48 protein-coding genes, 7 tRNA genes and 1 pseudogene (2 of these 56 only partly in view) are annotated in these 56441 nt (G+C 73.5%); 17 read left to right on the top strand and 39 right to left on the bottom strand.

Translation table 11 applies throughout. The features are described 5' to 3' along the window. The 3 genes in view from ACIP37_RS19430 to pgsA are tightly spaced (at most 40 nt apart) and all read right to left on the bottom strand, a layout consistent with a single transcriptional unit that may run on beyond the window. A protein-coding gene (locus ACIP37_RS19430; protein ID WP_363583064.1) for a glycosyltransferase family 4 protein crosses the window boundary here: on the bottom strand, nt 1-1105 show its 5' portion. The gene continues 80 nt to the left of window position 1, outside the view; the window shows 1105 of its 1185 coding nt (coding positions 1-1105); the start codon lies at nt 1103-1105; its stop codon lies off the left edge, out of view. A 40-nt stretch (nt 1106-1145) separates the two neighbouring features. After that, nucleotides 1146-2132 (bottom strand): phosphatidylinositol mannoside acyltransferase, encoded by a 987-nt coding sequence (locus tag ACIP37_RS19425; protein ID WP_400803624.1) that lies wholly within the window; start codon nt 2130-2132, stop codon nt 1146-1148. A 16-nt stretch (nt 2133-2148) separates the two neighbouring features. Continuing rightward, nucleotides 2149-2796: a phosphatidylinositol phosphate synthase gene (gene pgsA, locus ACIP37_RS19420; RefSeq protein ID WP_363583060.1), complete on the bottom strand. Its 648-nt coding sequence runs from the start codon at nt 2794-2796 to the stop codon at nt 2149-2151. A gap of 255 nt (nt 2797-3051) precedes the next feature. Here pgsA and ACIP37_RS19415 point away from each other — a divergent pair, with 255 nt between their 5' ends. Next, a complete protein-coding gene (locus ACIP37_RS19415; protein ID WP_400803628.1) occupies nt 3052-5100 on the top strand; it encodes an elongation factor G-like protein EF-G2 in 2049 nt (682 codons plus the stop codon). A gap of 5 nt (nt 5101-5105) precedes the next feature. Here ACIP37_RS19415 and ACIP37_RS19410 read toward each other — a convergent pair whose 3' ends face one another. Further along, nucleotides 5106-5513, bottom strand: coding sequence for a thiol-disulfide oxidoreductase DCC family protein (locus tag ACIP37_RS19410; RefSeq protein ID WP_400803631.1), 408 nt, complete (start codon nt 5511-5513; stop codon nt 5106-5108). A 206-nt stretch (nt 5514-5719) separates the two neighbouring features. Here ACIP37_RS19410 and ACIP37_RS19405 point away from each other — a divergent pair, with 206 nt between their 5' ends. Further along, the gene (locus tag ACIP37_RS19405; protein WP_363583054.1) at nt 5720-7360 is read left to right on the top strand and encodes a hypothetical protein; all 1641 of its coding nucleotides are present in this window, start codon (nt 5720-5722) and stop codon (nt 7358-7360) included. Nucleotides 7361-7429: 69 nt separating this feature from the next. On the opposite strand, the gene ACIP37_RS19400 is transcribed toward ACIP37_RS19405, so the two are convergent. The 4 genes from ACIP37_RS19400 to ACIP37_RS19385 form a co-directional block, all read right to left on the bottom strand. Beyond that, nucleotides 7430-7990 carry an HIT domain-containing protein gene (locus tag ACIP37_RS19400; RefSeq protein WP_371516227.1) on the bottom strand — a complete coding sequence of 187 codons (561 nt, stop codon included), beginning with the start codon at nt 7988-7990 and terminating at the stop codon, nt 7430-7432. Nucleotides 7991-8068: 78 nt separating this feature from the next. Continuing rightward, nucleotides 8069-10048 (bottom strand): threonine--tRNA ligase, encoded by a 1980-nt coding sequence (thrS, locus tag ACIP37_RS19395; RefSeq protein WP_363583050.1) that lies wholly within the window; start codon nt 10046-10048, stop codon nt 8069-8071. A gap of 87 nt (nt 10049-10135) precedes the next feature. Beyond that, nucleotides 10136-11335, bottom strand: coding sequence for a hypothetical protein (locus ACIP37_RS19390; RefSeq protein WP_363627465.1), 1200 nt, complete (start codon nt 11333-11335; stop codon nt 10136-10138). 44 nt (nt 11336-11379) lie between these two features. Then, complete coding sequence (locus ACIP37_RS19385; RefSeq protein WP_363583046.1) at nt 11380-11934, bottom strand: DUF4365 domain-containing protein; 555 nt, start codon at nt 11932-11934, stop codon at nt 11380-11382. 151 nt (nt 11935-12085) lie between these two features. Between ACIP37_RS19385 and ACIP37_RS19380 the strand changes: the two genes are divergently transcribed. Beyond that, on the top strand, nt 12086-12853 hold the full coding sequence (locus ACIP37_RS19380; protein WP_363583044.1) for an exonuclease domain-containing protein: 768 nt from the start codon (nt 12086-12088) through the stop codon (nt 12851-12853). Nucleotides 12854-12931: 78 nt separating this feature from the next. On the opposite strand, the gene ACIP37_RS19375 is transcribed toward ACIP37_RS19380, so the two are convergent. From ACIP37_RS19375 to ACIP37_RS19365, 3 genes are all read right to left on the bottom strand, one after another. Next, nucleotides 12932-13003 (bottom strand) — tRNA-Val (locus tag ACIP37_RS19375). 210 nt (nt 13004-13213) lie between these two features. Next, nucleotides 13214-13285, bottom strand: a tRNA-Val gene (locus tag ACIP37_RS19370). Nucleotides 13286-13363: 78 nt separating this feature from the next. Beyond that, nucleotides 13364-13801 carry a TIGR02611 family protein gene (locus tag ACIP37_RS19365; RefSeq protein WP_363618226.1) on the bottom strand — a complete coding sequence of 146 codons (438 nt, stop codon included), beginning with the start codon at nt 13799-13801 and terminating at the stop codon, nt 13364-13366. A gap of 195 nt (nt 13802-13996) precedes the next feature. On the opposite strand from ACIP37_RS19365, the gene ACIP37_RS19360 reads away from it, so the two are divergent. Together ACIP37_RS19360 and ACIP37_RS19355 are read left to right on the top strand one after the other, a co-directional pair. Next, complete coding sequence (locus ACIP37_RS19360; protein ID WP_030056266.1) at nt 13997-14410, top strand: SsgA family sporulation/cell division regulator; 414 nt, start codon at nt 13997-13999, stop codon at nt 14408-14410. 404 nt (nt 14411-14814) lie between these two features. Next, on the top strand, nt 14815-15384 hold the full coding sequence (locus tag ACIP37_RS19355; RefSeq protein ID WP_363627464.1) for a CGNR zinc finger domain-containing protein: 570 nt from the start codon (nt 14815-14817) through the stop codon (nt 15382-15384). 43 nt (nt 15385-15427) lie between these two features. On the opposite strand, the gene ACIP37_RS19350 is transcribed toward ACIP37_RS19355, so the two are convergent. Beyond that, on the bottom strand, nt 15428-15892 hold the full coding sequence (locus ACIP37_RS19350) for a hypothetical protein (protein WP_363583040.1): 465 nt from the start codon (nt 15890-15892) through the stop codon (nt 15428-15430). 110 nt (nt 15893-16002) lie between these two features. Between ACIP37_RS19350 and ACIP37_RS19345 the strand changes: the two genes are divergently transcribed. Beyond that, nucleotides 16003-16503 carry a DsbA family protein gene (locus ACIP37_RS19345; RefSeq protein ID WP_363583038.1) on the top strand — a complete coding sequence of 167 codons (501 nt, stop codon included), beginning with the start codon at nt 16003-16005 and terminating at the stop codon, nt 16501-16503. Between the two features lie 12 nt (nt 16504-16515). Here ACIP37_RS19345 and ACIP37_RS19340 read toward each other — a convergent pair whose 3' ends face one another. From ACIP37_RS19340 to ACIP37_RS19330, 3 genes are read right to left on the bottom strand one after another with little or no spacing between them, the layout of a single operon-like run. Then, complete coding sequence (locus ACIP37_RS19340; RefSeq protein ID WP_400803638.1) at nt 16516-17358, bottom strand: GNAT family N-acetyltransferase; 843 nt, start codon at nt 17356-17358, stop codon at nt 16516-16518. A 55-nt stretch (nt 17359-17413) separates the two neighbouring features. After that, nucleotides 17414-18244, bottom strand: a complete 831-nt coding sequence (locus ACIP37_RS19335) for an aminotransferase class IV (RefSeq protein ID WP_400803641.1) — start codon at nt 18242-18244, stop codon at nt 17414-17416. A 38-nt stretch (nt 18245-18282) separates the two neighbouring features. After that, a complete protein-coding gene (locus ACIP37_RS19330; protein WP_363618218.1) occupies nt 18283-19344 on the bottom strand; it encodes a chorismate-binding protein in 1062 nt (353 codons plus the stop codon). 321 nt (nt 19345-19665) lie between these two features. On the opposite strand from ACIP37_RS19330, the gene ACIP37_RS19325 reads away from it, so the two are divergent. From ACIP37_RS19325 to ACIP37_RS19305, 5 genes are all read left to right on the top strand, one after another. After that, nucleotides 19666-19738: transfer RNA gene (locus tag ACIP37_RS19325), tRNA-Gly, on the top strand. A gap of 40 nt (nt 19739-19778) precedes the next feature. After that, nucleotides 19779-19849 (top strand) — tRNA-Cys (locus tag ACIP37_RS19320). Nucleotides 19850-19887: 38 nt separating this feature from the next. Continuing rightward, nucleotides 19888-19959, top strand: a tRNA-Val gene (locus ACIP37_RS19315). Between the two features lie 41 nt (nt 19960-20000). After that, a tRNA-Val gene (locus ACIP37_RS19310) sits at nt 20001-20072 on the top strand. A gap of 41 nt (nt 20073-20113) precedes the next feature. After that, a tRNA-Val gene (locus ACIP37_RS19305) sits at nt 20114-20185 on the top strand. A gap of 297 nt (nt 20186-20482) precedes the next feature. Here the strand turns inward: ACIP37_RS19305 and ACIP37_RS19300 are convergent. Continuing rightward, nucleotides 20483-20680, bottom strand: coding sequence for a hypothetical protein (locus ACIP37_RS19300; RefSeq protein WP_363589710.1), 198 nt, complete (start codon nt 20678-20680; stop codon nt 20483-20485). A gap of 408 nt (nt 20681-21088) precedes the next feature. Between ACIP37_RS19300 and ACIP37_RS19295 the strand changes: the two are divergent. Then, a pseudogene (locus ACIP37_RS19295) lies at nt 21089-22417 on the top strand (serine/threonine-protein kinase); the annotation flags it as partial. A gap of 786 nt (nt 22418-23203) precedes the next feature. On the opposite strand, the gene ACIP37_RS19290 reads toward ACIP37_RS19295, so the two are convergent. Next, nucleotides 23204-24016, bottom strand: a complete 813-nt coding sequence (locus tag ACIP37_RS19290; protein WP_363583772.1) for an RNA methyltransferase — start codon at nt 24014-24016, stop codon at nt 23204-23206. 100 nt (nt 24017-24116) lie between these two features. On the opposite strand from ACIP37_RS19290, the gene ACIP37_RS19285 reads away from it, so the two are divergent. Continuing rightward, nucleotides 24117-26858 (top strand): SpoIIE family protein phosphatase, encoded by a 2742-nt coding sequence (locus ACIP37_RS19285; protein ID WP_400803645.1) that lies wholly within the window; start codon nt 24117-24119, stop codon nt 26856-26858. An 84-nt stretch (nt 26859-26942) separates the two neighbouring features. Here ACIP37_RS19285 and cobA read toward each other — a convergent pair whose 3' ends face one another. The 17 genes from cobA to ACIP37_RS19200 all read right to left on the bottom strand — a co-directional run bounded on the left by cobA (nt 26943) and on the right by ACIP37_RS19200 (nt 48866). Continuing rightward, nucleotides 26943-28220: a uroporphyrinogen-III C-methyltransferase gene (cobA, locus tag ACIP37_RS19280; RefSeq protein WP_400329803.1), complete on the bottom strand. Its 1278-nt coding sequence runs from the start codon at nt 28218-28220 to the stop codon at nt 26943-26945. A 109-nt stretch (nt 28221-28329) separates the two neighbouring features. Further along, nucleotides 28330-32193, bottom strand: coding sequence for a nicotinate-nucleotide--dimethylbenzimidazole phosphoribosyltransferase (cobT, locus tag ACIP37_RS19275; RefSeq protein ID WP_400803649.1), 3864 nt, complete (start codon nt 32191-32193; stop codon nt 28330-28332). A gap of 536 nt (nt 32194-32729) precedes the next feature. Further along, nucleotides 32730-33995, bottom strand: coding sequence for a precorrin-6y C5,15-methyltransferase (decarboxylating) subunit CbiE (gene cbiE / locus ACIP37_RS19270; RefSeq protein WP_363583780.1), 1266 nt, complete (start codon nt 33993-33995; stop codon nt 32730-32732). Nucleotides 33996-34248: 253 nt separating this feature from the next. Then, entirely contained in the window at nt 34249-34890 is a 642-nt protein-coding gene (locus ACIP37_RS19265) for a GNAT family N-acetyltransferase (RefSeq protein ID WP_363583782.1), read from the bottom strand. A 198-nt stretch (nt 34891-35088) separates the two neighbouring features. Further along, on the bottom strand, nt 35089-35913 hold the full coding sequence (locus ACIP37_RS19260; protein ID WP_363583784.1) for a MetQ/NlpA family ABC transporter substrate-binding protein: 825 nt from the start codon (nt 35911-35913) through the stop codon (nt 35089-35091). A gap of 58 nt (nt 35914-35971) precedes the next feature. Continuing rightward, complete coding sequence (locus ACIP37_RS19255) at nt 35972-36709, bottom strand: methionine ABC transporter permease (RefSeq protein WP_363372851.1); 738 nt, start codon at nt 36707-36709, stop codon at nt 35972-35974. Continuing rightward, a complete protein-coding gene (locus ACIP37_RS19250) occupies nt 36706-37731 on the bottom strand; it encodes an ATP-binding cassette domain-containing protein (RefSeq protein ID WP_363583788.1) in 1026 nt (341 codons plus the stop codon). Before ACIP37_RS19250 ends, ACIP37_RS19255 begins: the two co-directional genes overlap by 4 nt. A 578-nt stretch (nt 37732-38309) precedes the next feature. Continuing rightward, the gene (locus ACIP37_RS19245) at nt 38310-38813 is read right to left on the bottom strand and encodes a GNAT family N-acetyltransferase (RefSeq protein ID WP_363583790.1); all 504 of its coding nucleotides are present in this window, start codon (nt 38811-38813) and stop codon (nt 38310-38312) included. Between the two features lie 475 nt (nt 38814-39288). After that, entirely contained in the window at nt 39289-39546 is a 258-nt protein-coding gene (locus ACIP37_RS19240) for a hypothetical protein (RefSeq protein ID WP_159398377.1), read from the bottom strand. Nucleotides 39547-39653: 107 nt separating this feature from the next. Beyond that, nucleotides 39654-41090, bottom strand: coding sequence for an argininosuccinate lyase (gene argH, locus ACIP37_RS19235; protein WP_350877916.1), 1437 nt, complete (start codon nt 41088-41090; stop codon nt 39654-39656). Between the two features lie 44 nt (nt 41091-41134). Next, nucleotides 41135-42328: an argininosuccinate synthase gene (locus ACIP37_RS19230; RefSeq protein ID WP_400803656.1), complete on the bottom strand. Its 1194-nt coding sequence runs from the start codon at nt 42326-42328 to the stop codon at nt 41135-41137. Nucleotides 42329-42509: 181 nt separating this feature from the next. After that, on the bottom strand, nt 42510-43058 hold the full coding sequence (locus tag ACIP37_RS19225) for an arginine repressor (protein ID WP_063346843.1): 549 nt from the start codon (nt 43056-43058) through the stop codon (nt 42510-42512). Between the two features lie 23 nt (nt 43059-43081). Beyond that, nucleotides 43082-44287, bottom strand: coding sequence for an acetylornithine transaminase (locus tag ACIP37_RS19220; protein WP_400803659.1), 1206 nt, complete (start codon nt 44285-44287; stop codon nt 43082-43084). Next, on the bottom strand, nt 44284-45159 hold the full coding sequence (argB, locus tag ACIP37_RS19215) for an acetylglutamate kinase (RefSeq protein WP_350878043.1): 876 nt from the start codon (nt 45157-45159) through the stop codon (nt 44284-44286). Before argB ends, ACIP37_RS19220 begins: the two co-directional genes overlap by 4 nt. A gap of 144 nt (nt 45160-45303) precedes the next feature. Beyond that, the gene (gene argJ / locus ACIP37_RS19210) at nt 45304-46458 is read right to left on the bottom strand and encodes a bifunctional glutamate N-acetyltransferase/amino-acid acetyltransferase ArgJ (protein WP_363583959.1); all 1155 of its coding nucleotides are present in this window, start codon (nt 46456-46458) and stop codon (nt 45304-45306) included. A 14-nt stretch (nt 46459-46472) separates the two neighbouring features. Continuing rightward, a complete protein-coding gene (argC, locus tag ACIP37_RS19205; protein ID WP_400844139.1) occupies nt 46473-47501 on the bottom strand; it encodes an N-acetyl-gamma-glutamyl-phosphate reductase in 1029 nt (342 codons plus the stop codon). Between the two features lie 162 nt (nt 47502-47663). Then, complete coding sequence (locus ACIP37_RS19200) at nt 47664-48866, bottom strand: methyltransferase (protein ID WP_363618192.1); 1203 nt, start codon at nt 48864-48866, stop codon at nt 47664-47666. 82 nt (nt 48867-48948) lie between these two features. Here ACIP37_RS19200 and ACIP37_RS19195 point away from each other — a divergent pair, with 82 nt between their 5' ends. Together ACIP37_RS19195 and ACIP37_RS19190 are read left to right on the top strand one after the other, a co-directional pair. Then, the gene (locus ACIP37_RS19195) at nt 48949-49374 is read left to right on the top strand and encodes a VOC family protein (RefSeq protein WP_063346847.1); all 426 of its coding nucleotides are present in this window, start codon (nt 48949-48951) and stop codon (nt 49372-49374) included. A gap of 62 nt (nt 49375-49436) precedes the next feature. Next, nucleotides 49437-49811: an RNA-binding S4 domain-containing protein gene (locus ACIP37_RS19190; RefSeq protein WP_063346848.1), complete on the top strand. Its 375-nt coding sequence runs from the start codon at nt 49437-49439 to the stop codon at nt 49809-49811. A gap of 31 nt (nt 49812-49842) precedes the next feature. Here the strand turns inward: ACIP37_RS19190 and ACIP37_RS19185 are convergent, their stop codons facing one another. Both ACIP37_RS19185 and ACIP37_RS19180 read right to left on the bottom strand, forming a co-directional pair. After that, complete coding sequence (locus ACIP37_RS19185) at nt 49843-50349, bottom strand: FBP domain-containing protein (protein WP_363583804.1); 507 nt, start codon at nt 50347-50349, stop codon at nt 49843-49845. Between the two features lie 210 nt (nt 50350-50559). Then, nucleotides 50560-51444 (bottom strand): SAM-dependent methyltransferase, encoded by an 885-nt coding sequence (locus ACIP37_RS19180; protein WP_363627456.1) that lies wholly within the window; start codon nt 51442-51444, stop codon nt 50560-50562. A gap of 275 nt (nt 51445-51719) precedes the next feature. Between ACIP37_RS19180 and ACIP37_RS19175 the strand changes: the two genes are divergently transcribed. Beyond that, nucleotides 51720-52679 carry a polysaccharide deacetylase family protein gene (locus tag ACIP37_RS19175; protein WP_363583808.1) on the top strand — a complete coding sequence of 320 codons (960 nt, stop codon included), beginning with the start codon at nt 51720-51722 and terminating at the stop codon, nt 52677-52679. 50 nt (nt 52680-52729) lie between these two features. On the opposite strand, the gene ACIP37_RS19170 is transcribed toward ACIP37_RS19175, so the two are convergent. Further along, nucleotides 52730-53548 carry an SDR family oxidoreductase gene (locus ACIP37_RS19170; protein WP_350877926.1) on the bottom strand — a complete coding sequence of 273 codons (819 nt, stop codon included), beginning with the start codon at nt 53546-53548 and terminating at the stop codon, nt 52730-52732. Between the two features lie 283 nt (nt 53549-53831). Here ACIP37_RS19170 and ACIP37_RS19165 point away from each other — a divergent pair, with 283 nt between their 5' ends. Beyond that, complete coding sequence (locus tag ACIP37_RS19165) at nt 53832-54701, top strand: 3-hydroxybutyryl-CoA dehydrogenase (protein WP_400844134.1); 870 nt, start codon at nt 53832-53834, stop codon at nt 54699-54701. Between the two features lie 69 nt (nt 54702-54770). Here ACIP37_RS19165 and ACIP37_RS19160 read toward each other — a convergent pair whose 3' ends face one another. Both ACIP37_RS19160 and pheT read right to left on the bottom strand, forming a co-directional pair. Then, nucleotides 54771-55613: a chitosanase gene (locus ACIP37_RS19160; RefSeq protein ID WP_363583812.1), complete on the bottom strand. Its 843-nt coding sequence runs from the start codon at nt 55611-55613 to the stop codon at nt 54771-54773. Between the two features lie 206 nt (nt 55614-55819). Continuing rightward, nucleotides 55820-56441 carry the end of a phenylalanine--tRNA ligase subunit beta gene (gene pheT, locus ACIP37_RS19155; protein WP_363583814.1) on the bottom strand. It continues 1880 nt past the right edge of the window, so the window shows 622 of its 2502 coding nt (coding positions 1881-2502); the start codon falls outside the window, past its right edge; the stop codon is at nt 55820-55822.

Raw genomic sequence — 56441 nt, 5'->3', positions numbered from 1 at the left:
CCGTCTCGTACACCGCCAGGATGTCCGCGCCGACCGTCGACCAGTCGAACCGCCGCACGTACCGCGAGGCGGCCTTGCTCAGCTCCCCCAGCCGCCCCGGATCGCCCAGCAGCCGCAGCGCCGCAGCGGCCAGCGCGTCCGCGTCCTCCACCGGGAACAGCTCGCCCGCGTCCCCGCCGTCCAGCACCTGCTTGAACGCGTCCAGGTCGCTGGCCAGCACCGGGGCGCCCGCCGACATCGCCTCGACCAGGATGATCCCGAAGCTCTCGCCACCGGTGTTCGGCGCCACGTACAGGTCCACGCTGCGCAGCAGCCGGGCCTTGTCGCGGTCGCTCACCATGCCGAGGAACTCCACCTGACGGCGGACCTCCGGCGCCAGGCCGGCGACGGCCTCCTCCTCGTCCCCCTTGCCCGCCACCAGCAGCCGCACGCCCGGCCGCTCGGCCAGGATCTTCGGCAGCGCCGCCAGCAGCGTCGGCAGGCCCTTGCGCGGCTCGTTGATGCGGCCGACGAAGCCGATCGTGCCCGGCTCCCCGGCCGCCGCACCGCCGCACCAGCGCTCATCCGGCTCGGCGTCCGCGAAGAAGCCGACGTCCACGCCGTTCGGGATCACCACCGCGTCGCCGCCCAGGTGCTCCACCAGCGTCCGCCGGGCGTACTCCGACACCGCGATCCGGGCCCGCATCTTCTCCAGGCCGGGCTGCAGGATCGGCGAGGCCGCGATCATCGCCCGCGAGCGCGGGTTGGAGGTGTGGAACGTCCCCACCATCGGCCCGGACGCCGACCAGGCGGCCAGCATCGACACGCTCGGCGCGGCCGGCTCGTGCACGTGCAGGATGTCGAACCGGCCCTCGTGCAACCACCGCCGCGTCCGCGCCGCCGACAGGACGCCGAAGCTCAGCCGCGCCACCGACCCGTTGTACGGCACCGCCACCGCCCGCCCGGCGCCGACCACGTACGGCGGCAGCGCCTCCTCGTCCTCGGCCGGCGACAGCACCGAGACCTCGTGGCCCAGACCGATCAGGTGCTCGGCCAGGTCCCGGATGTGGAACTGCACCCCACCGGGGACGTCCCAGTCGTACGGGCAGACGATGCCGATCTTCACGGATTCCTCATGCTCCTTCGGGTACTCCTGCTGGCCGGGATCAGGACCCGGAGGCCTCGGCCGCCGGCTCGCCGGCCGGCTCCGGCGCGGCCGCCCGGGCCGCCTCGGAGTGCGGCGCGGCCGCCTCCTCCACCGTCTCACGGACCGGGAGGTCGGCCAGCCAGAACCGCTGCAGCATGTGCCAGTCCTCGGGGTGCTCGCGGATCGCCTCCTCCCACACCTGCGCCAGCGCCTGCGTCATCACCTGCGTCCGCTCCTTGCGGTCGCCCTCCTGCGGCACCGGCACCTCGGGGTGGATCCGCGCCCGCATCACCGGGCCGTCGTACCAGAGCGTCACCGGCAGCAGCGCCGCCCCGGTGCGCTGGCACAGCGCCGCCGGACCGGCCGGCATCCGGGTCGCCTCCCCGAAGAACGACACCTCCACGCCCGCCTCCGAGAGGTCCCGGTCCCCCACCAGGCAGACCAGCCGGCCCTCGCGCAGCCGTCGCGCCAGCGTGCCGATCACGTTCGCCCCGCCCCCGGTCAACGCCAGGACCTCCATGCCCTGGCCCTCCCGGAACTCCACGAACCGGTCGAACAGCCGCTCCGGCTTCAACCGCTCCGCGACCGTGGTGAACGGGAAGCCCAGCTGCGCCACCCAGGTGCCCGCCAGGTCCCAGTTGCCCATGTGCGGCAGCGCGATCACCGCGCCCCGACCGGCCTCGATCGGCGCGCGCAGGTTCTCCAGGCCTTCCGACCGGACATCCCGGGCCACCCGCTCCCTGCTCCAGACCGGCAGCCGGAACGACTCCATCCAGTACCGCAGGTACGAACGCATCCCGGCCCGGGACAGCGCCCGCAGGCCCGCCTCGTCCAGTCCCGGACGGACCCGGCGCAGGTTCGCCTCCAACTGGAGCACCCGCTTGCCCCGCCGGCGCCAGGCGTGGTCCGCCAGCCGGTCGAACAGGCCCCGCGCCACCCGCTCCGGCAGGTGCTTCAGCACCGCCCAGCCCAGCGCGTACGCCCAGTACACCAGTCGGTCCGTCACCGCAGGACGCCCCCCATCAGCTCCCGGCCGCCGCTCGGTCGGCCTCGAACGCCTCCCGGCGCACGGTCAGCATGCGCTGGAACACCGTCACCAGACTGCCCACCGCCACCAGCCACAGCGCCACCGGCAGCAGCCACTCCACGTACGGCACCCCGAACTTGTGCAGACCCGCGACCCCGGCCGCCACCAGGCTGGCCACCAGCCGCTCGGCCCGCTCCACCAGCCCCGACACGTCGCACGGCAGCCCCTGGCTCTGCGCCCGCGCCTTGGTGTACGACACCACCAGCCCGCTCGCCAGGCAGCAGATCGCCACCGCGCACAGCAGGTTGTCGTCACCCTTGCCCGCGTACCACATCGCCAGACCACCGAAGATCGCCGCATCCGCGACCCGGTCCAGCGTGGAGTCCAGGAACGCCCCCCACCTGGTGCTCCGGCCCAGCTGGCGGGCCATGTTCCCGTCCACCAGGTCCGAGAAGATGAACAGCGTGATCGTGATGGTGCCCCAGAAGAACTCCCCGCGGGGGAAGAACACCAGCGCACCGGCCACCGAACCGGCCGTACCGATCAGCGTCACGGCGTCCGGGCTCACGCCCAGCCGGATCAGGAACGCGGCGAACGGGGTCAGAACACGTGTGAAGAAGGCACGCGCGTATTTGTTGAGCATGGCCTTCCCGACCGCTCCGATCTCCCTGGTACCCGCCTGGCGCAACACGCGCGGCAGACGGCCGGACGGATCAGCCCGTCCGGCCCACCCATCGTAGCCAGGCCGGAGGCACGCTCCGTCGCACGCACCGCCCGACGACACCCCGGCCACGTCCCACACACGGACGGTCACCGCCCACCCGTACGACACGCGCCGCCGCAGCACCCGCACCTACACTTTCGAAGGACAGCCCCGGCGCGACGGGAGGAGACCCCGATGCCCGACCGCAGCACGGCACGAGCCGCCCAGGCACCCGCCGTCACCGCCCCCCGGGACCTGCGCAACGTCGTCCTCATCGGCTCCAGCGGTGTGGGCAAGACCACGCTCGCCGAATCCCTCGCCCTCGCCGCCGGCGCCACCGGCCGGGCCGGTCGCGTCACCGACGGCACCACCGTCTCCGACCACGAGGACATCGAGCACCACCAGCAGCGCTCCGTCCAGCTCTCGCTGCTCCCGCTCGAATGGAAGGGCGTCAAGATCAACCTGATCGACCCGCCCGGCCACCCCGACTTCACCGCCGACCTGCGCGCCGCCCTGCACGCCGCCGACGCCGCCGTCTTCGTCGTCTCCGCCACCGACCCCGTCACCGCCCCCACCCGCGCACTCTGGCGCGAGTGCGCCGCCGAAGGCATCCCGCGCGCCATCGCCGTCGCCAAACTCGACCTCGCCCGCACCGGCTTCGACGACATCCTCACCGCCTGCCACGACGCCTTCGACCTGGGCCCCGACACCCTCCGCCCGCTCTTCCTGCCCGTCCTCCACGACGGCCGCCCCGACGGCAGCGTCGACCTGCTCACCGGCGACACCTACGGCCGGGCCGCTCCGCTGCCCGACACCGGGCCGGCCCACGACAGCCTCGTCGAGGCCATCTCCGGCCAGGACGACACGCTCATGGAGCGCTACCTCTCCGGCGACACCCTCGACACCGACGCCCTCGAAGCCGGCCTGCGCCGCGAAGTCCTCAGCTGCGCCCTCCACCCCGCCGTCCCCACCAGCGAGAACGGCCTCGGCGCCACCGAACTCCTCGACCTGATCGTCCACACCTTCCCCGACCCCGGCGAACGCACCCGCCCCGCCCCCGACTGCGACCCCGACGCCCCGCTCGCCGCCCAGGTCGTCCGCGTCACCGGCGACACCTACGTCGGCCGGATCAGCCTGCTGCGCCTGTACGCCGGCACCCTGCGTCCCGACACCCGCATCCACCTCGCCGGCCCCGCCCACAGCGCCGACCAGAACGGCGACGAACGCGTCACCGCCCTCAGCAGCCCCTTCGGCAAGCTCCAGCGGCCCGTCCCGCACGCCGTCGCCGGCGACCTCGTCTGCATCGCCAAGCTCACCACCGCCCGCGCCGGCGACACCGTCCACGACCCCGGCCACCCCGTCGACCTCGCCGGCTGGGCCCTCCCCGAGCCCCTGCTCCCGATCGCCGTCGAAGCCCACAGCAAGGCCGACGACGACAAGCTCTCCCAGGCCCTCACCCGCCTCACCGCCGAGGACCCGGCCCTACGCCTCGAACAGAACCCCGACACCCACCAGCTCGTCCTCTGGTGCACCGGCGAGGCCCACGCCGAGGTCGTCCTCGACCGCCTGCGCACCCGGCACGGCGTCCACGTCGACACCGTCGAACCCCAGGTCGCCCTCCGCGAGACCTTCGGCACCGCCGCCGCCGGCCACGGCCGGCTCGTCAAGCAGTCCGGCGGCCACGGCCAGTACGCCATCTGCGACCTGGAGGTCGAACCCCTCCCGGCCGGCTCCGGCTTCGAGTTCCAGGAGCACGTCGTCGGCGGCGCCGTCCCCAAGCACTTCATCCCCTCCGTCGAGAAGGGCCTGCGCGCCCAGCTCGCCAAGGGCGTCGCCACCGGCCACCCGCTCGTCGACGTCCGGGTCACCCTCACCGACGGCAAGGCCCACTCCGTGGACTCCTCCGACGCGTCCTTCCAGGCCGCCGCCGCCCTCGCCCTGCGCGACGCCGCCGAACACGCCGTCATCCGGCTGCTCGAACCCGTCGCCGCCGTCGCCGTCCTGCTGCCCGACGACTACCTCGGCGCCGTACTCGGCGACCTCTCCGCCCGCCGCGGCCGCGTCCTCGGCACCGAGACCGGCGGCCCCGGCCTGACCCTGCTGCGCGCCGAGGTCCCCGAACTCGAACTCGTCCGCTACCCGGTCGACCTGCGCTCACTCACCCACGGCACCGCCGAGTTCTCCCGCGCCTACCTGCGCCACGAACCCATGCCGACCGCCCTGGCCACCCGCTACACCGGCTGAGCGCCCTACCGCCGCGGCAGCGCGCACGCCGCCGTACCCCCCGGCATCCGGTGCCGGTTGCGCGCCACCCAGCGGTACGCCAGGCCCGCCACCGGCCGCACCGGCGCCGACGCCAGCACCGCCCCCAGGTACGCCCACGCGCCGCCCGAACGCATCAGCAGCCGCGCCACCGCCTGCGCACCCCCGTACACCCGGCCCGCCGGCGTCACCCACAGCACCTCGCGCTCCGCCCGCTCCGCGGTCACCTCGCCCAGCCCGCCCGCGCGCGCGTCCAGCGCCGCCAGGTCCTCGAACTGGAACGGCACCGCGTCCCAGCCCCCCGAGGCCAGCGTCTGCCGCAGATAGCGCTCCGCCCACCGCACGCAGGACGAACAGAACGAACAGTCCCCGTCGAACACCAACACCGGATCCATCGCCCGGGCTCCCTTCCTGGCCGTCACGGCCATCCTGCACCACCCCGACGACCGCCGCCGACCGGGTATCGACCAGCCCGAAGCTGGGCATCATGCCTCTCAAGCCCAGGCGCGGCCCGATCGTGACGGCACTTCAGACGATCATGCGCGCGGCGACACCGCGGCACGATAACCTGCCGCTGACAAGGGGAGGAGGGGACGCCACCGTGACCACACTCGACATGACTCCGGGTGCGCAGATACCCCGCACCGACGCCGGGCCGCAAACCGGAGTCACCCCGGCGCTCTCCTCGGTCGCGTACCGCGACGGCAAGATCGAGGACTTCGTCGGCAAGGTCACCGCCGCGACCCACAAGAAGCCCCGGTTCAAGCTCTTCGAGGCGAACCTCGGCGAGGCGTTCAGCGCCGCCGTCATCTCCCGCACCGTCGGTGCCGGGCGCAAGCCGATCGTGCCCTCGTTCGGCACCGACACCCGCCAGATCGTCGAACACTGCCTGGCCGCACAGGAGTTGCGGGCCGCGCGGGACCGCAAGCTCACCGTGGTCACCGTGCTCTTCGGCCTGCTCGCCCTGCCCGGCACCCTGATCTGGATCGGTGCGTTCTACCTGCGCATCTACCTCATGAAGGGCAAGGCCCTCCAGGACGAGCTCTACGGCGCCCTCGCGCTCCTGGCCGCAGCCGTGGTCTCCGTCCTGTTCCTCGTCAAGCCCCCCGCCCACGGCCCGCTCGGCGTCTACCTGCGCGTCGCCATGATCCCGCCCATCATCGGCGGGATCCTCGCCCGGCGCATCGTGCTGCGCTCCACCAAGGAGCTCCGCGAGCGCTGGCTCGCCCTCGCCGAGGGCAGCTCCGTCGCCGCCACCGTCTCCAAGGCCGTCCCCCGCGACGACCTCGACAAGAAGGCCGTCGACCTGCGCGACAAGCTCGCCCGCATGGAGGCCGAGCAGGAGACCAACGTCCAGCACTACGCCGGTCCCAAGGGCATCCTCGGCGTCGGCAAGCGCTGGGGCGAATGGCGCCTGGTCGACGTGATGCGCCCCGCCGCGGGCCACTCCGACTTCCGCGCCTTCCACCCCTGGGACCTCGTCCGGAAGATCTCCTCGCACCTCAAGGGGCTCGCCGTCAGCGAGGTCGCCAACAGCGGGATGACCAACATCACGGTCAAGCAGTGGGCGGTCCTCGAAATCGGCGAGAACGCCGACGAGATCTCCCGCCCCGGCAACGCCGACATGGACGGCGACCGGATGCGCGACTTCGCCCTCCAGACCATCGCCGACAAGCAGACCTTCGCCGGCGGCGGCCCCCGGCACTACCTCGCCACCCAGTTCATCACCTTCGACGGCAAGCTGATCATCACCTTCACCGTCACCGTCACCCTGCTCGCCAACACCCTCACCGTCACCGTCGCCGGCTACGCGCTCGGCCCGGTCAACGGCGTCTTCTCCGACAAGCCCTCGGCCAAGGAGAAGACCGTCCAGAAGACCGGCAAGTTCTGGGAGGAGCGCACCGTCAAGCTCCCCCTGATCGACAACGACGAGGTGGTCCGCCAGGCCCTGCGCGCGCCGCTCACCCGCGCCCCCGGGCTGCTCTCCTGGCTCGGCGGCGGCCTGGGCCTGCCCGAGCCGTTCGGCTTCCGGCACGCCTGGGCGAGCCCGCCGTGGGGCAGCCGGTTCATGACCGACAACGCGCTCAACGCCTCCGTCCCGGTCCTCGGCGCCGTGCACGCCGCCACCCTGGAGTTCCTGGAGGAGCACGACCTGGACACCGACCGCTTCAAGAACCGCGCCTCGATCATCAAGTCCGAGGCCCAGGGCACCCGCCCGTACAAGGTCGACCAGTTCGAGTGACCACGGCCCGCGCACGCCGGAGGGGCCCGCCACCGACTCAGCGGTGACGGGCCCCTCCGGCGTTCCCGATCAGTCCTGCGGCCAGGCCTCGGCCAGCATCTTCCGGGTGTCCGCCAGCAGTTGCGGCAGCACCTTGGTGTGGCCGACCACCGGCATGAAGTTGGTGTCCCCGCCCCAGCGCGGCACCACGTGCTGGTGCAGGTGCGCCGCGATCCCGGCACCGGCCGCCGCGCCCTGGTTCATCCCGATGTTGAACCCGTGCGCCCCCGAGGCCGCCCGCAGCGCGGTCATCGCCCGCTTGGTGAAGTCGGCCAGCTCGGCCGTCTCCGCCTCGTCCAGGTCGGTGTAGTCCGCGACGTGCCGGTACGGGACCACCATCAAGTGGCCGCCGTTGTACGGGTACAGGTTCAGCACCGCGAACACGGCGGCGCCCCGGGCGATGACCAGCCCGTCCTCGTCGCTCAGCGCGGGGATCGAGCAGAATGGACAACCGTCGTCCGGAGCCGGACCGGTGGGCTTGTTCTCACCCTGGATGTAGGCCATCCGATGGGGGGTCCACAGGCGGCGGAAGCCGTCCGGCTCCCCGACGCCCCGCTGCAGTTCCGGCTCAGTCGTCATGCTGATCAGCATATTCGCCCAACGCTGCTTGCAAAGCCGCGCGGGGCGGACTCATCGAGAGCCCGCCCCGCGCGTGGTGGTCCGAAGGCGTCACACCTGGACGCGGTTCCTCACCGCGTCCACGATCTCGGCGACGGCGTCCGCCACCGGCACGCCGTTCTTCTGCTCGCCGTTGCGGTACCGGAAGGACACCGCGCCCGCCTCGACGTCGTCGTTGCCGGCGATCAGCATGTACGGAACCTTGCTCTTCTGAGCGTTCCTGATCTTCTTCTGCATGCGGTCGTCCGAGGTGTCCACCTCGACCCGGATCCCGTGCTTCTTCAGCCCGGCCGCGACCTCCAGCAGGTACGGCACGTGCTCGTCGGTGATCGGGATGCCGGTCACGGTGACCGGGGCCAGCCACGGCGGCATGGCGCCGGCGTAGTGCTCCAGCAGCACCGCGAAGAACCGCTCGATGCTGCCGAACAGCGCGCGGTGGATCATGACCGGCCGCTGGCGCGAGCCGTCCGCCGCCGTGTACTCGAGATCGAAACGCTCGGGGAGGTTGAAGTCGAGCTGGATCGTCGACATCTGCCAGGTCCGGCCGATCGCGTCGCGCGCCTGGACCGAGATCTTCGGGCCGTAGAAGGCCGCGCCGCCCGGGTCCGGCACCAGCGGCAGCCCCTGCTTCTCGGCCACGCTGGCGAGGACGGCGGTGGCCTCCTCCCAGGTCTCGTCCGAGCCGACGTACTTGACCGGGTCCTTGGTCGACAGCTCCAGGTAGAAGTCGGTCAGACCGTAGTCGCGCAGCAGGTTGAGCACGAAGGTCAGCGTCGAGTCGAGCTCCTCCGCCATCTGCTCGCGGGTGCAGTAGATGTGCGCGTCGTCCTGCGTGAAGCCGCGGGCGCGGGTCAGGCCGTGCACCACGCCGGACTTCTCGTACCGGTACACCGTCCCGAACTCGAAGAGGCGCAGCGGCAGTTCACGGTACGAGCGGCCGCGCGCGTCGAAGATCAGGTTGTGCATCGGGCAGTTCATCGGCTTGAGGTAGTAGTCCACGCCCTCGTCGAGCTGCATGGGCGGGTACATACCGTCCGCGTACCAGTCGAGGTGGCCGCTCTTCTCGAAGAGCTTCCCCTTGGTGGCGTGCGGGGTGTAGACGAACTCGTAGCCCTCCTCCTCGTGCCGCTTGCGCGAGTAGTCCTCCATCGCCCGGCGGATGATGCCGCCCTTGGGGTGGAAGACGGCGAGGCCGGAGCCGATCTCCTCGGGGATGGAGAAGAGGTCGAGCTCGTTGCCGAGCTTGCGGTGGTCGCGCTTCTCGGCCTCGACCAGGAAGTCGAGGTGGGCCTTGAGCTCGTCCTTGGTGGGCCAGGCGGTCCCGTAGATGCGCTGCAGCATCGGGTTCTTCTCGCTGCCGCGCCAGTAGGCGGCCGCGTTGCGCATCAGCTTGAACGCCGGGATGTACCGGGTGCTGGGCAGGTGCGGGCCGCGGCAGAGGTCGCCCCAGCACTGCTCGCCGGTCTTGGCGTCCAGGTTGTCGTAGATGGTGAGCTCGCCGGCGCCGACCTCGACGTCGGCTCCCTCGCCGGCGGTGGCGGCGGAGCCCTTGAGGCCGATCAGCTCCAGCTTGTACGGCTCGGCGGCCAGCTCCTCGCGGGCGGACTCGTCGGTGACCACGCGGCGGGAGAACTTCTGCCCGCGCTTGATGATCTCCTGCATCCGCTTCTCGATGGCCTTGAGGTCATCGGGGTGGAAGGGCTTCTCGACGTCGAAGTCGTAGTAGAAGCCGTCCTTGACCGGCGGGCCGATGCCGAGCTTGGCCTCGGGGTAGAGCTGCTGCACGGCCTGCGCCATGACGTGCGCGGTGGAGTGGCGCAGGATGTCCAGGCCGTCCTTGCTGCCGATCGCGACCGGCTCGACCTCGTCGCCGTCCTGGACGGCGTACGCGAGGTCCTTGAGCTGGCCGCCGACGCGGGCGGCGATGATCGAGCGGTCGTCGGCGAAGAGCTCGGCGGCCGTAGTGCCCGTGGTCACCACGCGCTCTTCCCGATCGGGTTCGCGGTTGATGATTACCCGGACGTCCGTCACCGGTCTCTCCTGACGTGCTGGATTCAGAGGACGCAACACTGCGCTGCGCGTGACGATGGTACCGAGCGCGTCGACCCGGCCGCGCACCTACGCCCCCTCTCCCCCTTCCCCGAGGCCTCCGTCGAGCTCTTCGCCGAGCTCTTCCCCGAGTCCCTCGCCGAGGGACTTCAGCAGCCGCTCGCGGTCGGCGTCCTCCCAGCCGCACAGTTCCAGGCCCTGCGGCCGGGTGAGCCGACGGAAGCCGCCGCGGCTCTCCAGCCGGCCGGCGACCCGGACCGGCAGGCCCGCGAGGTGGGCCTCGGCGGCGAGCCGGTAGTCGGGGTCGGGCAGGCGGAGCTTGAGTTCGCGGACTTCGGCGCCGCCGAGGACGCGCAGCCGCACCGCGCCCGGTCCGGCCGGGTCGGCGCGCTTGAGCCGGACGACCACGCCGACGACGGTGACGGCGACGGCGGGCTCGATCCGTTCGAGCAGTTCGGCGGCCTCGGTCAGGGCGGGCAGGTCGCCGGGCGAGAAGTCGAGGACGACCCGGCGGTCCCCGAAGCCGCCCGGGGTCCCCGCGGCGGCGGACCAGGCGACGGTCAACCGGGCCGCCGTCGCGCCGCGGACCAGGTCCTCCACGGACTGGACGAGTTCCCGGCTGACTCCGGCCTGGACGGCGTTCTCGAAGGCCTCGGGCCCCCCGCTGACCCGGCGGTAGTCGACGGCGTCGCGCAGTGCCTCCAGGGCGCGGACCAGGGTGGTGACGGCGGCCCGGCCCTCGGGCGCGGGGGTGTAGGCGGTGAGGGCGGCGCCCTGCTCGACGACCAGGACGCGGTCCAGGAAGTCCCCGGCGTGCGCGTCCAGCCGGGCGCCGAAGTAGGCGGCCGTGGCCCGGCCGGCCTTGGCCCCGGCGGCGAGCATCGCGCGGGCCGCCCGCTGGAGCCGCTCGGCGTCGTCCCAGGTGGCGGCCTCGGCGGGGCCGGCCGGCTCCCGGTGCCAACGCAGTTCGTCGCCGGGGACGGCCAGTGCGAGCAGGATGGCGCGGGCGGACGGGGTGGAGGAGCGGGACAGCGCGGTGACGGCGTCGGCGAGGAGGTCGACGGCGTCGTCGAAGCCGTCCCCGGCGGGGACGAGGACGCTGGTGCCGGACTCGTCGTCGGGCGGCGTCCAGCGGCCGTAGCGGGCGGCGGGGCCGCCTCGCCGGACCCAGCCGTGCCGGGCGAGCAGGGTGGCGAGCACCGCCGGGTCGACGGCGGCGGGGTCGGGCAGGGCCTGGACCGGCTCGCCGGGTGCGTGCGGCGGTGTCATGGGTGCTGCTCCTCGCTGCCGGGGGCCGGGACCGGGGCGGGCGGTCACGGGCTGCCACCCGCGCCGACCCGGGCCATGATGTCGCAGAGCGCGCGGTCGTCGAAGACCTTGCCGGTGGGGACCCGCACGTTGGTGCGCCGCTGTCCGGTGACCGGGTGGCCGGCCAGGTTGACCCAGTAACAGCAGTGCCGCAGTTCCAGCGCGTCCGGGCGGGCGTGCAGCCAGCGGTCGACCCGCCGCGGCAGCAGCATCACGACCAGGATGCGCGGCACGGCGACCCTCGCCCGGGCGAGCTTGCGCAGGTGGTCGTTGTCGAGGGTGAAGCTGAAGAACGGCCCGGTCGGATCGGCCGCGATCTGCTGGGTGGCCTTCAGCTGGATCTTGATGGTGACCTCGTCGTCCACCTCGTGCGCCCGGGAGCCGTGGCTGACCTGCCAGTCGATCCCGTTGTCCGGGAACGGCTGGGAGAGCGAGCAGCCGGCCGCGGCGGCGACCGCGTGCAGGTAGCCGACCTGCAGCGTCTCCATGCAGGCGGTGACCGCCAGGTTTCCCCGTAGAACGGCCGCCGCCTCCTCGGGCTGCGGCTGCGTCAGTGCCATCGCCCCGTGGCCTCCCCCTGCTCCGGGCCCGTCCGGATCGGAACGGCGGGCCCACGGGCAGGATCCCCGGTCGGGCTTGCGCCAAACGGTTGAACGGGTGTCAGAACCGGGTATCAACCGGGCGCGCGGAACGCTCGCCTGAGGGGCAGTCATGCAGCAGCACTGGTACACCGGCCCACTCGCCTCCTTCGACACCGAGACCACCGGCGTGGACGTCGAGTCCGATCGGATCGTCTCGGCCGCCCTGGTCGTCCAACTCGCCCCGGGTCGGCCGGTGCAGACCACCACCTGGCTCGCCGATCCGGGCGTCCCGATCCCGGACGGCGCCCGGGCGGTGCACGGCATCACCGACGAGCACGCCCGGACGCACGGCCGCCCGGTCGGCGCGGTGGTGGCGGAGGTCACCCGCGCGCTGGCGGACCAGGCGCGGGCCGGGCGCCCGGTGGTGGTGATGAACGCGCCGTACGACCTGACGCTGCTGGACCGGGAGCTGCGCCGCCATCACGGGCTGACGCTGACCGGCGGGGTGGGCACGGCCGGGCTGGTGGTGCTGGATCCGCGGGTGCTGGACAAGCACGTGGACCGCTACCGCAAGGGCCGTCGAACGCTGACCGACCTGTGCGCGCACTACGGCGTGGAGCTGGCCGGGGCGCACGACGCGGCGGCGGACGCGACGGCGGCGCTGGCGCTGACCCGGCGGATAGGCGCCCGCTACCCGGCGGCGCTGGGCGAACTGACGGCGGCGGAGCTACACCTGCGGCAGGCGGTCTGGCACGCGGCGCAGGCGCGGGGGCTGCAGAACTGGTTCGACCGGTCGGGGACGCCGGAGCGGGTGGACCCCTCCTGGCCGCTGCGGCCGGCCCGGTGCGGCTGCGGCCGCCGGCTGGAGCCCGAGCACGGCTGCGAGGCGGCGGCGTAGCGGCGGCCGGCAGGCGCCGGTCCCGAACGCGCCGCAGGCCCTGACCGGTTTCCTGGTCAGGGCCTGCGTGCTGTCCGGTGGGCGATACTGGGATCGAACCAGTGACCCCTTCGGTGTGAACGAAGTGCTCTCCCGCTGAGCTAATCGCCCGGGCAACGAGAAGAACTGTAGCACCATTTGGCGGTCGTCGTACAACTCGTCCCTTCCGGGTACTGCTGGCGCATCCGCAGAACTCGCGCTCCACGCGGAAGATGACTGAGCCTCAGTCGCATTCCGGATGGTTCTTCGGATGGATTCCGGAAATACACGTGAGGCCCAGCCGATAATCGGCTGGGCCTCACGTATCACAATGCATTCCGGTGGGCGATACTGGGATCGAACCAGTGACCCCTTCGGTGTGAACGAAGTGCTCTCCCGCTGAGCTAATCGCCCGGGTGCAGGGAAAACATTACCGCATCCCGGAGGGTGGTCCGAACACCCTGGTCACGGCAGCCCCCGGCCCCGGGCCGCTCAGCTCTCGCCCGCCGTCCAGGGGACGTCCAGGCCGTAGCGGGCGAAGTACCAGCCGCCGATCCCGACGACCGCGGCGAGGCCGATGGCGGTGACGGTGAGGTTGCGGCGGCGCACCCGCGGGTCCAGGGCGCGGTGGGCGGCCTCGGCGACCTTGCGGCGGCTCCACCGCAGCACCAGCCGGGCCCAGTCGAACTCGGTGGCCCAGACCCCCATGCCCAGGAAGATCACCACCCAGCCGGGGCCGGGCAGCGGCAGCATGATCACGCCGAGGACGACCACGGCGAGGCCGGCCAGGAAGATCGCCACCTGCCAGGTGAGGTGCAGCGGCCGCGAGCGGCGGACGAACGCCGGGGCGCGGGAGCCGGCCGCGTCATCCGCCGTGACCGGTTCACCCGATCCCGTGTTCTTGGCCGTCTTGTCGTTTCGCACAGTCATGCCAGGAAACTAACCAAGAAGCGGCCCGGTAATGCCCGACCGGGCCACTCCGGGATGATTCCGCAATGCGCCGTAAGGGGTACGACTCGCGCCCGAATCGGGACAGAGGGGTTTACATCGGGCTTGGGGGTGGGATGGTCCGTTCGCCGACGTGCGATTCCCCGAGCGCACACTGAGCGAAAGGCCATGGCGCTTATGAACACCACGGTCAGCTGCGAGCTGCACCTGCGCCTCATCGTGTCCAGCGAGTCCTCACTGCCCGTCCCCGCGGGCCTGCGCTACGACACCGCCGACCCCTACGCCGTGCACGCCACGTTCCACACGGGCGCCGACGAGACCGTGGAGTGGGTGTTCGCCCGAGATCTCCTCGCGGAGGGGCTGCACCGACCGACCGGTACCGGCGACGTCCGGGTCTGGCCGTCCCGCAGCCACGGGCAAGGGGTGGTCTGCATCGCGCTGAGCTCTCCGGAAGGAGAAGCCCTGCTCGAAGCCCCGGCCCGGGCGCTTGAGTCATTTCTCAAGCGGACGGACGCCGCGGTGCCCCCCGGCACCGAACACCGCCACTTCGACCTCGACCGGGAGCTGTCCCACATCCTCGCCGAAAGCTGATCCCGCCCGGAGGCGGTCACGCCCCGCCATCGGCGGGGTGGTACCTCCTGCCGTCACCGCTGCCGTCCTACTCGGGGGCACGGCAGCAACTCAGCCGCGCGCGACGCGGCCTCGGGGCCGGTGGACGGCCCGATCCCACCGGATCGGGTCCGCGACACTGCAGGCGCCCGGCAACGAGGCCGGCCATCCATACGGGTGGCCGGCCTCGCTGCCGGGCGCCCTCGGCATTTCGGGGGGTCCTTCGCGGGCCCGGCCGCCCGGACGCCGTCCGCTTCACGGCACTCTGACGGAATCCGTACACGCCTTCGAAAGAACCCGCCGCCCTTCCGCCGCACGGCCCGGTATGGTCTGGGGTAACCGTGGACGCGGGGTTCCGGAGTCCCCCTGCGCGAGGAGTCCCCAACGTGCTGATCACCCATGACACCGAGTGCGCGCTGAGCATCCTCGTCGAGCTGCTCAACACCGCGCCCGAGGTGTGCGGCACCGAGCGGCTGCCGGACGTGGCCGCACTGGACGCCTTCGTGGTCGGCCAGGAGATCAGCGAGATCGACTCGCTCACCGAGAACGACCTGCGCAAGGTGCACGACCTGCGCACCCGGCTGCGGGAGGTGTTCGGGACGGAGTCCACCGCCGAGGCCGCCGAACTGGTCAACCGGATCGTCGCGGCCGCCGGTACGACGCCGCGGCTGACCAACCACGACCACCACGACTGGCACATCCACTACTTCGCGCCGCACGCCGCGCTCGGCGACCACCTCGCCGCCGAGCTGGGCATGGCGCTGGCCTTCATCCTGATGGCGGGCGAGCGGGAGCGGTTGCGCCGGTGCGAGGCACCGGACTGTGCCCGGGTCTTCGTGGACCTCTCCCGCAACCGCTCCCGGCGCTACTGCGACAGCCGCACCTGCGGCAACCGGCTGCACGTCGCCGCCTACCGAGCACGGCAGCGCTCGGCGGAGGCCGTGCCCTCCGCCTGACGCCGACCCCCGCGGGGGTTCGGATGCCGCGTTCGGATGCCGCTCAGATGCCGCGCTTGCGGAGGATCTCCTCGATGTCGGAGAAGTCGCCGAGGCCGTCGTCCCGCTTGCCCGCCGCGGGTTTGCCCGTCGCCGGCTTCTTCGGCGGGGTGGCCGCCACCGCCGGGCGCTCGGGCGCGGCACCGGCGGCCGCCGGGCGGTCCGGGGCGGCGTCCACGGCGCCCCGGCGGCCCACCCAGCGCGTCGTCACCAGCAGGAGCGCGGAGAGGCCGAGCAGCACGATGCCGGTCCAGACCCGGGGGTCGAACACCAGCCTCGTCGCCCAGTCGGCGAACTCGCTGCCGATCGTCCGGGCCACCGGGAACAGGCCGGTCAGGTAGAGCCCGGCGGGCACCAGGGCCACCGCGAACCAGCGGGTCGCGGACAGGAACCGCCGCCGGTAGGCCCGCAGGCCGGCCACGGCCACCCCGCCCGCCGTGAGCGCGAAGCTGGTCGCCGCCGTCAGCACGGCAGTACTCCTTCGCTTCCGGTCGTCCTGGTCATCACTGCCTCCCTGTCGGCCTTCGCAGGGGCGCACCGTCGGCCGGAGCGGGCGCCCACTAGTGAAACACTGGGGGAATGATCGATGGTTCCCTCCCCCGGCTCGAGTTCTGGTGCGACCTCCAGTGTCCGGACTGCCGCACCGCGCTGGACGACGTACGGGCGCTGCGCGCGCGGTACGGCGACGCGCTGCCCGTCGAGGTCCGCCACTTCCCGCTGGAGAAGCACAAGCACGCCTACGCGGCCGCGGAGGCCGCCGAGGAGGCGTTCGCGCAGGGGCTGGGCTGGCCGTTCGTGGAGGCGCTGCTGGCCCGGGTCGAGGAGTTGGACGCCCGCGGGCAGCAGGTGCTGCTGGAGGTGGCCCGGGCGGTCGGGGTGGACGTCGAGGAGGTCGACACCGCGCTGATCGACGGCCGGCACATGCTCACCGTGGACGCCGACCAGGCCGAGGGCCGGGCGATCGGGGTCACCGGTACGCCGACGTACGTGATCGGCGGTCAGCGGCTGGACGGCGGGCAGAGCCAGGACGGCCTGCGGGACCGCATCGTGGCCGCCATCGAGGCGGCGGCGGCTTCCTGACGTCATGTCGGGTCACAGCGGCTTTCCGTAGATGCGGTTGGTGACCCGGTAACCGAGCGAGGCGTAGAGGCGGATCGCGACCTCGTTCCCGGCGAACACGTTGAGGCCGAGGTCGCGCACGCCGGCGGCCAGGCACTCGCGCTCGGCGAGCAGCATCAGCGTGCGGCCGTGGCCCCGGCCCCGGCGGGCCGGGGACACCTCGACGGTCATCACCCAGGCGAGCGGCCCGCCGTTCGGCAGGTCGCGCCGGTGGAAGTCCACCCAGAGCGAGCCGAGCGGCTCGGCTTCACCGTCCGCGCGCAGGCGGCGCAGGGCGACGCCGGGGCTGTCGGCGCCCTGCGGGAGCTGGCGCCGGTGGTCCAGGTGGGACCTGGCGCGGGCCTGCTCCTCGCTGAGTCCGGACTCCACGAGCGAGCGGAGGTAACCCCGGGCGGCCCGGTCGAGCCAGGCCTGGAACTCCGGGGGCTCGATCCGGTCGGCGGTGATGCCGGCGGGCAGGGTGGGGGCGGTGGTCAGCCGCTTGGCCAGGTTCCGCATCCGCTCGGTGTAGCCGAGGGTGGTGGCGAGCCCCCGGGCGATCCGCGCCGTCTCGGGGATGTTGGCGTCCACCCGGGTGCAGTCCCAGTTGCGCAGCACCTCCTCCGCGGCCAGCGCGCCGAACGTGCCGCGGCCCCGACCGCGGCCTTCCCTGACCTCCAACTCCGATATCTCGCCCCAGAGTTGGCTGCCGTGCGGGATGGCGGTGGTGCGCAGCGCGCCGACCTGGCGGCCGTTGGCGCAGATCTGCCAGCGCCTGGTGCGGCCGCCGGCGTCGGTGGGTGTCTCCGGGCCCTCGGGGCGCAGCGTCGTGGTCATGTGGTGGTCCCTTCCCCGCGCCCGGGCCCCTATGCCCTGGTTGCCGCTTCGGGGATCACGGGTCGAGGTCGTCGCCGCTGCGTTCGGCGAAGACGGCCATGGCCTTGGCGGTGACGGGGCCGATGCCGGGCAGCTCGCGGTCGTCCACCCGGGTCACGGCCTGGACGTCACGGGTGGTGGAGGTGAGGAAGACCTCGTCGGCGTCCCGGAGGGCGCTGAGCGGCAGGTCGGTCTCCTCGGCACCGCACCAGTCGACGACCAGCTGACGGGTGATGCCGGCCAGGCAGCCGGAGCCGAGGGTGGGGGTGAGCAGGCGACCGCCGAGGACGACGAAGACGTTGGAGCCGGTGCCCTCGCAGAGCAGGCCGGCGGTGTTGGCGAGCAGGGCCTCCGAGGCGCCGGCGCGGTGGGCGGCGGCCAGGGCGACGACGTTCTCGGCGTACGAGGTGGTCTTGAGGCCGGCGACAGCGCTGTGCTCGTTGCGGCGCCACGGGACGACGGCGGCGGCGGTCTCGTCGGGGCGGCGGTTGATCGCGCCGAGGGCGACGACGAGGGTGGGGCCTGCGGTGCCGCGCTCGGAGCCGAGCGGTGAGGTGCCGCCGGTGTAGGTGACGCGCAGGCGGCCGAGCGGGGCCGGGTTGGCGGCGAGGACCTGGGCGCAGGCCTCGCGGACCAGGTCGTGGTCCGGGTCGGGCAGGCCGAGGCCGCGGGCGGAGCGGGTGAGCCGGTCGAGGTGCCGGGTGACCGCGAAGGCCCGGCCGTCGGTGGCCTTCATGGTCTCGAACACCCCGTCGCCGGTGGTGAGTCCGTGGTCGAGGACCGAGACGGCGGCGTCGGCGGAGTCGACGAGCGCCCCGTTGACCCAGCTCGTGGTCGGGTTCTGCATCGAGGGCTGCTCCTAGGACGAGGTGGGGGCGGGGCGGTTCATGCGCCCGTCGGGTCGGTGTCGCTGCCCGACGCTATCGCGACCAGGCGGGCGGCCTTCAGTTCGGTTTCCGCCCACTCGCGGTCGGGGTCGGAGCCCCAGGTGATGCCGGCGCCGGTGCCGAAGCGCAGCACGGGCGCCTCGGGGTCGGTCCGGTCGAGCCAGAAGGTGCGGATGCCGACGGCGAGTTCGCCCTCGCCGCGGTCGGCGTCGACCCAGCCGACGGCGCCGCAGTACGGGCCGCGCGGGGCGGTCTCCAGGGCGTCGATGATCCGCAGGGCGCTGGACTTGGGGGCGCCGGTGACGGAGCCGGGCGGGAAGGTGGCGGCGAGCAGCTCGGGCCAGCCGGCGCCCTCGCGCAGGGTGCCCTCGACGGTGGACACCAGGTGGACCAGGCCGGGGTGCTTCTCGACGGCGCACAGGTCGGGGACGGTGACGCTGCCGGTCGCGCAGACCTGCCCGAGGTCGTTGCGGACCAGGTCCACGATCATCACGTTCTCGGCGTGGTCCTTGTCGAGGAGGTCGTCCTCGGTGCGGCCGGTGCCCTTGATCGGGCCGGAGGAGACGGTGCGGCCGGCGCGGCGCAGGTACAGCTCGGGCGAGGCGGTGGCGATCTCGACGCCGTGCCCGGGCAGGCGGATGGTGCCGGCGTAGGGGGCGGGGTTGCCGTGGGCGAGGAGGCCGGTGAGGGCGTCGACGTCGCTGCGGGCCGGGTCGGGCAGCGGTGCGGACAGCACGCGGCAGAGGTTCGCCTGGTAGACCTCGCCGGCGGCTATGTGTTCACGGATGCGGCGTACGCCCGCGGTGTAGGCGGAGCGGTCCAGGGAGCTGTGCCAGTCGCCGGCCCCCGGTCCGCGCCAGCCGGCGCCCGAGGGCGGCGCGGGGGCGGGGCGGACGTCGTCGAAGCGGGCGCAGGTCAGCCGGCCCTCGAAGTCGTAGGCGACGGCCCAGTAGCCGGTGGAGTCCAGGGCGGCCGGGTCCGAGGTGACGTCGCGCAGCCCGGTGGCCAGGCGGCCGCCGAAGCGGGCGAGCGGGGTGCTGGGTTCGGTGGGGCCGGACACGGTTCTCCTGCGCGGTGGTGCTGGGCGGCGGTGCCTGAAGTGTAGGTCGGGGGTGCGGGCCCGGCGCGGGGGTGTGACGCGGGGGCGTGAGCACTGCTCGGCATCGCGCGGGTGTGCACCGGGTGGCCTGCGGATGATCGTCCGGAAGCACCGCAGGTGGCGGCCGGTGGCCGGGCCGAGGGGTCGGCGGGGAGGCGCTCGGCGGGCATCCCATCGGCACGCTGCGGGAACGGATTTTTAGCTGGCCCGGGAATCCGCTAGAGTTCAACACGTCGCCAGGGAGCGCAGCCGAAGAAAAGCGGTGAAGGTCCCGGGAGACAGGCGGACGTGGCTCAGTTGGTAGAGCATCACCTTGCCAAGGTGAGGGTCGCGAGTTCGAATCTCGTCGTCCGCTCGATGGAGAACAGTGTAAGATCGTTCTTCGTGTGTTGCCTGGTGGAGTGGCCGAGAGGCGAGGCAACGGCCTGCAAAGCCGTGTACACGGGTTCAAATCCCGTCTCCACCTCCGAGAGGTTCGACCGGTTCCGACCGGAAGACCTCCCCGCGCGATTAGCTCAGCGGGAGAGCACTACCTTGACACGGTAGGGGTCACTGGTTCAATCCCAGTATCGCGCACGTCGGATCCTTCGGGGTCTGCTGCAGGACCGCCACACCAGGCGCGATTAGCTCAGCGGGAGAGCACTACCTTGACACGGTAGGGGTCACTGGTTCAATCCCAGTATCGCGCACGTCGGGCCCTTCGGGGTCTGCTGCAGGACCGCCACACCAAGCGCGATTAGCTCAGCGGGAGAGCACTACCTTGACACGGTAGGGGTCACTGGTTCAATCCCAGTATCGCGCACAGTAACGGCCGGGGCCGCGATCCGCCAGGATCGCGGCCCCGGCCGTTTGGCGTTGACGACGGCTTCGGGACGGACGACGGCCGCGGGAAAGACGGCTGCGGGAAAAGAGAAGAGCCGCGTACGGTCGCCCTCACCGACGTCCGTACGCGGCGTCTCCGCCTGCCGGGGCGCTCTGCGCGCCACTCACGCCCGTCCGCGTGTCATCGCGGCCGCGCGGCCTCCCCGGCGGCACTGCTCCCCGTCCCCAGGGGATCAGTGCCCGTTCTGTGGCCGACCCCGTCGGGGCCGGCGTGATCTCAGCGGCCGATCAGATCGGCGACGGCCTGGGCCTGGTTCGCCATCTGATCCCAACCGCCGAAGAGCAGCACCAGCAGCACCGCACACGGCAGGGCCATGGCCAGCGCCACGGCCGGGTGCCTGGTGGGCTGCTCGGCCGACCGGGACTGGACGACGGCCGACCGACGGCGGGGGTCTCCCGTGAGCTGCGGTGCCATGCCCTTACTCCTGTGGTCCGGTCGAGTTGGCGCGGTGAACGGCTTACCTCGGGGGACGAGCTCCCCGTCCACCGCTGAACACAACGCTATTGCTCAGGGGGCCGTCCGGGCGTCATGCCGTCGTACTGTTCCTCGGGCATCCCGGAGGATGACGCTCAGACTTCAGGCGTACTACCGCAGGGGGAGGGAGCCTTGGCCGCACCCCCGGGGGAACCCTGAGGGGCAACCCCGAGAAACGCTTCGGCACCCCTATGACCTGCGGGTCAGCGCACGATCCGACAATCACACGGCTGCTTGAGGTGTTGCGTATCAGCACACCGCAGGGGGCAGTCCGTAAGCTGTGCCAGACAGGAACTGACGATGCCCCAACCGACGGGGCCTCACCCACAGGCTGACGGGGAACGAAACATGGCGATGATGCGGCTGAGGCGTGAGGACCCCCGCATCGTCGGGCCGTACCGCCTGCACCGGCGACTGGGCGCCGGCGGCATGGGCGTGGTCTACCTCGGCTCCGACCGCCGCGGACAGCGTGTCGCCCTCAAGCTGATCCGCGCCGAACTCGCCGAGGACCAGGAGTTCCGCACCCGCTTCGCCCGCGAGATCGCCGCCGCCTCCCGCATCCGGGGCGGCTGCACCGCCCGCGTCGTCGGCTCCGACATCGAGGCCGACCGTCCCTGGCTCGCCACCGCGTACGTGCCCGGGCCCTCCCTCTACAAGCAGGTCGGCGACGAAGGGCCGCTGAGCTGGCCCGAGGCCGCCCGGATCGGCGCCGCACTCGCCGACGGGCTGGTCAAGGTGCACGAGGCCGGGGTCGTCCACCGCGACCTCAAGCCCTCCAACATCCTGCTCTCGCCGCGGGGCCCGCGCATCATCGACTTCGGCATCGCCTGGTCGCGCGGCGCCAGCACCCTCACCCACGTCGGCACCGCCGTCGGCTCCCCCGGCTTCCTCGCGCCCGAACAGGTCCGCGGCGCCGCCGTCACCCCCGCCACCGACGTGTTCGCGTTCGGGGCCACCCTCGCCTACGCGCTCACCGGTGACACCCCGTTCGGATCCGGGGCGTCCTCCGAAGTCATGCTCTACCGGGTCGTCCACGAGGAACCCGACCTGTCCGCCGTACCCACGCCGCTGGCACCGCTCATCCGCGCCTGTCTCGCCAAGGAACCCGCCGAACGGCCCGGCGCGGCCGCGCTGCACGAGCGCCTCAGCGAACTCGCGGCGCGCGGGGCGGCAGCCGGAACCGCCACCCGGGCCGCGCGGCCCGGCCACGGGCGGGCGGCGGCACCCGCCCCGGCGGGCCCGGCGGCCCAGCCCGCCCCCGACGGCGCCCGGCACGGTGTGCCCGCGCCCGGGCGCTCCCCCGAACCCGCCGCCCCTGCACGGTCCCGGGCCGCCGCGGCGGCCGCGGTCCGGCGCTCGCAGGCGGCCACCGCCCCGCTCCCCCGGCCCGAGGCCACACCGGTGACCCGCCCGCTGCGGGAGCGACCGCACACCCCGCCCCCCGGCCGGCCCGGCACCCGCGACCGCGGGCACCCCCGGGACCGCCAGCACACCCCCGCCCCCGGCGGGCGGCCCGGCAACGCGCGGCAGCGGCTGCTGCGGCAGCGGCTCGTGGTCTTCGTCACCGTGACGCTCGGCGTCGCGCTGGCCATCGCGGCCGCCCAGGGGTGCGAGAACCGCAGCAAGCAGGGCCTGCGGCCCTCCGGCGGGTACACCGCCAGTGCGCCCGCCGCGGGCGGCGCGCAGGCCGTGACGGGGACCTCGGCGGACGGGGCCGCCGCGGCCCAGCCCCCCGCGGCCCAGCCCCCCGCCGCCCAGCCTCCGGCCACCCCGTCCGCCGCGGCTGCGGCCGCACACGGCGGCGCGGGCGACAGCCCGTTGGCGCCCCCGTACGGACCGGGGCCGGTGGTGGACTGGCCCAACCGCAGCTACCCCGACGGGGCCGGCGGGCCCGGCATCGCGCTCCGGGACGGCCGGTCGGTCGGGGCCGGCCCGCAGGTCGTGCTCAGCTCCGTGCTGCCCGCCCGGTACAAGGGCGCCCCGGCAGCGGTCGTCGTCCTGCGGCGGGCCGAGGGCTCGGTGCCGGTCGACCTCGTCCAGCTCTTCTCCTTCACCGGGGACACCCCGGTCGCCGCCACCTCCCGCACCTCGGCGGCCGACCCGCAGGCGACGGCCACCTGGCGGCTCGACGGCGGGACGGTCGTCCGCGAGGAGCGGGTCGCCGCGACCGGCGCGACCACCTCGACCCGCTACACCGTCCGTGCCGACGGCACCCTGGACGAGTCCTGGCCCGGCGCCTCCGGCCCCGCCACCCAGCCCCCGGCCGCCGCTCCGGCTCCGCCCACCGCCGCGGCGGGCTGAGCACGGGAAGGCTGCGGCGCAGGAAGTCGGCCTGGCCGACTTCCCGCTTCCCGCTTCCCGCTTCCTGTGTGATGAGAGCTCCCGCCCCCGGGGAGGCGGGGGGCGGGGGGCGGGTGGGCTCCTCCGGCGCGAGAGGGGAGGTCGGGCGGGCCGACCTCCCCGTCAGGCGGTGGGGGCGGTGACGGCGTAGAAGGAGACGGCGGCGGCGGCGCCGACGTTGAGGGAGTCGATGCCGTGGGCCATCGGGATGCGGACGGCGTGATCGGCGGCGGCGAGGGCGGGGCCGGTGAGGCCGTCGCCTTCGGCCCCGAGCATGAGGGCCGCCTTGGGGAGGCGGTGCGGGGCGAGGCCGGCGAGGTCGACGGCGCCGTCGGCGGGGGTGAGGGCCAGGAGGGTGAATCCGGCGGTGCGGACGGTCTCCAGGGCGGCCGGCCAGGGGTCGAGCCGGGCGTAGGGCACCGCGAAGACGGCGCCCATGGAGACCTTCACGGCGCGCCGGTAGAGCGGGTCGGCGCAGTCGGGCGAGAGCAGGACGGCGTCCATGCCGAGGGCCGCGGCGCTGCGGAAGATCGCGCCGAGGTTGGTGTGGTCGACCAGGCCTTCCAGGACGGCGACCCGGCGGGCCCCGACGAGCAGGTCCACGGCCTGCGGCAGCGGCTTGCGCTCCATCGAGGCGAGCGCGCCGCGGTGGACGTGGTAGCCGGTGACGGCTTCGGCGAGCCCCGGCTCGACGACGTGGACGGGGGCGTCCGCCTCGGCGATGACGTCGGCCATCACCTCCAGCCACTTGGAGGTCAGCAGCATCGACCGCATCCGGTAGCCGGCGGCGAGGGCGCGGCGGATGACCTTCTCCCCCTCGGCGATGAACAGGCCTTCGGCGGGTTCGCGCCGGCGGCGCAGTTCGACGTCGGTGAGGCCGGTGTAGTCGCCGAGGCGGGGGTCGGCGGGGTCGGTGATGGCGCTGGGTTCGGACACCCTGCGATCTTGCCAAGGCGGGGCGGGGAAGGCCAAACGGCCCAAGCTGCGGGGCGGGCTGGCCTTGGCCCTGTGCCAGCCATGGTGCAAACATGGCCGTATGGCCCGTTTTCCGGGCCGATCCTGGGCTCCGTCGGCCTCTGGTGCTACTGGTTCCGCCGGCTCCTCCGGTGGGCGCCCAAACGGTCGGCTACAGCTGCCACGCGCGAAGCGGCCGTGGCCCGTGCGAAACCGGTCGGTGGCCGGGCAGGTGTTCGCGCTGCAGGTCCTCGTCGTCCTGCTGCTGGTGGCAGCTGCCGCGGTGGCGCTGGTGGTGCAGTCGCGCACCGACGCCGACCACGAGGCCCGCAACCGGTCGGTGGCGGTCGCGCAGACCTTCGCCAACTCGCCGGGCATCGTCGACGCGCTGCGCTCCCCCGACCCGTCCGCGGTCCTGCAGCCCAAGGCGGAGGCGGCGCGGATGTCGTCGGGCGTCGGCTTCATCGTCGTGCTGAGCGACGACGGCATCCGCTACACCCACCCCGACCCGGCCCTGATCGGCCAGAAGTTCGTCGGCACCTACCTGCCCGCGGTGCACGGGCAGGTGGTGACCGAGCGCGTCACCGACTCGCTCGGCCCACTGGTCCAGGCGGTGGTCCCGGTGTACGCGCCGGACGGCTCGGTGGCCGGGCTGGTCTCGGCGGGCGTCACGGTGCGGAGCGTCAGCAGCGCGAGCGAGCGGCAGCTGCCGGTGGTGCTGGGCGCCGCCGCGGGCGCGGTCGGGCTGGCCACCCTCGGCACGGCGCTGATCAGCCGGCGGCTGCGGCGCCAGACCCACGGGCTGGGCCCGGCCGAGATGACCCGGATGTACGAGCACCACGCGGCCGTGCTGCACGCGGTGCGCGAGGGCGTCATGATCGTCGGCGCGGACGGCCGGCTGCTGCTCTGCAACGACGAGGCGCGGCGGCTGCTGGACCTGCCGCCGGACGCCGAGGGCCGGCCGGTGACCGAGCTGGGCCTGGAGCCCGCGCCCGAGGAACTGCTGACCGCCAACCGTCCGGTGACCGACGAGGTGGTGCTGGCCGGGGAACGGCTGCTGGCGGTGAACGTCCGGCTGACCGACCAGGTGGGCGGCCCGCCGGGCTGCGTCGCCACGCTGCGTGACTCCACCGAGCTGCTGGCGCTGTCCGGCCGGGCCGAGGGCGCGCAGCGGCGGCTGCGGCTGCTGTACGACGCCGGGGTGACGGTGGGCAGCTCGCTGGACGTGACGCGGACGGCGGAGGAGCTGGCGCAGGTCGCGGTGCCCCGGTTCGCGGACTTCGTCACGGTGGACCTGGCGGACCAGGTGCTGACGGGCGAGGAGCCGCCGCCGGGCACCTCGCTGGGGCGGATGCGCCGCGTCGCGCTCGCCGGCATCCGGGACGACGCTCCGTTCTACCCGGTGGACACGGTGCTGGACGTGGTGCCGGCCACCCCGCTGGCCGGGGCGCTGCACAGCGGGGAGTCGGGGCTGGAGGCCCGGCTGGCCCAGGCCCCGGGGTGGCGGGAGCAGGATCCGGAGCGGTCGGCCCGGGTGCTGGCGTACGGGGTGCACTCGATGGTGCGGGTGCCGCTGCGGGCGCGCGGGGTGCTGCTGGGAGTGGCCCGGTTCTGGCGGGCGGACCGCTCGGAGCCCTTCGAAGCGGACGACCTGGCGCTGGCCGAGGAACTGGTGGCGCACGCGGCGGTGTGCATCGACAACGCGCGCCGCTACACCCGGGAGCACGCGATGGCGGTGACGCTCCAGCACAGCCTGCTGCCGCGCAACCTGCCGCCGCAGAGCGCGCTGGACGTCGCGCACCGCTACCTGCCGGCCCAGGCCGGGGTGGGCGGCGACTGGTTCGACGTGATCCCGCTGCCGGGCGCGCGGGTGGCCCTGGTCGTCGGGGACGTGGTGGGGCACGGCCTGCACGCGGCGGCGACGATGGGTCGGCTGCGGACGGCGATCCACAACTTCTCGACGCTGGACCTGCCGCCGGACGAGCTGCTGGGGCACCTGGACGACCTGGTGAACCGGATCGACCAGGACGAGGCCGGGAGCGGCGAGGGCGCGGCCCTGACCGGGGCGACCTGCCTGTACGCGATCTACGACCCGGTGGCGCGGCGGTGCACGCTGGCCAGCGCCGGGCATCCGCCGCCCGCCGTGGTGGGCCCGGACGGGCGGGTGGTGTTCCCGGAGCTGGCGACCGGGCCGCCGCTGGGGCTGGCGGTGCTGCCGTTCGAGAACGTCGAGCTGGACCTCGCGGAGGGCAGCCGTCTGGTGCTGTACACCGACGGGCTGGTGGAGGACCGCGAGCGCGACATCGGTGAGGGGCTGGAACTGCTGCGGGCGGCGCTGACCGGGCCGCCGCGCACGCCGGAGCAGACCTGTGCGGACGTGCTCGGGGCGATGCTGCCGGAGCGTCCGCTGGACGACATCGCGCTGCTGGTGGCGCGGACCAGGGTGCTGGCGCCGGACCAGGTCGCGGAGTGGGAGGTGCCGCCCGAACCGGCGGCGGTGGGCGCCGTCCGGGCCGAGGTGGCGGAGCGGCTGGCGGCCTGGGGGCTGGACGAGGCGGCGTTCGTCACCGAGCTGATCCTGAGCGAGCTGGTGACCAACGCCATCCGTTACGGCACCGGGCCGATCCGGGTGCGGCTGCTGCGGGACCGGGCGCTGATCTGCGAGGTGTCGGACGGCAGCAGCACCTCGCCACACCTGCGGTACGCGGCGACCACCGACGAGGGCGGGCGCGGGCTGTTCCTGGTCGCGCAGTTCGCGGACCGCTGGGGGACGCGCTACACGGCGACGGGGAAGGTGATCTGGACGGAGCAGCCGCTGGAGTAGCCGCCCGGAGCGGCCGGCCGACGGGGGAAGTCGGATGGGAATCGGAGTGGGAAGTCGACGGGCCCGACTTCCCACTCCGGGCGCTCAGCGCGGGAAGGCGGCCGCCAGGACGTTGACGACGTCGCCGACCACGATCACGGCCGGCGGCTTGATCCGCTCGGCCTCGACGGTCGCGGCGACGGTGGCCAAGGTGGCGTCCACCCGGCGCTGGGCGGCGGTGGTGCCCTCCTGGACGATCGCGACCGGGGTGTCGCCCGGGCGGCCGTGCTCGACGAGCTTCGCGGCGATCGCGCCGATCTTGTCCACGGCCATCAGCAGCACCAGGGTGCCGCGCATCTTCGCGGCGGCCTCCCAGTTGGTGAGCGAGCGCTCGTCGTCCGGGCCGACGTGACCGGAGATCACGGTGAACTCGTGCGTCATGCCCCGGTGGGTGACCGGGACGCCGACCGCCGCCGGGACGCTGATCGAGCTGGAGATGCCCGGGACGACGGTGACCGGCAGTCCGGCCTCGGCGCAGGCGAGCAGCTCCTCGCCGCCGCGCCCGAAGACGTACGGGTCGCCGCCCTTGAGCCGGACCACGAACTTGCCGGCCCTGGCGTGCTCGATCAGCGTCCGGTTGATCGCCTCCTGGGCCATGAACCGGCCGTAGGGGATCTTGGACGCGTCGATCACCTCGACGTGCTCGGGCAGTTCGGCGAGCAGCTCGCGCGGGGCGAGACGGTCGGCGACCACCACGTCGGCGTCGGCCAGCAGGCGGCGGCCGCGCACGGTGATCAGGTCCGGGTCGCCCGGGCCGCCGCCGACCAGGGCGACGCTCCCCCGGCCCGGCTGCCCCGAGGCGCCGCCGACGCCGTGCGCGCGGAACTGGCGGACGGCCAGCGAGCCGTCCCGCAGGCCGTCCACGATGGCGTCGCGCAGAGCGGCGGAGTGGCGCGGGTCACCGGTGAGGACCGCGACGGTGGCACCCGCGTCGCGGCCGCTGGCCGGGGTCCAGGCGGTGGCGGCGGAGGCGTCGTCGCTGCGGGCGCAGAACACCCGCTCGCGCTCGGCCTCGGCGCTGACGGCACCGTTGACCGCCGGGTCGTCGGTGGCGACCAGGGCGTACCAGGCGCCGGCCAGGTCGCCGTCCCGGTACGGGCGGGCGTGCCAGGTGAGCTCGCCCGCGTCGGCCATCGCCTGCACGGCCGGGGTGGTGGCCGGCGATATCAGGTGCAGCTCCGCACCGGTGGCGATCAGCGCGGGGAGCCGGCGCTGCGCGACCTGGCCGCCGCCGACCACGACCACGCGACGGCCTGCGAGCAGCAGGCCGACCGGGTACGGGGTACGGCCTTCGGTGCTGGGGTGCGGGGTGGGCGCGGTCATCGGCGGTGCTCCTGATCGGGGGTGAGGGTCCGGGGTGCGGGTGCGGCGTGACGCCGCTCCGCGGACCGGCGCGCCCTCGGGCCGGTCCGCGGAGTGGTGACGGAGAACGTCAGCCCTTCTCGGTGACCCCGGCGGAGTCGAAGGTGGCTACATCGTGCATCGCCCGGGCCGCGCTCTGCACCAGCGGCAGGGCCAGCAGGGCACCGGTGCCCTCGCCGAGCCGCAGGTCCAGGTCGATCAGCGGACGCAGGCCCAGCTTCGCCAGCGCGGCCTGGTGGCCGGGCTCGGCGGAGCGGTGGCCGGCGATGCAGGCCGCCAGCACCTCGGGGGCGATCGCCTTGGCCGCCAGCGCGGCCGAACCCGCGATGACGCCGTCCAGGACCACCGGGGTGCGCAACGAGGCCGCGCCCAGCAGGAAGCCGGCCAGGGCCGCGTGCTCCAGGCCGCCGACGGCGGCGAGGACGCCGATCGGGTCGGCCGGGTCGGGCCGGTGCAGGGCCAGCGCGGCCCGGATGACCTCGATCTTGCGGGCGTGCGTCTCGTCGTCGATGCCGGTGCCGCGACCGGTGACCTCGGCCGGGTCGAGGCCGGTGAACACCGAGATCAGGGCGGCCGAGGCGGTGGTGTTGGCGATCCCCATGTCGCCGGTGACCAGTGCCTTGTTGCCGGCCGCGACGAGGTCGCGGGCGGTCTCGATGCCGACCTCGATGGCCTTGAGGGCCTCCTCGCGGGTCATCGCCGGACCCTGGGTCATGTCGGCGGTGCCGGGCTTGACCTTGCGCGGCAGCAGGCCGGTGGTGCGGCCCTGCTGGATGGCCTCCGGCAGTTCGGCGGCGACGCCGACGTCGACCACGCAGACCTCGGTGCCGATCTGCTTGGCGAAGGAGTTGATCACCGCTCCCCCGGCCAGGAAGTTGCCGACCATCTGGGCGGTCACCTCCTGCGGCCACGGGCTGACGCCCTGCGCGTGCACGCCGTGGTCACCCGCGAAGATCGCCACGCAGGCGGGCTCCGGGATCGGCGGCGGGCACTTGCGGGACAGGCCGCACAGCTGGGCGGAGATGATCTCCAGCATGCCGAGCGAGCCGGCCGGCTTCGTCATCCGCTTCTGCCGGTCCCAGGCCTCGCCGAGCGCCTTGGCGTCCAGCGGGCGGATGCCGCGCAGGGTCTCGGCGAGCAGGCTCTGCGGCTCCTCGCCGGGCAGCGCGCGGTTGCCGTACTGCTCCTCGTGGACCACCCAGGACAGCGGGCGCTTCTTGGCCCAGCCCTGCTGCTCCAGCTCGGGCTCGTCCGGGAAGGAGTCGACGAAGCCGACGCACAGGTAGGCGACGACCTCCAGGTGCTCGGGCAGGCCGAGCTCGCGGACCAGCTCCTCGTCGTCGAAGAAGCTCACCCAGCCGACGCCCAGGCCCTCGGCGCGGGCGGCCAGCCAGAGGTTCTCGACCGCCAGGGCGGCCGAGTACGGGGCCATCTGGGGCTGGGTGTGGCGGCCCAGCGTGTGCCGGCCGCCGCGGGTTCGGTCGGCGGTCACCACGATGTTGACCGGCGTTTCGAGGATGGCCTCGGTCTTGATTTCCTTGAACTGCTTGGCCCGGCCCTTGGGCAGCGAGTCCGCGTACACCTCGCGCTGGCGCTCGGCCAGGGCGTGCATCCGCCGGCGGGTCTTGGCCGAGCGGATCACCACGAAGTCCCAGGGCTGGGAGTATCCGACGCTGGGGGCGGTGTGGGCGGCCTCCAGGACGCGGATCAGCACCTCGTGCGGGATCGGGTCCGGGCGGAAGCCGTTGCGGATGTCGCGGCGCTCGCGGATCACCTGGTGGACGGCCTCGCGTTCGGCCTGGTCGAAGCCGGGCGCGGCCGGGCCGCGGGGCTCGGCCGGCTCTTCGGCCTGCGGTTCCTCGGCCTGCGCTTCCTCGGCCGGCTGCTCCGCCTGACCCTCCGTCTGCGGCTCCGTCGACTCCTCCGTCAGCGGCTCGGCGGCCTGCTCAGCCGGCTGCTGCTCGGCGGCGGGGGCCTCCGGCGCGGCGGCCTCCTCGGCGACGGCCTCGGCGGCCACGGGCTCGACGGCGGCCGACTCGGCGGTGGGGGCCTGCTCGGCGGACTCTGCGGCCGGGTCGGTGACGGGCTGGGCCTGGTCGTCCGGGGCCGCGGAAGGCTCGACGGCCTGGACGGCCTCGGAAACCTCGGCGACCGGCTCGGCGGCGGTCTCGATGGCGGTCTCGGCGGATACGGCAACAGGCTCGGCGGGCTCGCTGACCGGGGTGGCGTCCGCGACCGGCTGCGGCGCGGTCTCCGCTGCGGCGGCCTCGGCCTCAGGCTCGACGACGGGCTCGACCGGGGCCTCGACGGCCTGGTCCACGACCGGCGCGGCCTCCTGCGGCTGCCCGCCCTCGGCGGGCTCGGCAGCGACCTCGGCGGCGGGCTCGGCAACGGCCTCGGCGGGCTCGACGACGGCCTCGACGACGGCCTGGCCGGAGGGCATCTCGCCCGTGCCGGCGGCGGTCTCGGCGACCGCCTCGACGACCGTTTCGACGACGGGCTCGACCACCGCCTCCGGCGCGGGCGCCACGGCCTCGGCGGGCTCACCGGCCTCGACCGCGACCGCGACCACGGCCTCGACGGGCGGGGCGGCCTGGGCGGCCTGGGCCGGCTCCTCGGCCGCTATGGGAGCGGGCTGCTGCGGGGCGGCCTCCTCGGCCACCGGGGCCTGCGCGGCCGCCGCGACCGGAGGCAGACCGTGCGGGGTGGGCGCGGCGAGGAATGCGGAGATGCGCCGCGGCGGGCCGGCCGGGGCGGGGGCCTCGGTCTGTTCCGCGGGCGCGGCCTGCGCGGCGGCCTCGACGGCAACCTCGGCGACGGGCTCGACCGGCGCCTCAGCAGCGGCCTCGACCGGTGCCTCGGCGGGCGCCGTCACCACGGCCCCGGCGACCGGTGTGCCGCCCGGGTCGACGACCGGCCGGCCGGACTCCGCCGGGACCGGCTCGGCCACGGCGGCCTGCGCCGCGTCCACCGCGGCCTCGGCGACGACGGCCTCCGGCAGCTCGACGACCTCGATCACCTCGATCGCCCCGACCGTCTCGACGGCCAGCTGGGCCTCGACCGGGTGCGAGGCCAGCGGCACCTGCTGGAACTCCTGGGACTCCTGGGCCTCCGTCACGGGAACCGCCGGCACCACCGAGGGCGCGGGCGCCGCCGGAACGGCCTGCGGCGCGGCGGCCGGCGCCGGGGCGACGGCCTCGGCCATCGGCAGCCGGCCGACCACCGGGATGCCGTGCGCGGGAGTGCCGCCCTGCGACGGGCCGCGGTCGGCGAGCGAGCGCACCGGGACCTGGCCGGTCATCAGCGACGGGTCCGGGATCGGCGGACCGGCGTGCAGCGGGCGGCGCGGCGGCTGAGAAGCCGTCATCGCCTCCGTGGCCTGCGGGTGCGCCGGGGCGGCGTGGAACGGCTGCTGCGCCTGCTCGGCGCCGAGCACCGGCGGCTCCAGCGGCGGCCACGAAGGCTCGACCGGCGTGCCGTCCTGCTGCGGGGCGAGCGGCGTCTGCTCGGTCGGGAGGGGCGCCAGCGGCTCGCCCCAGGAGCCCTGCGGACCGGGCATCAGCAGGACGTCGTCCTCGTCGTCCTGGTCGAGGAAGTGGAAGGCCGGACGCGGGGCGCCCGGGTCGACGCCCCAGCCCTCACCGGGCACACCGGGAGCCGGTGCGCCGGGAGCCGACAGGCCGGGGGCCGGTACGGCGAAGCCGGACGCGCCGAGCGGCTGGCCCTGCGGCGGGATGACTCCCGCGCCGTGGGGCACCGCACCACCGGCCAGGCCGTGGCCCGGCGCCGTCGGGTTCGGGATCATGCCGCCGTCCGTCGCGACGCCCTGCAGGGGTGCAACGCCCGCGACGCCCTCCGGTCCGCCGAGCTGGTCCGGCCCGGCGTTCAGGTGCTCCGGCATTCCCTCGCCCGGGACGTGGCCGCCATCGGTCATTGTCAAACGCTCCTTCCAGGCCGCTGCCGCGCCCTTGGCGACACGATCACCGACCGCAGCGCCCATCCGCACGGGCCGGGCCTGCACCGGCCCGTCCCTCAACCACACGCGGCCGCCGCGCCGAGGCGCTGCGGCCCAAGTCCTTCCGGCGCACTGCGGCACCCCGGCCTGCGCGCCGCCCACACCGGGCGGCGCACCATCTGAAACAACGACAACCCGGAGGAACCGGCACGACCGCACCGGACCCTACGGCATTCTCCAGGTCCGGCACGCGGCCCGTCGAATTGCCCACACTCCGAGCAAAACCGGGTTGCACCACGTCAAAAAGGCGACAAACCGACTGAATCGGGTGGGTCGCCGACCGCCGCAGCCGCCCAGGACGCCACACTACCGGCCCAGCACGGTCACCTCTCGAATCGGTGTCCGGATGCGACCTGGATCACCGCCCGGCCCCACCACGACCCCTCAGCAGCACAGCGCGGGAGCGGAACGCGCCCGGCGGATCGGACCGAATCCACAGGACGCACCCCAGTCCTTCACGCGATCTGCTCACCCCAGAGCAGCAGCACGCCGGTACCGCCCGCCCCCAGAGCCAGCCCGCCACCGGCGCCACCGGCGACCGACAGCGGAGTGGACTGCAGCAGCGCACCGTCCGCCCGGTAGCCGGCCTCGGCGATCGCCCGGTGGATCTGCTCCCCCTCGGCGAGGGTCCGGGGCACCGCGACGAACCGCTCCGGACGGCGGGCCAGCACCGCGCGCACCACGTCGAGGCCGACGGACTCCACCACCGCCACGTCCGGCTCGGGCAGGCCGCCCAGCACCTCGGGGCCCTGCCCGTGCACGGTCTCCACCTCGACGCCGTACCGGCGCGCGTTCACCGCCAGCCGGGCGCAGGCCGAGCGGGACGCCTCGACCGCGACCACGGCGGCGCCGAAGCGGGCCGCCTCCACCGCGAGGGCGCCGCTGCCCGCGCCGACCGACCAGACCAGGTCCCCCGGACGAGCACCCAGACGGGCCAGCACCAGGGCGCGCACGTGCGCGGGGAGCACCTCCGATGCGCCGGGCTCGTCCCCCGCGCGCCCGGCGCCCGCGTAGGCGTCACCGGGGAGCGCCCAGCCGCGATCCGCGCCGGGGAAGCCGACCGGGCGCCCGGCCAGCCAGCCGGCCTCCGTGTCGACCCCGCCGGCCTGGGGACCGCCGTGACCGCCGATCACCAGCACCACGTTGGGGTCGCGCCACACGTGGTCGGCGATCCGGTCGGAGGTGAGGACGGTGACGTCCTCGTCCGGGGTGCCGAGGGCCTCGCAGACCACGAAGGTCCGGTGCACCCCGCGCAGCATGAGGGCCAGTTCGCTCGGACCGGCGCCGGGCGCGGTCAGCACCGCGACCTTGGGGTGGGCCCGGCAGATGTTGGCCGCGCGGCGCAGCCGTCCGCCGTGGGCGCTGACCACCTGGGCGTCCTCCCAGGGCATACCGGCCCGGGCGAAAGCGGCGGCGACCGAGGAGACCGCGGGCAGGACCTCCAGTTCGAGGCCGTACTCGGGGCGGCGCAGCGCGCGCACGACGCCGAAGAAGCCCGGGTCGCCCTCGGCGACCACGACGGCGGCGCCGCGGTGCTCGGCGATCCGCCGGGCGGCCTGCCGGACGTTGCCGAGGGTGATCCGCTCGGCGGCGTCCGGCACCGGGAGGGCGTTCAGTTGGTAGGGGGCGCCGGCCACCAGGGTCGCTGCGGCGAGGGCCGCGCCGGCGGCCTCGGTCAGCGGCGTGCCGTCCCACCCGATGACCGTGATCCGGTCAGCCATCTGCGGCCGTTCTCCCTCGACTCGGTGCGCGGACCGGCCTGCGACCCGGGGTGTCCCTGTGGTGTCACCCGGTGTGCGACTCGGTGCGCCGACAAACCGCGCCGGTGTGCGGCGCCGGAGCAGAGGCTACCGGGTGTGATCCCCTCGGCGCCGACATCTCGTACACATGTCCGTGACGAGCCGGTGGCGGATCAGCGGCACGAACGGCTCGGGCAGCACGGGCGGCACGGGTGGCACGCGTGATCGGGGCGGCTCAGTCGCGCAGCACGTAGCGGTGGTCGCCGTGCCAGCCGGTCCGCTGCGGCTCGGGCTCGGGCGCGTCCAGGTCCTCCGGGAGCAGGCTCCACAGGATGAGGTCGCTGCGGCTCTCCACGACGGCCTCACTGGACTCACCCCGGACTATCCAGGCGCTGCGCAGCACGCCCTCGCTGATGCCGCCGATCTTCTGGGCGACCTGCTGGGCGGCGGTGTTCCCGGCGGCGGTGCGCAGCTCCAGGCGCAGGAAGTCGCGGTCTTCGAACAGCCACTGGCTGACGCCGAGGACGGCCTCGGGCGCGTAGCCCTCGCCGCGGGCCCAGGAGGCGGTGACGTAGGAGATCTCGGTGCTGCGCAGGCGCCAGTCGGTGTTGCGCAGTTCGACCAGGCCGACCAGGCGCTGGGTGAGGTGCTCGGTGACGGCGAAGACGATGCCGCGGCCGGCGGCCCGGTGGGCGGGGGCGAGGGTGCGGGCGAGTTCGGTCGCGTACGCCTCGGTGAAGGGGTGCGGCAGATCGGTCCAGGCCAGGACGAGTTCGTCCGCCATCATCGTGGCCAGGCCGGGCGCGTCGTCCTCCGCAAGGGGCCGCAGCAGAAGCCGTTCGGTGCTGATGGCGGTCTCGGGGAAGCTCGCTGCCATGCCGTCTCTCCTCGCCGGGTCGTGAACACAACACCGTACGCCCCCGCCGTGCCCCGGGTGTCACGCGGTGCGCCGCCCGCACGACGGTACGTCAGAACGCCGCCGACCAGGGCTCCCCGGGTGCATCCTGCCCGACCGGGCCCCCGCCGAGGTGCGGCGGGGGCCCGGTCGGGGTCAGGGCATGGATCGGACCGCGGCTCAGAAGGCCGGGATGACCGAGCCCTGGAAGGTGTCGTCGATGTACTTCTTGACCTCGTCGGAGTGCAGCAGCTCGGCCAGCTTCTTCACGCGCGGGTCGTTCTCCTTGCCCTTCTTCACGGCGAGGATGTTGGCGTACGGGTTGCCCTCGGCCTTCTCCAGCACCAGCGCGTCGGTGGCGGGCTTCAGGCCGGAGTCGAGCGCGTAGTTGCCGTTGATGACGGCGGCGTCGAGGTCGGCGATGGAGCGGGGCAGCTGGGCGGCCTCCAGCTCCTTCCACTTGAGGTTCTTCGGGTTGCCCGTCACGTCGGCCGGGGTGGCGGCGGTGGTGACGCCGTCCTTCAGCGTGATGAGCTTGTTGTCGGCGAGCAGCTTGAGCGCGCGGCCCTCGTTGGTGGCGTCGTTGGGCAGGCCGACGGTGGCGCCGTCCGGCAGGTCGGCGATCGACTTGACCTTCTTGGAGTAGACGCCGAGCGGCTCCAGGTGCACGGGCTCGACCGAGACGATGTCGGTGCCGTGCTTCTTGTTGAAGTCCTCCAGGTACGGGACGTGCTGGAAGTAGTTGGCGTCGGCCGAACCGTCCTGCACCGCCGTGTTGGGGGTCACGTAGTCGGTGACCTCCTTGATGTCGAGCTTGAGGCCCGCCTTGGCCGCGAGGTTGTCCTTGACGAACTTGAGGATCTGCCCGTGCGGGGTGGGGCTGGCGATGACCTTGAGCGGCGCGTTCGGGTCCGAGGAGGAGGACCCGGAGCTGCCGCACGCGGCCAGCGAGAGGGCGATGCCGGCGGTGGCGAGGATGCTGGTGAACTTCAGGGCGTTGCGCACGAAAAGTGCCTTTCTGCGTGATACGGGGAGCCGTGGTCCGGTGTCGGACCCGGGAGGTCTAGGGGGCGACGAGGTCCTCGTCGGGGGCGGCCGGCCCGGCCGGGGTGCGGCCCAGCAGGCGGGTCCGGCCGCCGGTGCCGCCGCGGTTGGCGAGGCGCCGGACGGCGAAGTCGCCGATCAGCTGGACGGCGGTGACGAGGATCACCAGCTCGGCCACGATGACCCACATGAAGGCCGTCTCGAAGCGCTGGTAGCCGTAGTTGACGGCGAGCGTGCCGAGGCCGCCGCCGCCGACCGTGCCGGCCATCGCGGAGTAGCTGATCAGCGTGATGATCGTGGTGGTCACCGAGGCGGCGATGCCGGGCAGCGCCTCCGGGAGCAGCGTCTTGCGGACGATCGTCCAGGTGCTGCCGCCCATCGCCTGGACGGCCTCGACCAGGCCGCGGTCGACCTCGCGGACGGAGGTCTCGACCAGGCGGGCGAAGAACGGGATGGCGCCGATGGTGAGCGGCACGGTCGCCGCCTGCCAGCCGATGGAGGTGCCGACCAGCCAGCGGGTGAAGGAGATCAGCGCGATCATCAGGATGATGAACGGCACCGAGCGGGCGATGTTCACCACGAAGGCGATCGACTTGTTGACGGCCCGGTTGGCCAGCAGCCCGCCCTTGTCGGTCAGCACCAGCAGGATGCCCAGCGGCAGGCCGAGCAGCACGGTGACGGCCGTGGAGACGCCGACCATCTGGAAGGTCTCCTGCGTGGCGGGCCCCATCAGGGCCCACATCTGGTCCCAGGTCATGCCACCGCTCCGTCCGCCGTGCCCAGTACGTCCACCTGTAGGCCCTGCTCGCGCAGGTAGCCGATCGGCACCACGTTGTCCTGGTGGCCGCCGGAGAGCTCGACCCGCATCCGGCCGACCATCCGGCCGGCGATGGTCTCCACCGCGGCGCCGAGGATGTTGATGTCGATCTGGTAGGTGCGGGCCAGCTGGGAGACGAAGGGCTGGGCCGAGGAGTCGCCCTGGAAGGTGATCTCCAGCACGGTCGAGCCGGGGTGGCCGGTGCCGAACTCGCTGAGCGGGAACAGCTCGCGGGCCAGCTCGGAGCCGGGCTCGGCCAGCAGGTCGGTCAGCCGGCCGGACTCGACCACCCGGCCGCCGCGCATCAGGGCCGCGGAGTCGCAGACGGACTTGATGACGTCCATCTCGTGGGTGATCAGCAGGACGGTGAGGCCGAGCTGCTGGTTGAGGTCGCGCAGCAGCTTGAGGATCGAACGGGTGGTCTCCGGGTCGAGCGCCGAGGTGGCCTCGTCGGAGAGCAGCACCTTGGGGTCGCCGGCCAGGGCCCGGGCGATGCCGACGCGCTGCTTCTGGCCGCCGGAGAGCTGGTTGGGGTAGCTGCGGGCCTTGTCACCGAGGCCGACCAGGTCGAGCAGTTCGGCGGCCTTGCGGCGGCGCTGGGTGCGGTCCAGCCCGATGATCTCCAGCGGGAGCTCGACGTTCTGCTGGACGGTCCGCGAGGAGAGCAGGTTGAAGTGCTGGAAGACCATGCCGATCCGGCGCCGCGCCTCCCGCAGCTCCCGGCCGGCCCGGTTCTCGCCGCCGGACAGCGCGGTCAGCTCGACCCCGTCCACCGTGACGGTGCCGGAGGTCGGACGCTCCAGCATGTTCACGCAGCGGATGAGCGTGGACTTGCCGGCGCCGCTGGTGCCGACGACTCCGTAGACCTCGCCAGGGCGGACGTGCAGGTCGACGCCGGCGAGGGCGCTCACCTCGCGGCCTCGGGAGCGGTAGACCTTCGTGAGGTCCGTGGTGGTGATCACAGCTGCTTCCGTGGGTCGGGGGCGGGCGGCGGGCGGCCGCCCGACCGGGGTGCGGTCGGCGACGTGCACGGCGCTTCGCCAGGGGGATCCGGACCTGCCACCTCTTGATCGTGGCCGCTGAGCGGCCGGGCCGCGCGACGGCGTGGCCCTTACGAGTCATCGGGCACGAGTCACGGGCACGAGTCGTCGTGGACGACCACCCGCCCATGGGCGGGCAGGCGGGAGAAGGGGTGTGGCAGGCTGGGCGCGCTCGCACGGACGGGAACGACGCCGGGTCTCGCTTCGGGGCGCGAGGTGGGGGCACCCTCAACCGGGTGCCGGGGGCGGTGGCCCTCAGCGGTGACACATTCGACGGCACATGGCGCGCTCACCTGCCGGCAGGGTGCCGGTGGGGGTCCATTTCGTCGTCGCAGTCATGTGAGCCAGTAAATCAGATGGGTCGATTTGGACCCAATTACTTGGATGTGATGTCCGCAATGCGGACACCCGACGCCGCCACCAGCGACGATGCGGCTCGGCGCCGCCACCGGAGTGTCCGGATGGTGGCGGCGCCGTGCGGGCCGGAACGGGCGGAGGGCTCAGGCGGTCGCGGCGAGCGACACCACGGCGGGCTTCTCCAGGTGTACCAGGCTGAGCCGGTCGGTGACCTGCTCGACCGCGGACTGCCGGTAGCCCAGGCGGGTGTACAGCCGCAGGTTGCCGAGGCTGCGGTGGCCGGTGAACAGGCGGTAGGAGGTCACCGGACGGCCGTCCTCGGCGAGGCGGCGCTCCAGCGCGTCCAGCAGCCGGCCGCCCAGGCCGTGCCGCTGCATCCTCGGGTGGACGACCAGGCGCCCTATCCGGCCGACGCCCTCGGCGTCGACGTGACCTCGGATGGTGCCGACCACCTCGTCGCCCAGCCGGGCGACCAGGACGTACTGCCCGGACAGTTCGGCGCGCAGGCTCTCCAGGCTCTGCGTCAGGGGCTCGATCGCCCAGTCGCCGTACAGCTCTGCCTCGGGCTGGTAGCCGAGGTACTGGAGCTTGAGGATCTGCTCCGCGTCCTCGGCGTCCGCCGCCGAGATGATCACGCTCATGCCCATGTGCTGGGGCCTCCCCATCGTCGTGCCCGGCGCGCAAACGTGAGGGTGACGCACCGGATGCCCTGCCGGAGATGTCCCGGCCGGGGATCTGCCCTGACCGGGGGTGGCGCACGAACGTACCAGCCGCGCGGCCCGGAAGTGACCGGGTCGACGGCGACGCGCTCACGCTCAGTATCCGAGTGATCGCGGCACCGTCAAGAGCTACGTTCGCCAGCGCTCTACCCGTGTGTCAGCTGCTCTCAACCTTCGGGGCGTTCGACGTGGCGAGGGTCACGCGGGGGCGGGGCGGGTGGTGGGGCCGGTGGCGGGCGCCGCGCGCGGGGCGTGGCCGGGGGCGGCGACGGCTCGACGTGGCGAGGGTCACGGGGGGGGCGGCGGGCGACGGCGGCGGGCGGGCGTGCGGAACGTCACTCGGGCGGAGCCGCCTCCGGGGTGATCTGCATGCGGAGCGTCACCGGCCGCTCGCGGGTACCCCTCACGGGTACCGCTCGGCGTGGAGGAGGATCCGCAGGCAGGCGAGGCAGCGGGAGCGGGTGGGCCCGATCGAGCCGCGCGGCATGCCGAGGCGTTCGGAGAGCTCCCGGTAGGTCGGCGGTGGATCCTCGGCGAGGGCGGCGACCAGCTCGGGGCAGCGGCCCGGCAGGCCGGCCACGGTCTCGCGGACCACGCGGCGGCGGCGTTCGGCGAGGAAGACGTCCTCGGCGGAGGGGACGGGCGGAAGGGTTGTGCACACACCGTGCATGACGGGCCGAGACGGGCCGGGTTACGCCTGACCGGGGGTGCGGACGCCGGAGGGGCGCGACGGTCGGACCGTCGCGCCCCTCCCCCGCAGACCGGTGGTCAGCCCTGGATCCACTCCTGCTGCCGCGCCAGGTCCGCCTTCACCTCGGCGAGCTGGACCGCCACCGCCGACGGCGCGGTGCCGCCGCGCCCGTTGCGGGAGGCGATGGCGCCGTGCACACTGAGCACCGACCGCACCTCGGGCGTCAGGTGCACCGAGATCGCCGCGAACTGCTCGTCCGTCAGGTCGGACAGCTCGATGCCCTCGGCCTCGCAGACCTTGACGCAGGCGCCGGCCACCTCGTGCGCGACCCGGAACGGCACGCCCTGCTTGACCAGCCACTCGGCGATGTCGGTGGCGAGCGAGAAGCCGGCCGGGGCCAGCTCCTCCAGCCGCTCCCGGTGCACGGTGAGGGTGGCCATCATCCCGGTGAACGCGGGCAGCAGCACCTCCAGCGTGTCGCAGGAGTCGAACACCGGCTCCTTGTCCTCCTGGAGGTCCCGGTTGTAGGCGAGCGGCAGGGCCTTGAGCGTGGCCAGCAGGCCGGTCAGGTTGCCGATCAGCCGGCCGGACTTGCCCCGGGCGAGCTCGGCGATGTCCGGGTTCTTCTTCTGCGGCATGATCGAGGAACCGGTGGAGAAGGCGTCGTGCAGCGTGATGAAGCCGAACTCCTTGGTGTTCCAGATGATCACCTCCTCCGCGATCCGGGAGAGGTTGATGCCGATCATCGCGGTCACGAACGCGAACTCGGCGACGAAGTCGCGCGAGGCCGTGCCGTCGATGGAGTTGCCGACCGAGCCGCCCTCGAAGCCGAGGTCGGCGGCGACGGCCTGCGGGTCGAGGCCGAGCGAGGAGCCGGCCAGCGCCCCGGAGCCGTACGGGGAGACGGCGGTGCGGGCGTCCCACTGGCGCAGCCGCTCGGCGTCCCGGCCGAGGGCCTGCACGTGCGCGAGGACGTGGTGGGCGAAGAGGACGGGCTGGGCGTGCTGGAGGTGGGTGCGGCCCGGCATCGCGGTGTCCGGGTGCGCCTCGGCGAGGCCGACCAGGGCGTGCTGGAGGTCGAGCACCAGGGCGCCGATGGTCCTGGCGTGGTCCCGCAGGTACATCCGGAACAGGGTGGCGATCTGGTCGTTGCGCGAGCGCCCGGCCCGCAGCTTCCCGCCGAGGTCGGCGCCGAGGCGCTCCAGCAGGCCACGCTCCAGGGCGGTGTGCACGTCCTCGTCGGCGACGGTCCCGGTGAAGGTGCCCGCCTGGACGTCGGCGAGCAGCTGGTCGAGGCCGGCCAGCATCGCGGCGAGCTCGTCCTCGGAGAGCAGGCCGGCCTTGTGCAGGACCCGGGCGTGGGCCTTGGAGCCGGCGATGTCGTACGGCGCGAGGCGCCAGTCGAAGTGGACCGAGGCGGAGAGCCTGGCCAGCGCCTCGGACGGGCCGTCGGCGAAGCGCGCGCCCCAGAGGCGGACGTCGGCGGTCTGGTCTGCGTGCTGGTCGGCGGACATCGCGTGGGCTCCTGACGGGGAAGGGGGGTGGGGACGGGAGGGGATCAGGCGAGGTCGCGGCGGGCGGCGAGCTTCGAGGACATCCCGAAGATCTCGATGAAGCCCTTGGACATCGACTGGTCGAAGGTGTCGCCGGTGTCGTAGGTGGCGAGGTTGAAGTCGTACAGCGACTGGTCGGACCTGCGGCCGTTGACCACGGCCCGGCCGCCGTGCAGGACCATCCGGATCTCGCCGGAGACGTGCTGGTTGGCCTCGTTCACGAAGCCGTCCAGCGCGCGCTTGAGCGGGGAGAACCAGAGGCCGTCGTAGACGAGTTCGGCCCAGCGCTGCTCCACCTGCCGCTTGTAGCGGGCGAGTTCGCGCTCGACGGTGACGTTCTCCAGGGCCTGGTGCGCGGCGATCAGGGCGATCGCGCCGGGGGCCTCGTAGATCTCCCGGGACTTGATGCCGACCAGCCGGTCCTCGACCATGTCCAGCCGGCCGACGCCCTGGGCGCCGGCCCGCTTGTTGAGCTCCTCGATGGCCTGGAGGACGGTGACCTTGCGGCCGTCGACGGCCACCGGGACGCCGGCGTCGAAGGTGATGACCACCTCGTCGGCCTCGCGCGGGGCGGCCGGGTCCTGGGTGTAGTCGTAGACGTCCTCGATCGGGGCGTTCCAGATGTCCTCCAGGAAGCCGGTCTCGACGGCCCGGCCGAAGACGTTCTGGTCGATCGAGTACGGGGACTTCTTGGTGGTGGCGATCGGCAGGCCCTTGGCCTCGGCGAAGGCGATCGCCTTGTCCCGGGTCATCGCGTAGTCGCGCACCGGGGCGATGCACTTCAGGCCGGGGGCCAGCGAGTTGATGCCGACCTCGAACCGGACCTGGTCGTTGCCCTTGCCGGTGCAGCCGTGCGCGACGGTGGTGGCGCCGTGCTTGCGGGCGGCGGCGGCCAGGTGCTTGACGATGACCGGCCGGGACAGCGCGGAGACCAGCGGGTACTGGCCCTGGTAGAGCGCGTTGGCCTTGATCGCCGGGAGGCAGTACTCGTCGGCGAACTCGTCGCGGGCGTCCGCGACCTCGGCCTCGACGGCGCCGCAGTCCAGCGCGCGCTGGCGGATCGCCTCCAGGTCCTCGCCGCCCTGGCCGACGTCGACGGCGACGGCGATGACCTCGGCGCCCGTCTCCTCGGCGATCCAGCCGATGCAGACGGAGGTGTCCAGTCCGCCCGAGTAGGCGAGTACGACGCGCTCGGCCACGGCTTTCTCCTTACAGCTCTACGTACAGGGTTTCCGTACAGGTTTACGGCGACAGGCATAAGTATGCACTAGTCCGTATGAAACACAAAACCCCGGCCGGGGAAGTCTCCACCGGTCGGGGTTTCGTGTCGTTGCGCGTCGTTGCGCGTCGTTGCGCGTCGGGGTCTCGCGTCGTCGCGCGCTACTGGGCCTTCGCCTGGGCGAGTTGCATGAGGTGGTCGGCGAGCGCCTGGCCGCCCGCCGGGTCCCGACTGATCAGCAGGACGGTGTCGTCGCCGGCGATGGTGCCGATGATCTCGAACACCTCCGCCTGGTCGATCGCCGAGGCGAGGAACTGCGCGGCCCCCGGAGGGGTGCGCAGCACCACCAGGTTGCCGGAGGCCGTCGCGGAGACCATCAGCTCGCCGGCCAGCCGGGCCATCCGGCCCTCGCTGGCCGACTCCCCCATCGGCGCGCGCGGCGTGCGGTCGCCGCCCTCCGCCGGGACGGCGTAGATCAGCGCGCCGTCCCGGTTGCGGATCTTGACCGCGCCCAGCTCGTCCAGGTCCCGGGAGAGCGTCGCCTGGGTGACCACGAGTCCGTCGTCGGCGAGCAGCTTGGCGAGCTGGCTCTGCGAGCGCACGGGCTGGCGGGTGAGCAGGTCCACGATCCGCCGGTGCCGCGCGGTGCGGGTCTGCGGCACCTGCGGCGACGGGCCTGCGGCGGACGGGCCGGAGTGGGAAACGGTCATGTGGTTATTCTCCCGGACAACGGTCAGCTCGCATCGGCCGGGGCGCTCTCGCGCACCGCCCGCAGGACGCCCGGCAGAGCGGCGAGGAAGGCGTCCGCCTCCTGCTCGGTCAGTACCAGCGGCGGGGCCAGCCGGACGGCGTCCGGGACGGCCGCGTTGACCAGGAAGCCCGCCTCCTGCGCGGCGGCCTGCACCCGTGCCGACACCGGCTCGGTGAGCACGATGCCGAGCAGCAGTCCGGCGCCGCGCACGTGCGAGACCAGCGGGTCGCCGATCGCCTCGACGCCCTGGCGCAGCCGCTCGCCCAGCTTGCGGACGTGCTCCAGCAGGCCCTCGGACTCGATGGTGTCCAGCACCGCGAGCCCGGCCGCCGCGGCCACCGGGTTGCCGCCGAAGGTGGTGCCGTGCTGGCCCGGGGTGAGCAGTTCGGCGGCCTCGCCGAAGGCCAGCACCGCGCCCATCGGCAGCCCGCCGCCGAGCGCCTTGGCGAGGGTGACGACGTCCGGCTCGACGCCCTCGACGGCCTGGTGGGCGTACCAGTACCCGGTGCGGCCGACGCCGGTCTGGATCTCGTCCAGGACCAGCAGGGTACCCGTGGCCCGGGTGATCTCGCGGGCCGCCCTCAGGTAGCCCTCGGGCAGCGGGATGGCGCCGTTCTCGCCCTGGATCGGCTCCAGGAAGACCGCCGCGGTCTCGGTGGTGACGGCCGCGCGCAGCGCCTCGACGTCGCCGAACGGGACGTGCGTGACGTCGCCGGGCAGCGGGCGGAACGGCTCCTGCTTGGCCGACTGGCCGGTGAGCGCGAGGGCGCCCATCGTCCGGCCGTGGAAGGCGCCCTGGAGGGCGACCAGGTGGGTGCGGCCGGTCCGGCGGCTGATCTTGAACGCGGCCTCGTTGGCCTCGGCGCCGGAGTTGCAGAAGAACACCCGGCCGCCCTCCCGGCCGTCCAGCCGCAGCAGCCGCTCGGCGAGGGCGATGGTCGGCTCGGCCATGAAGAGGTTGGAGACGTGGCCCAGGGTGGCGATCTGCCGGCTGACCGCCTCGACGACCGCCGGGTGGGCGGTGCCGAGCGCGTTGACGGCGATGCCGCCGAGCAGGTCGGTGTACTCCTTGCCGTCGGCGTCCCAGAGCTTGGCGCCCGCACCGCGCACCAGCGCGATCCGCGGGGTGCCGTAGTTGTCGGTGAAGGTGTGCTGCCACCGGCCGGTCAGTTGCTCGTTCGCGGTCATGCCAGTCCCCCGGTCACGGTCTGTTCGTCGTCCGGCACGACCATCGTGCCGATGCCCTCGTCGGTGAAGATCTCCAGCAGCAGGCTGTGCTGCACCCGGCCATCCAGGACGCGGGCGGTGCCCACCCCGGAGCGGACGGCGCGCAGGCAGCCCTCCATCTTGGGGAGCATGCCGCTGGCCAGGCTCGGCAGCAGCTCCTCCAGCTCGCTCGCGGCGAGTTGGCTGATCACGTCGTCGGAGTTTGGCCAGTCCGCGTAGAGGCCCTCGACGTCGGTCAGGACCACCAGCATCTCGGCGCCCAGCGAGACCGCGAGGGCGGCCGCGGCGGTGTCGGCGTTGATGTTGTAGACGTGGCCGTCGGCGCCGCGCGCGATCGAGGAGATGACCGGGATCCGGCCGTCGGCGATCAGCGCCTTCACCGCGCCGGCCTCGATGTTGACGATGTCGCCGACCAGGCCGATGTCGACCTGCTCGCCGTCCACCACCGCGTACCGCTTGACCGCCGTCATGGTGTGCGCGTCCTCGCCGGTCATGCCGACCGCGAACGGGCCGTGCTCGTTGAGCAGGCCGACGAGTTCGCGCTGCACCTGGCCGGCCAGCACCATCCGGACCACGTCCATGGTCTCGGGGGTGGTGACCCGCAGGCCGTTGGTGAAGCTGGACTCCAGGCCGAGGCGGTCCAGCTGGGCGCTGATCTGCGGGCCGCCGCCGTGCACCACGACGGGGTGCAGGCCGGCGTAGCGGAGGAAGACGACGTCCTGGGCGAAGGCCGACTTGAGGCTCTCGTCCACCATGGCGTTGCCACCGAACTTGATCACGACGGTCTTGCCGTGGAAGCGCTCCAGCCACGGCAGCGCCTCGATCAGCGTCATCGCCTTGGGCAACGCGGTGTTGTTGCGGGCCTGTTCGCCCTTGGGTGCGATCTTCACGGGTGTCCCTCGTCCGAACGGGTGTCGCGCATCGGGTGTCGCGGATCAGGTGGCGCGCATCGGGTGGCGCGCGTCACCTGTCGGGCATCAGGTCGAGTAGGCGCTGTTCTCGTGGACGTAGTCGGCGGTGAGGTCGTTGGTCCACAACGAGGCACTCTCCGTACCGGCGTTGAGGTTCGCGGTGATGACGACCTCGCGGCCGGCCATGTCCACCAGGGTGCGGTCCTCGCCGACGCTGCCGTCCTTGCAGACCCAGACGCCGTTGATGGCCACGTCCAGCCGGTCCGGGTCGAAGGCGGCGTCGGTGGTGCCGATCGCGGCCAGCACCCGGCCCCAGTTGGGGTCCTCGCCGTGGATGGCGCACTTGAGCAGGTTGTTGCGGCTGATCGTCCGGGCGACGTCGACGGCCTCCTGCTCGGTGGCGGCGCCGGTGACGTCGATCCGGATGTCCTTGCTGGCGCCCTCGGCGTCGGCGATCAGCCGGCGGGCCAGCTCGGCGCTGACGGTGCGGACCGCCTCGGCGAACTCGGCCTCGTCCGGGACGACGCCGGAGGCGGCCGAGGCCAGCAGCAGCACGGTGTCGTTGGTGGACATGCAGCCGTCGGAGTCGATCCGGTCGAAGGTGGTGCGGGTGGCGCCGCGCAGCGCGGTGTCCAGGGCGGCGGCGTCCAGGTCGGCGTCGGTGGTGATCACGACCAGCATGGTGGCCAGGCTCGGGGCGAGCATGCCCGCGCCCTTGGCCATGCCGCCGACCGTCCAGCCCGCCGGGCTGGTGACCTGGGCGGTCTTGTGCACGGTGTCGGTGGTCTTGATGGCGATCGCGGCGGCCTCGCCGCCGGTCGCGCTCAGCTCCCGGACGGCCAGCGCGACGCCGGGCAGCAGGACGTCCATCGGGAGGCGCTCGCCGATCAGGCCGGTGGAGGCGACGGCGACCTCGCCGGCGTTGAGCTCCAGCTCCCCGGCGACCTTCTCCGCGGTGGCGTGGGTGTCCTGGAAGCCGAGCGGGCCGGTGCAGGCGTTGGCGCCGCCGGAGTTGAGGACCACGGCGGACACCTGGCCGCCCTTGAGGACCTGCTCGGACCAGACGACCGGCGCGGCCTTGACGCGGTTGGCGGTGAAGACGCCGGCGGCGGCGAGCGCGGGGCCGTCGTTGACCACCAGGGCGAGGTCGGGGGTGCCGGAGGCCTTGATGCCGGCGGTCACACCGGCGGCCCGGAAGCCCTTGGCGGCCGTCACGCCCACGTTCGTACTGTTGCTCACGGTGCGACTCCGTTCACGGGAAGGCCCAGCTCCTCGGGCAGGCCCAGGGCGATGTTCATGCTCTGCACCGCGCCGCCCGCGGTGCCCTTCACGAGGTTGTCGATCGCGCTGATCGCGATGATCCGCCCGGCGGTGGCGTCCAGCGCGACCTGGACGAGGGCGGTGTTGGCGCCGTAGACGCTGCTGGTCTGCGGCCACTGCCCCTCGGGCAGCAGGTGGACGAACGGCTCGTCCGCGAACGCCCCGGCGTAGGCGGCGCGCAGGCTCTCGGCGGTCACGCCGGGCCGCGCCTTGGCGGAGCAGGTGGCGAGGATGCCGCGCGGCATCGGGACGAGGGTCGGCGTGAAGGAGACGGTGACGGGCTCGCCCGCGACCGGGGTGAGGTTCTGCACCATCTCCGGGGTGTGCCGGTGCACGCCGCCGACGCCGTACGGGCTGACGTTGCCCATGACCTCGCTGCCCAGCAGGTGGGTCTTGGCGGCCTTGCCCGCACCGGAGGTGCCGGAGGCGGCGACCACGACGGCCTCCGGCTCGGCGAGTCCGGCCGCGTACGCCGGGAACAGCGCCAGGGACACGGCCGTCGGGTAGCAGCCGGGCACGGCGATCCGGTTGCTGCTCTTCAACGCGGCCCGGTGTCCGGGGAGTTCGGGCAGGCCGTAGGGCCAGGTGCCGGCGTGCGCGGAGCCGTAGAACTGCTCCCAGTCGGTGGCGGCGCGGAGCCGGAAGTCGGCGCCGCAGTCGACCACCAGGACCTCGTCGCCGAGCGCCTCGGCGACGGCGGCGGACTGGCCGTGCGGCAGCGCCAGGAAGACCACGTCGTGGCCGGCCAGCACCTCGGGGGTGGTGGGTTCGAGGACGCGGTCGGCGAGCGGGATCAGGTGCGGCTGGAGCGCGCCCAGCCGGGTGCCCGCGTTCGAGCCGCCGGTCAGCGCCCCGATCTCCACCTCCGGGTGGCCGAGCAGCAGACGCAGCACCTCGCCGCCCGCGTATCCGCTCGCGCCGGCGACGGCGACTCGCAATGCCATGGCGTTCCTCCTTTGTTGTGGCATGAATATACGCAGTACGGAACATTCATGCAAGGAGCTGCGGTCAGGACCCCGAAGAACGCCCGAAAACCGCCCTGCGTCCGCCCGGCCGGGCCGCCACCGGCCCGCGACCGAACAGCCACCGACCGAGCGGACGCCGGACTACCGCTTGACCGCGCGCAGCACCACGAACTTGGGGTTGCCCGCCACCAGCTGGCAGTTCCCGAAGAGACGCCGCAGCTTGACGTGGTAGCCGAGATGGCGGTTGCCGACCACCCACAGTTCCCCACCCGGCCGCAGCGCCCGCCGGGAACCGGTGAACATCCGCCAGGCGGTGGCGTCCGTGGTGGCCTGGTGCGAGTGGAACGGCGGATTGTTCAGGACGAGGTCCACCGAGCCCGGGGGCGCCACCTCCGGCGCCAGCGCGTCGGCGGTCAGGAACTCCGCCCGGGCGTCCGGGCCCAGATTGGCGCGGAAGGTCTCCTCCGCCGACGCCACCGCCTGATGGGACTCGTCGACGAACACCAGCTCCGCACCCGGCCCGGCCAGCGCGGCGGCCGTGCCGACCACGCCGTTGCCGCAGCCCAGGTCGACCACCCGGGCCCCGGGCGCCGGGGTCGGCAGGTGGCCGAGGAAGAAGCGGGTGCCGATGTCGAGGCGCTCGGCGCAGAACGTGCCGGCGTGGTTGACCACCGTGCGCCCGGAGACCGCCCCGACGTCCGGCGGCAGCGCGTAGCGGTGCGGCCACGGGCTGGGGCCGGGGTCCAGCGCCGGATCCGGGGTGCAGAAGACCAGCCGGGCCTTGCGGGCGGCGAGCGAGGTGCGGGTCGGGCCGAGGATCCGCTCGAAGAGCTGGAGCGTGGAGGTGTGGATCTCGGCGACCATGCCGGCGCCGACCACCACCGTGCCCGGGTGGACGGCGGGGGCCAGCCGGTGCAGCTGGTCCTCCAGCAGGGCCAGGCTCTTGGGGACGCGCACCAGCAGGACGTCGATCCGCTCCGGCGGGGCGTCCCGGGTGGTCAGCAGTCGGGCCGGGTCGACGGTGGCGCCGGCCCGCGCCAGGTTGGCCAGGGTGGCCTGCCGGCCGAGGTGGGAGTCGACGATCTGCACCGGCTCGTGGGCGGCCAGCGCGGTGGTCAACGCGCCCCAGCGGTCGCCCAGGACGACGATCCGGCGGCCGGCCAGGTCGGTCGCGGTGCCGGCGGCGCTGTCCGCCTCGCCCGCGAGGTGGCGCAGCAGGTACTCGTCGGCCGCGTCCCAGGCCCGCAGCCGCTCACGCGGGTCCTCCGGGAAGCGGGTGAGGTCGAAGGCGCCCCACGGCGTACTGAACTGGGTCGCCGCGGCGGGCGTGATCTCGGGATTCATCGTGTTCTCAGGCTATCCGACGGCCCGACGGGGAACCGTTTCGACGGATACTGGAAGTGCCCGGCCGAGAGGGGTGAGGGCGATGGACTGGAAGCTCGAAGTCGTGGTGGTCCCGGTGTCGGACGTGGACCGCGCGAAGCTGTTCTACGAGGAGCTGGTCGGCTTCACGGTCGACCACGACACCCGGTTGCGCGACGGGGTCCGGGTCGTCCAGCTGACTCCCCCGGGTTCCACGTGCTCCATCGTGGTGGGCACCGGGGTCATCGGGGCGCCGCCCGGATCCGTGAAGGGACTGCAGCTGGTGGTACCGAACATCGACAAGGCGCACGCCGAACTCGCGGCCCGGGGCGTCGAGGTCAGCCCGGTCCAGCACTTCGAGGCGGGCAGCCGGGTGGACGGGCACGGCGAGGCCTGGAACTCCTTCGTGTTCTTCAACGACCCGGACGGCAACGGCTGGGCGGTCCAGGAGGCCCCGCAGGCGGCCCGGATGGTGCCGGAGGCGGCGTAGCGGGCGCCGAGGGCTCGGGTTCGGGCTCGGGCCGGTTCGGGCGGCTTGGGTAGGCTCCAGGGATGGCTGAACACGAGGGAAGCGTGCGGGTGGACAGCTGGATCTGGTCGGTCCGGCTCACCAAGACGCGGGCGCTGGCGGCCGCCGCCTGCCGGGCCGGGCACGTGCGGGTGAACGGCGAACGGGTCAAGCCGGCCCAGGCGCTGCGCCCCGGGGACGAGGTGCGGGTCCGCGAGGAGGGCTACGAGCGGGTCGTCGTGGTGCAGAAGCTCATCCGCAAGCGGGTCGGCGCGACGGTGGCGGCGGACTGCCTGATCGACAACAGCCCGCCACGACCGCCGCGCGAACTCGTCGCGACGGCCGGCGAGCGGGACCGGGGCGCCGGGCGCCCGACCAAGCGGGAGCGGCGCGACCTCGACCAGCTGCGCGGGCACTGATCCCACCGGCGCGCGGTGTCGGCGAGTCCCGTCAGCGCTCGGTGTCAGCGAGCACCTTGGCGAGGAAGGCCTCCAGGTTCCCCACCGTCCGGTCGATCTGCCGCTCCAGCGGCAGCGACTCGTCGGGCCTGGTCACCAGGGCGGACTTCTTCAGCCCGCGCACGTACAGCGAGCAGGCGAGGTCGGCGCAGATGTACGTGCCGACGGTGTTGCCCTCCCGCCCGGCCGCCCCGGCCCGGCGGGCGGCGAGCAGCGCGACGCCGGAGCCCGCGTGCGCGGTGATGCACAGCGAGCAGACGTTGGTCTTGGTGAGGCTGCGGCGGACCGTCGGCACCCGCAGCGTCACGCCGACCGGCTCACCGTCGTACGACGCCACCAGGTAGGCCCGGTCGGGCGCGCCCTGGTCCCGCCAGCCGAGGAAGTCCAGGTTCTCCCAGGGCAGTTCCGCCAGGCCCCGAGGGAGGTTGAGCCGACGGGCCTCGCCCTTGGAGCAGTTGACGAAGGACGCGCGGATCTCGTTCTCGCTCAGGGGTTCCATGTCGCGGAAGCTAGCACCGGCCCGCCCGCGCTGTCGTGCCAATTTCTCCCGGTACGTACCGGAGCGGGCCGCTGACGGCCCGTCGCCCACCAGGGTGCGCACCGGAGCGGGTGACGGGCTGTCAGTGGCTGAGCCTAGTGTTCGTGGTGTGCGAGGCCGGTCCCGGCGCAGGAGGGAGGCGTCGGGGCCGGACCGCCTCGCGATCCGGGGCTACCGCTTGAACGCGACGCCCGCGTAGGCGGAGACGTCCTGCCAGCCTTCGGGGAGTTCGGTGGTGGGGACGTGGCCGGGGGTGGGGCGCCAGAGCGGGAGTTGGACCAGGCCGGGGCCGGCGAACTCGAAGTCGCCGAAGAAGGGTTCGACGCCGGCGCGCGGGCGCAGCACCAGGGGGGCGCTGGCGCTGCGGTAGATGCGGGTGCCTTCGGCGGCGCTCTCCCGGGAGGCGAAGTCGGGGCTGCCGTGGGAGAGGATCAGCGCGCTGCCGGGGGCGAGCGCGTCGCGCAGGGTGCGGACGATCTGCTGGGCGCCGTCCTCGTCGCGGATGAAGTGCAGCACGGCGACGAGCATCAGCGCGACCGGCCGGGACAGGTCGACGGCGGCGAGCAGGCCCGGGTGGCCGAGGATGGTGGCCGGGTCGCGCAGGTCGGCCTCGATGACCGAGGTGTGTCCGGCGGGGTGGCCGGCCAGCAGGGCGCGGGCGTGGGTGGCGACGATCGGGTCGTTGTCGACGTACACCACCCGGGCGTCCGGGGCGACCCGCTGGGCGACCTCGCTGGTGGAGCCGACGGCCGGGATGCCGGTGCCGATGTCGACGAACTGGCGGATGCCCCGGCCGGCGGCGAACTCCACCGCGTCGCCGAGGAACTGCCGGTTGGTGCGGGCCAGCAGCGGCAGCGCGGGGTAGGCCGCTATGGCAGCCTGGGCGGCCTTGCGGTCGGCCTCGAAGTTGTCCTTGCCGCCCAGGTAGTAGTCGTACATCCGGGCGGTGTGCGGGACGCCGGTGTCGAGCTCGCTCGGCGGCTGCCAGTCGTCCGCTCTGGCCCAGTCCCAGTCGGTGCCGGTGGCCTCGCCGACGGCCGCGCTGTCCTCGTGCATCCTGTTCCGCCCCCTCTGCCGTGCTCACTGCCGGACATGGCACCGCCTCGGCACCCGGCGGGCCCGCCCGGTACCACGGGGGTGACCCCGCGTCCGGCCCGGCCACCCTCCCGTGGCGTGCGCTGCGCCGTGATCGTATCCGACGACACGCCGGTGAAACACCGGGAGTTCAGGTTTACGCAACACCCGGACGGTGGTGTGCGTGCACGTCAATGGCGGTACCGGGACGCTCCTCGGATCGCCGTGGGTGGCCACCGTCTCTATGCTGACTGCCGATGACTGCCGACCGCCGCACCGTACTGCGCACCGCCGTCCAGCTGGCCGCCCTGACCGCCGCCAGCGGGTTCCTCAGCGCGTGTGCCTCCGGCACCCCGCGCCGGGCCGACGCCGGGGTGCTCGCCGTGCACCCGGGCACCCTCGACCCGCAGCACACCACCGACCCGGCCTGGAACGGCGGCGAGGGCCCGGCCTCCCCCGTGCCGTCCGCCCCGCCGGAGCCGCAGCCCATCGGGGCCGACCCGACCGCCGGTACCGACCCGGCCACCGGCGCGGAGCCGGCCGCCGGGGCCGCGACGCCGCCGACGCCCCCGCCGACGCCTCCGACGCCGCCGGTGCTGCCGCCGCTCGCCGCCGGCACCCCGGTCGAGGTGGTGAACGGGCCGCGCACCAGCAAGTTCGTGGCGCTGACCTGCCACGGCAGCGGCGATCCGAAGCAGGCCACCGCGCTGCTGGAGGCCGCCGAGCAGCGCGGCATCAAGCTGACCGTGATGGCGGTCGGCAGCTGGCTCGACCAGCAGCCGCAGATGGCCCGCCGGATCCTGGACGCCGGCCACGAGCTGGGCAACCACACCCAGAACCACCTCGACCTCTCGACGATGACGGCCGCCCAGGTGCACGACGAGATCGCCCAGTGCGCCGAACGGCTGCAGCGGCTCACCGGCTCGATCGGCCGCTGGTTCCGCCCGTCCGCCGCGCAGTACGCCACCCGGACGGTGCGCGAGCAGGCGAAGGCGGTCGGCTACGAGCACGTGCTGTCCTTCGACGTCGACCCGCGCGACTACAACGACCCGTCGGCCGCCGAGTTGCAGCGCCGGGTGCTGAAGTCGGTGCGCGGCGGATCGGTGGTCGCCCTGCACATGGGCCACCAGTGCACGGTGGACGCGCTGCCGGGCATCCTGGACGGTCTCGCCAAGGCGGGCCTGAAGCCGGTGACCGCCAGTCAGCTGTGCGCCTGACCGCTCTTCGTGGCAGGCCGTCCGAGGGGCACGCCGGCCGAGGGGCCCGTTCAGCCCATCGGGTCGTCCGCCTTGTACGGGCGCATCCGCAGCGTCCGGGCGTCCGCCGCGCGGATCTCCGCGGCCCGGTTGACCAGCTCCTCCAGGTCGTCCCGCCCGGCGTGGATGAACCGGCCGTGCAGGCCGTCGAAGCGGCCCCGGGCGGCGTCCACGGTGACCGCGACCATGTACGGGATGGAGCCCCAGGTCGTCGTGTCCTTGAACATCGGCATCGCGGCGGTCATGTCGGTTTCGACCGCGCCGGGGCTGATGTCTAGGATGACGATGCCGTGGCGGGCCAGCGAGTCCGCCATGTTGTCGGAGAGCTGGAGCAGCGCCCCCTTGGAGGTGGCGTACGCGGTGTAGTCGCCGTCCGGGCGCAGGGCGAAGCCGGAGTTGAGGTTGACCACCCGGCCGCGCTCCCGGGACACCATGCCGGGCAGGACGCAGCGCAGCAGGTTGTAGGGGCCGCGCAGGTTGGTCTCGATCACCTGCCACCACTGGTTCGCGTCGGTCTCCCAGAGCGGCACCTCCGCGCGGTCGACCAGGCCGGCGTTGTTGATCAGCAGGTCGATCGGGCCGAGGTCGCGTTCGACGACCCGGACGGCCTCGCGGACGGCGCCGGCGCGGGTGACGTCGGCGGTGACGGCGACGCCGCGGGAGCCGTGCCGGGCGCACTCCTTGAGGGTGTCGGTCAGCGTCCCGTGGGTGCGGCCGACCAGGCCGACGGCCATGCCCTCGGCGGCCAGGCCGATGGCGATCTCCCGGCCGATTCCCCGGCCCGCGCCGGTGATCAGGCCGACCTGTCCTGCGAGCGATCCCGTCGGCACCGTGTGCTCCCTTCCCGTCCCCGGCCCCCGTCTGCGGCATTCTTCCGGCCGCCGGGCGGGGGTGGCCCCGGGCGCACGGGCGGCGGGCCCGGCCTCACCCGTTCGGACGACGTCTCGCACTGGCACCCGGCCGGGGAGGGGGTGACCTACTGGCCGGTACGGAGTAGTAACGTCGTCGGGACGGTGACCGGTGCACCCATTCCGGCACACCGGCCCGTTGACCAGCAGCTCGCTGGGCCACCAGTTCGCTGGGCGACCCCCAGCACCACCGAAGGGCAACTGAGTGAGTGACATCGCGCGCGTCGGAGTGATCGGCTGCGGCCTGATGGGGTCGGGCATCGCGGAGGTCTTCGCCCGGGCCGGGCTGGACGTCCTGGTGGCGGAGGCCAGCGGCGAGGCGCTGGAGTTCGGCCGCACCCGGCTGACCAACTCCCTGGACACGGCGGTCAAGCGCGGCAAGCTGAGCCCGGAGCTGCGGGACGAGGCGCTGGCCCGGCTGACCTTCACCGTGGACCTGTCCGACTTCGCCGACCGCGACCTGGTGGTCGAGGCGGTCGCCGAGCGCGAGGACATCAAGGTCAAGATCTTCCAGACCCTGGACCAGGTGGTCGAGCGCCGGGACGCGATCCTCGCCTCCAACACCTCGTCGATCCCGATCGTGAAGCTGGCCGCCGCCACCTCCCGCCCCGAGCAGGTGATCGGCCTGCACTTCTTCAACCCGGCGCCGGTGCAGAAGCTGGTCGAGGTCATCCCGACGCTGACCACCTCGGCGGTGACCACCGAGCGGGTCGAGGCCTTCGCCTCCCAGGAGCTCGACAAGGAGCCGATCCGCGCCCGCGACCGGGCCGGCTTCGTGGTCAACGCGCTGCTGGTGCCCTACCTGCTGTCCGCGGTGCGGATGTTCGAGTCGGGTGTGGCCACCGCCTCCGACATCGACAAGGGCATGGAGGCCGGCTGCGCCCACCCGATGGGCCCGCTGCGGCTGTGCGACCTGATCGGCCTGGACACCATCGTCTCGATCGCCGAGTCGATGTACGACGAGTACAAGGAGCCGCTGTACGCGGCTCCCCCGCTGCTCTCCCGGATGGTCGACGCGGGCCTGCTGGGCCGCAAGTCCGGCCGCGGCTTCTACGACTACACCGCGAGCGCCTGAGCACCGGCCGGTGGACGGCGGCGGGGCCCGGGAGCGATGTGCCGCTCCCGGGCCCCGCTTGGCGTTCCGTCAGCTGTTGATGGCGTAACTGTCGCCGTAGACCTTCCACTTGAGCGGCGGGTTGAGGTCGAAGTTCTTCGCGTTGAGGAAGACCGACTGCTCGGTGTCGACCCGGCTGGTGTCGGAGTGGGCCTGCTCCTTCTTCATGACCACCTTGCGGGCGTCCAGGAAGGCCTTGAGGTAGGTGGCCTCGTCGCCACCCTGGGCGGGGGTCTTGGCCTTCTTCAGGGCGGCGGCGCGGATGCCGCCGAAGCTGTCCGAGCTGTTGCCGGGGCCGTGCATGACGATGGCGTCGTAGTAGGCGAACTGGCCGAGCGCGCGCAGGCCGTCGGACTTGGCCTGGTTGACGGCGGGGTTGAAGTACACCCGGTCGCGCTCGTCGTTCTGGGCCTGCTGGAAGACCGTGTCCTTGGCGGCGGCGGCCCAGTCGTTGACGAAGGGGGTGCCGAGGCCGGCGTGCGAGGCGCTGCCGTTGACCTTCTTCAGGGCCGGCAGGTACTTGGCGAGGACGTTGCCCGGCTTGAGGTCGGTGTAGTGCTGGACGAGGTCCAGCATGTCGCCGGTGCCGGAGCAGAAGCCGATGATGCCGCCGGTGTAGCCGCGCCCGTCGCCGATGTCCTCGATGTACTTGTACTGGGCCTTCCAGTCCAGCGAGGAGTTCTCCGCGCTGGACACCAGCTGCATCGCGATGTCCTTCTTGTGCGGGTCGTCCAGCCCGACTCCCTTGAGCTGGACGGACGTCGCGGACGGCGGCGCGGCGGTGGCGGCGCCGGCGGCCGCGACCGTGAGGGGGGCGGCCACCAGGGCGGCGGCGAGGGCGATGCGGAGGGCATGGTGGTGCTGGGGACGCATACGATGCTCCGTTTCCTCGGGGGGTTAGGAAACTTTCCTAACGAGAATTAAGGCCCTCCTTCCCTGTCCCCGCAAGGGTTTTGACAAAGTCTCTTCAAGGCTCTTCAAAGGCGCAGGTCAGACCACAGGCCCAGGGGCGGGCTCCGGGCAACGCGAAGGGCCCCGTCCGGACCGAGGTCCGGACGGGGCCCTGGGGCCTGACGGGATCAGGCGCCGCGCAGCACCGCGCCGGTGCGGGCGACGGCCTCGGCGACGGCCGCCTCGCGGGCGGCGGTCGCCTCGTCGGCGGTCAGCGTGCGGTCCGCGGCGCGGAAGCGCAGCGCGTACGCCAGCGACTTGCGGCCCTCGCCGACCTGCTCGCCGGTGAAGACGTCGAACAGCCGGATGGCCTCCAGCAGTTCGCCCGCGCCGGAGCGCAGCGCGGCCTCCACGTCGGCGGCCGGAACGGCGGCGTCGACGATCAGCGCGACGTCCTGGGTGGCCACCGGGAAGCCGGAGACCGCAGGGCCGTTGACCTTCTCGGCGCCGTCCGCGGTGAGCAGGTCGACGTCGATCTCCATCGCGCTGGTGCGGGCCGGCAGGCCGAGCGCCTTGACGACGCGCGGGTGCAGCTCACCGGCGTGGCCGACCACCCGGTCGGTGCCGGTGACGACCAGCTCGGCGCAGCGGCCCGGGTGCCACGGCGCCCGCTGCCCCTGCCGGACGGTCAGCTCGACGCCGGCCGCGCGGGCCACCGTACGGGCCGCCTCGACGGCGTCCGCCCAGGACGCCACGGCGCCCTGGCCCCACCAGCCGGACGGCAGCCGCTCACCCGCGAGGGCGACGGCG

The organism is Kitasatospora sp. NPDC088861, assembly GCF_044750105.1.
Classification (GTDB): domain Bacteria; phylum Actinomycetota; class Actinomycetes; order Streptomycetales; family Streptomycetaceae; genus Kitasatospora.
This window is presented reverse-complemented; position numbering and strand designations above follow the sequence as displayed.

Coding starts and splice junctions, on each gene's coding strand:
- pgsA (WP_363583060.1), bottom strand. CDS start 2,796: ATGCTCAACAAATACGCGCGTGCCTTCTTCACACGTGTTCTGACCCCG.
- ACIP37_RS19415 (WP_400803628.1), top strand. CDS start 3,052: ATGCCCGACCGCAGCACGGCACGAGCCGCCCAGGCACCCGCCGTCACC.
- ACIP37_RS19410 (WP_400803631.1), bottom strand. CDS start 5,513: ATGGATCCGGTGTTGGTGTTCGACGGGGACTGTTCGTTCTGTTCGTCC.
- ACIP37_RS19400 (WP_371516227.1), bottom strand. CDS start 7,990: ATGCTGATCAGCATGACGACTGAGCCGGAACTGCAGCGGGGCGTCGGG.
- ACIP37_RS19390 (WP_363627465.1), bottom strand. CDS start 11,335: ATGACACCGCCGCACGCACCCGGCGAGCCGGTCCAGGCCCTGCCCGAC.
- ACIP37_RS19385 (WP_363583046.1), bottom strand. CDS start 11,934: ATGGCACTGACGCAGCCGCAGCCCGAGGAGGCGGCGGCCGTTCTACGG.
- ACIP37_RS19380 (WP_363583044.1), top strand. CDS start 12,086: ATGCAGCAGCACTGGTACACCGGCCCACTCGCCTCCTTCGACACCGAG.
- ACIP37_RS19365 (WP_363618226.1), bottom strand. CDS start 13,801: ATGACTGTGCGAAACGACAAGACGGCCAAGAACACGGGATCGGGTGAA.
- ACIP37_RS19360 (WP_030056266.1), top strand. CDS start 13,997: ATGAACACCACGGTCAGCTGCGAGCTGCACCTGCGCCTCATCGTGTCC.
- ACIP37_RS19345 (WP_363583038.1), top strand. CDS start 16,003: ATGATCGATGGTTCCCTCCCCCGGCTCGAGTTCTGGTGCGACCTCCAG.
- ACIP37_RS19340 (WP_400803638.1), bottom strand. CDS start 17,358: ATGACCACGACGCTGCGCCCCGAGGGCCCGGAGACACCCACCGACGCC.
- ACIP37_RS19335 (WP_400803641.1), bottom strand. CDS start 18,244: ATGCAGAACCCGACCACGAGCTGGGTCAACGGGGCGCTCGTCGACTCC.
- ACIP37_RS19300 (WP_363589710.1), bottom strand. CDS start 20,680: ATGGCACCGCAGCTCACGGGAGACCCCCGCCGTCGGTCGGCCGTCGTC.
- ACIP37_RS19285 (WP_400803645.1), top strand. CDS start 24,117: ATGGCCCGTTTTCCGGGCCGATCCTGGGCTCCGTCGGCCTCTGGTGCT.
- cobA (WP_400329803.1), bottom strand. CDS start 28,220: ATGACCGCGCCCACCCCGCACCCCAGCACCGAAGGCCGTACCCCGTAC.
- cobT (WP_400803649.1), bottom strand. CDS start 32,193: ATGACCGATGGCGGCCACGTCCCGGGCGAGGGAATGCCGGAGCACCTG.
- cbiE (WP_363583780.1), bottom strand. CDS start 33,995: ATGGCTGACCGGATCACGGTCATCGGGTGGGACGGCACGCCGCTGACC.
- ACIP37_RS19265 (WP_363583782.1), bottom strand. CDS start 34,890: ATGGCAGCGAGCTTCCCCGAGACCGCCATCAGCACCGAACGGCTTCTG.
- ACIP37_RS19255 (WP_363372851.1), bottom strand. CDS start 36,709: ATGACCTGGGACCAGATGTGGGCCCTGATGGGGCCCGCCACGCAGGAG.
- ACIP37_RS19245 (WP_363583790.1), bottom strand. CDS start 38,813: ATGGGCATGAGCGTGATCATCTCGGCGGCGGACGCCGAGGACGCGGAG.
- argH (WP_350877916.1), bottom strand. CDS start 41,090: ATGTCCGCCGACCAGCACGCAGACCAGACCGCCGACGTCCGCCTCTGG.
- ACIP37_RS19225 (WP_063346843.1), bottom strand. CDS start 43,058: ATGACCGTTTCCCACTCCGGCCCGTCCGCCGCAGGCCCGTCGCCGCAG.
- ACIP37_RS19220 (WP_400803659.1), bottom strand. CDS start 44,287: ATGACCGCGAACGAGCAACTGACCGGCCGGTGGCAGCACACCTTCACC.
- argB (WP_350878043.1), bottom strand. CDS start 45,159: ATGACGCTGATCGAGGCGCTGCCGTGGCTGGAGCGCTTCCACGGCAAG.
- argC (WP_400844139.1), bottom strand. CDS start 47,501: ATGGCATTGCGAGTCGCCGTCGCCGGCGCGAGCGGATACGCGGGCGGC.
- ACIP37_RS19200 (WP_363618192.1), bottom strand. CDS start 48,866: ATGAATCCCGAGATCACGCCCGCCGCGGCGACCCAGTTCAGTACGCCG.
- ACIP37_RS19195 (WP_063346847.1), top strand. CDS start 48,949: ATGGACTGGAAGCTCGAAGTCGTGGTGGTCCCGGTGTCGGACGTGGAC.
- ACIP37_RS19190 (WP_063346848.1), top strand. CDS start 49,437: ATGGCTGAACACGAGGGAAGCGTGCGGGTGGACAGCTGGATCTGGTCG.
- ACIP37_RS19185 (WP_363583804.1), bottom strand. CDS start 50,349: ATGGAACCCCTGAGCGAGAACGAGATCCGCGCGTCCTTCGTCAACTGC.
- ACIP37_RS19180 (WP_363627456.1), bottom strand. CDS start 51,444: ATGCACGAGGACAGCGCGGCCGTCGGCGAGGCCACCGGCACCGACTGG.
- ACIP37_RS19175 (WP_363583808.1), top strand. CDS start 51,720: ATGACTGCCGACCGCCGCACCGTACTGCGCACCGCCGTCCAGCTGGCC.
- ACIP37_RS19160 (WP_363583812.1), bottom strand. CDS start 55,613: ATGCGTCCCCAGCACCACCATGCCCTCCGCATCGCCCTCGCCGCCGCC.